The organism is Streptomyces sp. NPDC004111 (assembly GCF_042874215.1).
Lineage (GTDB): Bacteria > Actinomycetota > Actinomycetes > Streptomycetales > Streptomycetaceae > Streptomyces.
In genome coordinates this window covers 390,254-447,263 of sequence record NZ_JBIAMU010000002.1, presented here as the reverse complement: position 1 = coordinate 447,263, position 57,010 = coordinate 390,254, and the positions used below count along the sequence as shown (strand labels likewise).

At 72.8% G+C, this 57,010-nt stretch carries 48 protein-coding genes, 1 tRNA gene and 1 pseudogene (2 of these 50 cut by a window edge); 31 read left to right on the top strand and 19 right to left on the bottom strand.

Annotated features, from left to right (window positions below; genetic code table 11):
- Positions 1–186, bottom strand: partial view of a LysR family transcriptional regulator gene (locus ACFYVL_RS06350; protein ID WP_389241650.1) — the start only. 795 nt of this gene lie to the left of the window's left edge; the window shows 186 of its 981 coding nt (coding positions 1–186); its start codon is at positions 184–186; its stop codon lies off the left edge, out of view.
- A 129-nt stretch (positions 187–315) separates the two neighbouring features.
- Here ACFYVL_RS06350 and ACFYVL_RS06345 point away from each other — a divergent pair, with 129 nt between their 5' ends.
- On the top strand, positions 316–1,065 hold the full coding sequence (locus ACFYVL_RS06345; protein ID WP_389241809.1) for a class I SAM-dependent methyltransferase: 750 nt from the start codon (positions 316–318) through the stop codon (positions 1,063–1,065).
- A 213-nt stretch (positions 1,066–1,278) separates the two neighbouring features.
- Here the strand turns inward: ACFYVL_RS06345 and ACFYVL_RS06340 are convergent, their stop codons facing one another.
- The 4 genes from ACFYVL_RS06340 to ACFYVL_RS06325 form a co-directional block, all read right to left on the bottom strand.
- Entirely contained in the window at positions 1,279–2,175 is an 897-nt protein-coding gene (locus ACFYVL_RS06340; protein WP_389241649.1) for a serine protease, read from the bottom strand.
- Between the two features lie 214 nt (positions 2,176–2,389).
- Positions 2,390–3,289, bottom strand: coding sequence for a serine protease (locus ACFYVL_RS06335; RefSeq protein WP_389241648.1), 900 nt, complete (start codon positions 3,287–3,289; stop codon positions 2,390–2,392).
- A 119-nt stretch (positions 3,290–3,408) separates the two neighbouring features.
- On the bottom strand, positions 3,409–3,861 hold the full coding sequence (locus ACFYVL_RS06330; RefSeq protein ID WP_389241647.1) for an RICIN domain-containing protein: 453 nt from the start codon (positions 3,859–3,861) through the stop codon (positions 3,409–3,411).
- Between the two features lie 195 nt (positions 3,862–4,056).
- Entirely contained in the window at positions 4,057–4,887 is an 831-nt protein-coding gene (locus tag ACFYVL_RS06325) for an aldo/keto reductase (RefSeq protein WP_389241646.1), read from the bottom strand.
- 128 nt (positions 4,888–5,015) lie between these two features.
- Here ACFYVL_RS06325 and ACFYVL_RS06320 point away from each other — a divergent pair, with 128 nt between their 5' ends.
- Entirely contained in the window at positions 5,016–5,807 is a 792-nt protein-coding gene (locus ACFYVL_RS06320) for a class I SAM-dependent methyltransferase (RefSeq protein WP_389241645.1), read from the top strand.
- 83 nt (positions 5,808–5,890) lie between these two features.
- Here ACFYVL_RS06320 and ACFYVL_RS06315 read toward each other — a convergent pair whose 3' ends face one another.
- From ACFYVL_RS06315 to ACFYVL_RS06305, 3 genes are all read right to left on the bottom strand, one after another.
- Positions 5,891–7,492 (bottom strand): ABC-F family ATP-binding cassette domain-containing protein, encoded by a 1,602-nt coding sequence (locus tag ACFYVL_RS06315; RefSeq protein WP_389241644.1) that lies wholly within the window; start codon positions 7,490–7,492, stop codon positions 5,891–5,893.
- Positions 7,493–7,661: 169 nt separating this feature from the next.
- Positions 7,662–9,485 (bottom strand): AMP-dependent synthetase/ligase, encoded by a 1,824-nt coding sequence (locus tag ACFYVL_RS06310; RefSeq protein ID WP_389241642.1) that lies wholly within the window; start codon positions 9,483–9,485, stop codon positions 7,662–7,664.
- A 243-nt stretch (positions 9,486–9,728) separates the two neighbouring features.
- Entirely contained in the window at positions 9,729–10,598 is an 870-nt protein-coding gene (locus ACFYVL_RS06305) for a LysR substrate-binding domain-containing protein (RefSeq protein WP_389241641.1), read from the bottom strand.
- A gap of 87 nt (positions 10,599–10,685) precedes the next feature.
- On the opposite strand from ACFYVL_RS06305, the gene ACFYVL_RS06300 reads away from it, so the two are divergent.
- Together ACFYVL_RS06300 and ACFYVL_RS06295 are read left to right on the top strand one after the other, a co-directional pair.
- Positions 10,686–11,708, top strand: a complete 1,023-nt coding sequence (locus tag ACFYVL_RS06300) for a bile acid:sodium symporter family protein (RefSeq protein WP_389241640.1) — start codon at positions 10,686–10,688, stop codon at positions 11,706–11,708.
- The gene (locus ACFYVL_RS06295) at positions 11,705–12,112 is read left to right on the top strand and encodes a (2Fe-2S) ferredoxin domain-containing protein (RefSeq protein WP_389241639.1); all 408 of its coding nucleotides are present in this window, start codon (positions 11,705–11,707) and stop codon (positions 12,110–12,112) included. The genes ACFYVL_RS06300 and ACFYVL_RS06295 overlap by 4 nt, the downstream gene beginning before the upstream one ends.
- A gap of 22 nt (positions 12,113–12,134) precedes the next feature.
- Here the strand turns inward: ACFYVL_RS06295 and fdhD are convergent, their stop codons facing one another.
- Positions 12,135–12,971 (bottom strand): formate dehydrogenase accessory sulfurtransferase FdhD, encoded by an 837-nt coding sequence (gene fdhD, locus ACFYVL_RS06290; protein ID WP_389241638.1) that lies wholly within the window; start codon positions 12,969–12,971, stop codon positions 12,135–12,137.
- A gap of 240 nt (positions 12,972–13,211) precedes the next feature.
- Between fdhD and ACFYVL_RS06285 the strand changes: the two genes are divergently transcribed.
- The gene (locus ACFYVL_RS06285; protein ID WP_389241637.1) at positions 13,212–14,192 is read left to right on the top strand and encodes a beta-ketoacyl-ACP synthase III; all 981 of its coding nucleotides are present in this window, start codon (positions 13,212–13,214) and stop codon (positions 14,190–14,192) included.
- An 84-nt stretch (positions 14,193–14,276) separates the two neighbouring features.
- Here the strand turns inward: ACFYVL_RS06285 and ACFYVL_RS06280 are convergent, their stop codons facing one another.
- From ACFYVL_RS06280 to ACFYVL_RS06270, 3 genes are all read right to left on the bottom strand, one after another.
- On the bottom strand, positions 14,277–15,146 hold the full coding sequence (locus ACFYVL_RS06280; protein ID WP_389241636.1) for a 3-hydroxyacyl-CoA dehydrogenase family protein: 870 nt from the start codon (positions 15,144–15,146) through the stop codon (positions 14,277–14,279).
- 165 nt (positions 15,147–15,311) lie between these two features.
- Positions 15,312–16,175 (bottom strand): hypothetical protein, encoded by an 864-nt coding sequence (locus ACFYVL_RS06275; protein WP_389241808.1) that lies wholly within the window; start codon positions 16,173–16,175, stop codon positions 15,312–15,314.
- Between the two features lie 194 nt (positions 16,176–16,369).
- Positions 16,370–17,320, bottom strand: a complete 951-nt coding sequence (locus ACFYVL_RS06270) for a 3-hydroxyacyl-CoA dehydrogenase NAD-binding domain-containing protein (protein WP_389241635.1) — start codon at positions 17,318–17,320, stop codon at positions 16,370–16,372.
- Positions 17,321–17,526: 206 nt separating this feature from the next.
- Here ACFYVL_RS06270 and ACFYVL_RS06265 point away from each other — a divergent pair, with 206 nt between their 5' ends.
- The 16 genes from ACFYVL_RS06265 (at position 17,527) to ACFYVL_RS06190 (ending at position 39,521) form a co-directional block, all read left to right on the top strand.
- Complete coding sequence (locus ACFYVL_RS06265; RefSeq protein WP_389241807.1) at positions 17,527–18,432, top strand: LysR family transcriptional regulator; 906 nt, start codon at positions 17,527–17,529, stop codon at positions 18,430–18,432.
- A 369-nt stretch (positions 18,433–18,801) separates the two neighbouring features.
- Positions 18,802–19,986, top strand: coding sequence for an ROK family protein (locus ACFYVL_RS06260; protein WP_389241634.1), 1,185 nt, complete (start codon positions 18,802–18,804; stop codon positions 19,984–19,986).
- A gap of 254 nt (positions 19,987–20,240) precedes the next feature.
- The gene (locus tag ACFYVL_RS06255; protein ID WP_389241806.1) at positions 20,241–21,740 is read left to right on the top strand and encodes a sugar ABC transporter ATP-binding protein; all 1,500 of its coding nucleotides are present in this window, start codon (positions 20,241–20,243) and stop codon (positions 21,738–21,740) included.
- Positions 21,741–21,763: 23 nt separating this feature from the next.
- A complete protein-coding gene (locus ACFYVL_RS06250) occupies positions 21,764–22,753 on the top strand; it encodes an ABC transporter permease (protein WP_389241805.1) in 990 nt (329 codons plus the stop codon).
- 81 nt (positions 22,754–22,834) lie between these two features.
- Positions 22,835–23,893: a substrate-binding domain-containing protein gene (locus ACFYVL_RS06245; RefSeq protein WP_389241633.1), complete on the top strand. Its 1,059-nt coding sequence runs from the start codon at positions 22,835–22,837 to the stop codon at positions 23,891–23,893.
- A 56-nt stretch (positions 23,894–23,949) separates the two neighbouring features.
- Complete coding sequence (locus ACFYVL_RS06240; protein ID WP_389241804.1) at positions 23,950–25,170, top strand: Gfo/Idh/MocA family protein; 1,221 nt, start codon at positions 23,950–23,952, stop codon at positions 25,168–25,170.
- Between the two features lie 210 nt (positions 25,171–25,380).
- Positions 25,381–26,385, top strand: coding sequence for a sugar phosphate isomerase/epimerase family protein (locus tag ACFYVL_RS06235; RefSeq protein WP_389241632.1), 1,005 nt, complete (start codon positions 25,381–25,383; stop codon positions 26,383–26,385).
- A 268-nt stretch (positions 26,386–26,653) separates the two neighbouring features.
- Positions 26,654–30,412 (top strand): ThuA domain-containing protein, encoded by a 3,759-nt coding sequence (locus ACFYVL_RS06230; protein WP_389241631.1) that lies wholly within the window; start codon positions 26,654–26,656, stop codon positions 30,410–30,412.
- 137 nt (positions 30,413–30,549) lie between these two features.
- Positions 30,550–31,692: an inositol-3-phosphate synthase gene (locus ACFYVL_RS06225; protein WP_389241630.1), complete on the top strand. Its 1,143-nt coding sequence runs from the start codon at positions 30,550–30,552 to the stop codon at positions 31,690–31,692.
- Positions 31,689–32,942, top strand: a complete 1,254-nt coding sequence (locus ACFYVL_RS06220) for an SCO3242 family prenyltransferase (RefSeq protein WP_389241629.1) — start codon at positions 31,689–31,691, stop codon at positions 32,940–32,942. The genes ACFYVL_RS06225 and ACFYVL_RS06220 overlap by 4 nt, the downstream gene beginning before the upstream one ends.
- Positions 32,939–34,006, top strand: coding sequence for a sugar phosphate isomerase/epimerase family protein (locus tag ACFYVL_RS06215; protein WP_389241628.1), 1,068 nt, complete (start codon positions 32,939–32,941; stop codon positions 34,004–34,006). Before ACFYVL_RS06220 ends, ACFYVL_RS06215 begins: the two co-directional genes overlap by 4 nt.
- The gene (locus tag ACFYVL_RS06210; protein ID WP_389241627.1) at positions 34,003–34,782 is read left to right on the top strand and encodes an EboA domain-containing protein; all 780 of its coding nucleotides are present in this window, start codon (positions 34,003–34,005) and stop codon (positions 34,780–34,782) included. The genes ACFYVL_RS06215 and ACFYVL_RS06210 overlap by 4 nt, the downstream gene beginning before the upstream one ends.
- Positions 34,782–35,636 (top strand): TatD family hydrolase, encoded by an 855-nt coding sequence (locus ACFYVL_RS06205; RefSeq protein WP_389241626.1) that lies wholly within the window; start codon positions 34,782–34,784, stop codon positions 35,634–35,636. The genes ACFYVL_RS06210 and ACFYVL_RS06205 overlap by 1 nt, the downstream gene beginning before the upstream one ends.
- A gap of 91 nt (positions 35,637–35,727) precedes the next feature.
- Positions 35,728–36,933, top strand: coding sequence for a metabolite traffic protein EboE (gene eboE, locus ACFYVL_RS06200; protein WP_389241625.1), 1,206 nt, complete (start codon positions 35,728–35,730; stop codon positions 36,931–36,933).
- On the top strand, positions 36,930–38,375 hold the full coding sequence (locus ACFYVL_RS06195) for an alkaline phosphatase family protein (RefSeq protein WP_389241624.1): 1,446 nt from the start codon (positions 36,930–36,932) through the stop codon (positions 38,373–38,375). Before eboE ends, ACFYVL_RS06195 begins: the two co-directional genes overlap by 4 nt.
- Before the next feature lie 150 nt (positions 38,376–38,525).
- Entirely contained in the window at positions 38,526–39,521 is a 996-nt protein-coding gene (locus tag ACFYVL_RS06190) for a sugar phosphate isomerase/epimerase family protein (RefSeq protein ID WP_389241803.1), read from the top strand.
- 64 nt (positions 39,522–39,585) lie between these two features.
- Here ACFYVL_RS06190 and ACFYVL_RS06185 read toward each other — a convergent pair whose 3' ends face one another.
- On the bottom strand, positions 39,586–40,935 hold the full coding sequence (locus ACFYVL_RS06185; RefSeq protein ID WP_389241623.1) for a DUF2254 domain-containing protein: 1,350 nt from the start codon (positions 40,933–40,935) through the stop codon (positions 39,586–39,588).
- Positions 40,936–41,120: 185 nt separating this feature from the next.
- Here ACFYVL_RS06185 and ACFYVL_RS06180 point away from each other — a divergent pair, with 185 nt between their 5' ends.
- From ACFYVL_RS06180 to ACFYVL_RS06140, 9 genes are all read left to right on the top strand, one after another.
- Positions 41,121–41,585: a hypothetical protein gene (locus ACFYVL_RS06180; RefSeq protein ID WP_389241622.1), complete on the top strand. Its 465-nt coding sequence runs from the start codon at positions 41,121–41,123 to the stop codon at positions 41,583–41,585.
- 98 nt (positions 41,586–41,683) lie between these two features.
- Positions 41,684–41,771: transfer RNA gene (locus ACFYVL_RS06175), tRNA-Leu, on the top strand.
- A gap of 151 nt (positions 41,772–41,922) precedes the next feature.
- On the top strand, positions 41,923–42,702 hold the full coding sequence (locus ACFYVL_RS06170; RefSeq protein WP_389241621.1) for a hypothetical protein: 780 nt from the start codon (positions 41,923–41,925) through the stop codon (positions 42,700–42,702).
- Positions 42,703–42,835: 133 nt separating this feature from the next.
- Positions 42,836–43,048 carry a hypothetical protein gene (locus ACFYVL_RS06165; protein ID WP_389241620.1) on the top strand — a complete coding sequence of 71 codons (213 nt, stop codon included), beginning with the start codon at positions 42,836–42,838 and terminating at the stop codon, positions 43,046–43,048.
- 116 nt (positions 43,049–43,164) lie between these two features.
- Positions 43,165–44,034, top strand: coding sequence for a JmjC domain-containing protein (locus ACFYVL_RS06160; protein ID WP_389241619.1), 870 nt, complete (start codon positions 43,165–43,167; stop codon positions 44,032–44,034).
- 74 nt (positions 44,035–44,108) lie between these two features.
- Positions 44,109–45,065 carry a JmjC domain-containing protein gene (locus tag ACFYVL_RS06155; protein ID WP_389241618.1) on the top strand — a complete coding sequence of 319 codons (957 nt, stop codon included), beginning with the start codon at positions 44,109–44,111 and terminating at the stop codon, positions 45,063–45,065.
- A gap of 66 nt (positions 45,066–45,131) precedes the next feature.
- Positions 45,132–46,403, top strand: coding sequence for an enterochelin esterase (gene fes, locus ACFYVL_RS06150; protein ID WP_389241617.1), 1,272 nt, complete (start codon positions 45,132–45,134; stop codon positions 46,401–46,403).
- 105 nt (positions 46,404–46,508) lie between these two features.
- Positions 46,509–47,570, top strand: a complete 1,062-nt coding sequence (locus ACFYVL_RS06145) for a hypothetical protein (RefSeq protein ID WP_389241616.1) — start codon at positions 46,509–46,511, stop codon at positions 47,568–47,570.
- Positions 47,567–48,805 carry a hypothetical protein gene (locus ACFYVL_RS06140; RefSeq protein ID WP_389241615.1) on the top strand — a complete coding sequence of 413 codons (1,239 nt, stop codon included), beginning with the start codon at positions 47,567–47,569 and terminating at the stop codon, positions 48,803–48,805. The genes ACFYVL_RS06145 and ACFYVL_RS06140 overlap by 4 nt, the downstream gene beginning before the upstream one ends.
- A gap of 61 nt (positions 48,806–48,866) precedes the next feature.
- Here ACFYVL_RS06140 and ACFYVL_RS06135 read toward each other — a convergent pair whose 3' ends face one another.
- From ACFYVL_RS06135 to ACFYVL_RS06110, 6 genes and pseudogenes are all read right to left on the bottom strand, one after another.
- Positions 48,867–49,061, bottom strand: coding sequence for an MbtH family NRPS accessory protein (locus tag ACFYVL_RS06135; protein ID WP_389241614.1), 195 nt, complete (start codon positions 49,059–49,061; stop codon positions 48,867–48,869).
- Positions 49,058–52,999, bottom strand: a complete 3,942-nt coding sequence (locus ACFYVL_RS06130) for an amino acid adenylation domain-containing protein (protein ID WP_389241613.1) — start codon at positions 52,997–52,999, stop codon at positions 49,058–49,060. Before ACFYVL_RS06130 ends, ACFYVL_RS06135 begins: the two co-directional genes overlap by 4 nt.
- Positions 52,996–53,244: a phosphopantetheine-binding protein gene (locus tag ACFYVL_RS06125; protein ID WP_389241612.1), complete on the bottom strand. Its 249-nt coding sequence runs from the start codon at positions 53,242–53,244 to the stop codon at positions 52,996–52,998. Before ACFYVL_RS06125 ends, ACFYVL_RS06130 begins: the two co-directional genes overlap by 4 nt.
- Positions 53,245–53,248: 4 nt before the next feature.
- On the bottom strand, positions 53,249–53,881 hold the full coding sequence (locus tag ACFYVL_RS06120) for an isochorismatase family protein (RefSeq protein ID WP_389241610.1): 633 nt from the start codon (positions 53,879–53,881) through the stop codon (positions 53,249–53,251).
- A 134-nt stretch (positions 53,882–54,015) separates the two neighbouring features.
- Positions 54,016–55,590, bottom strand: a pseudogene (locus ACFYVL_RS06115) ((2,3-dihydroxybenzoyl)adenylate synthase); the annotation flags it as partial.
- 33 nt (positions 55,591–55,623) lie between these two features.
- Entirely contained in the window at positions 55,624–56,628 is a 1,005-nt protein-coding gene (locus ACFYVL_RS06110) for an ABC transporter substrate-binding protein (protein ID WP_389241609.1), read from the bottom strand.
- A 151-nt stretch (positions 56,629–56,779) separates the two neighbouring features.
- On the opposite strand from ACFYVL_RS06110, the gene ACFYVL_RS06105 reads away from it, so the two are divergent.
- Positions 56,780–57,010: the 5' portion of a FecCD family ABC transporter permease gene (locus ACFYVL_RS06105; RefSeq protein WP_389241608.1), read on the top strand. It continues 858 nt past the right edge of the window; the window shows 231 of its 1,089 coding nt (coding positions 1–231); the start codon lies at positions 56,780–56,782; its stop codon lies off the right edge, out of view.

Below are 57,010 nucleotides of genomic sequence, written 5' to 3'. Positions count from 1 at the left end.
CAGGGGCGTGGGTCTGGACCCCGTGTGGTCGCGGTCGAACAGCGGTCCGCCCAGGGCTCTTTCGATCCGCCGCAGCTGGGTGCTGAGCGCGGGCTGCGCGAGCCCGAGCGCGGCTGCGGCCTTGGTGAGACTCCCGGCGTCGGCAATGGCCCTTACGGTCCGCAGGTGACGCAACTCCAGCTCCATACCGGCAAGTTATGGGGCGCGGTTACCCCCGGCAATACGTGTGCGCGAGTTGTGTCCGGTTGTTGTGGGCGGAGTGCGGGGCGCAGGTGACGGCTCATGGCCGGATCACGTCGTACAGTCGTGCGCATGCTGCTCGACTACAACGCGGAAGCCGCCGTCTACGACGAGACGCGGGGCGGCGAGCCGCGCGCCGGGGCCGCCGCCGCGGCCGTGCTCGGGCTGCTGCCGCCCGGGAGCGGGACGCTGCTGGACGTCGGCTGCGGCACCGGGATCGTCACGGCCCGGGTCGCCGCCGGGCGTCCCGGTGCGAAGGTGCTGGGCGTGGACGCCGCGCACGGGATGCTGCGCCGGGCGGCGGACCGGCTGGGTCCGGACTCCGTCCTGCTCGCCGACGCCGCGCGACTCCCCTTTCCCGACGGCGTGCTGGACGGCGTGAGCGCGGTGTGGCTGCTGCATCTGGTGCCGCCGGACGCGGTGCGCCGGATCGTGGCGGAGGCGGCCCGGGTGCTCCGGCCGGGCGGCACGTTCGTCGCGACGGTGGACAAGGACGCGGCGCACGACGTGGGCAGCGACATCGACGACGTGCTGAGGCCGTGGCGGGACGACACGGCGGCGGCGGACCGGGCGGACCGGGTGGCGGAGTACGCGGCGGCCGGCGGGCTCGCGGCGTCGGGCGAGGCGCGGTTCACCGGTCACGGGCAGGGGCGGCTGCCGGGCCGTGCGGCGGAGATGCTGGCCAGCGGGAAGTTCGCGTCGTGGTTCACGGCGGGCGAGCGGGAGACGGAACGCCTGGCGGCGGAACTGCGCGCACTGCCCGGCCAGGAGGTGCGGCGGGCGGCACCGGCGTACCGGGTGAGCTCGTTCCGCAAGGAACGCTGAAACGGGGCTGCGGGTCTGTTGCGAGGCAGGGCCCCGGACGAAGCCGACAGGGGCCGGCCGGAAGGATCCGCACTGTGGCTGACCCTCCCGACCGGCCCCGTCGCCCGCGCGTGACGCCATCGCACGCATCGCGACGTCACACGCGGCCCGGCTCTACGACCGGCCCGGCTTCACGCCCGATCCGGCTTCACACCAGGCCCGGCTTCGACCGTGTCACGGCTTGGGCAGCGCACACCCCGGCCGCGTCAGGTCGATCTTGCTGCCGGCCACGATGCACGGCGCGATGCTGTACGTCTGCTGGCCGTAGTTGATGCCCTGGTGGACGGTCACCTTGCCGTTCTCGTCCACCTCGCACGGGTTGTTGTCCGTGCACTCCTGGCCGTCCTCGTTGCCGGTGTTGTTGACGGCGATGACCTTGCCGGTCGCGTCGTCGAGCACCGGGGAGCCGGAGGTGCCGCCGATGGTCTTGCAGTCGGAGGTGTAGCGGACCGAGTCCTTCCAGGTCCAGTCGCCCTCCTTGAGCTGGTAGGCGAAGCCGTCGACCTTGCAGCTGTACGTCTTCTTCCAGTAGCCCGAGACCACCGTCATCGCCGTCCCCTGGGCGGGACGCTCGGCGCTCAGCTCCAGCGCCTTGATGCCGTACTGGCTCTCTATCTGTGCGTAGGTGCTCTTCACCTGGTACAGCGAGACGTCCGTGTCGGTCATCGTGCCGTACGCGATCTTGCTCGCGGTCAGCGTGCCGACCTTCTCGGCCTTGCCGTTCAGCAGCGAGAAGGTGCGGGTCGACGGCTTGTCGACCAGGACCTCGCCCGCCGCCGGGAAGCCGGTCTCCAGGCAGTGTCCGTTGGACATCACCAGGGCCGGGTCGTTCGGCTGCGAGGCCGCGGTGCGGACGACCGAGCCGGAACAGTTGCTGAGCGCCACCGTTCCCGCGAAGTCGACCGCCTTGACCCGGGCCTTGTGGGCCTTCGCTGCTGCCGTGTCCGCCGCCGGCGCCTGCGCTGCCGCAGGAGCCTTCGTGGGGGTGGATGCCGGGCCCGCGAGTGCGGGCGTCGCGCCTGCCCCGACGAGCAGGGTGGCGAGCAGAGCTCCGGCGAGAGGCTTGTTCATGTGGGGGTCCCCTCCGTGCCATATGTGACCGGGGCCTGCGTGGCCCCGGTTTGTCATGGGAATTGTTCGGGGGATCCACGTGCGGAAACAAGGGGGCACCTGTGAGGCTGCTGTGCGCATTGCGGCGCGGGGGAACACATCCGCCCCGCGCCGCGCTCGCACCTCAGGTCACGTCAGGCCACGTCGGGCCGCCGCAACTGCCCGCTCCTCGCCGCTACTTCTTCGCGGGCTGCGGCAGTCGGCAGCCCCACCGGTCCAGGTCGATCCTGCTGTTCGCGGAGACGCAGCGCGCGATGCCGTACGTCTGCTGGGCGTAGTTGATGCCCTGACGTACCGTCACCTTGCCCTGCTTGGTGACCTCGCACGGGTTGTTGATGGTGCAGCGCTCACCGTCCTCGTTGCCCGTGTTGTTGACCGCGGTGACCTTGCCGGTCCGGTTGTCGATCACCGGGGAACCGGAGGTGCCGCCGATGGTCTGGCAGGCGGAGGTGTAGCGGACCGAGTCCTTCCAGGTCCACTCGTCCTCCTTCAGCCGGTACACGAAGCCGTCGATGTTGCAGGCGTACGTCTTCTTCCAGTAGCCGGAGACGACCGTGATGTCCCGGCCCTTCCGCGGGTGCTTGGTGTCCAGCTCCAGCGCCTTGATCCCGTACTTCTTCTCGATCGCGGCATAGCTGTCGGTCAGCCGGTACAGCGAGATGTCCGTGTCGGTCATCGTCGCGTACGCCAGCTTGCTCGCGGTCAGCGTGCCGACCTTCTCGGCCTTGCCGTTCAGCAGCGAGAAGGTGCGCTTGGACGGCACGTCGACGACGACCTCACCGGCGCCCGGCATGTCCTGCTCGACGATGCAGTGCCCGTTGGACAGGATCAGCCCCGCGTCGCCCGGCCGGGACTGCGGCAGCCGCACCAGCGAGCCCGAACAGTTGCTGAGCGCGACCGTGCCCGCGAAGTCGACCGGCTTCGGCCCGTGCTGGGCGGCCGGGGCGCTCCGCGCGGACGTGGACTGTGCGGTGGCGGTGGCGGTGGCGTCCTGGCCGGTGGCCGCGACCGCGGGTGCCGCACCGGCGCCGAGCAGTGCCAGCGCGGCCAGCGCACCGAGAAATGGCTTTCGCATACGGGGTCCCCCTCCGAGTGACGAATGTCAGGGGCATTCTTGGAGGACGGTGCGCACCGGGCAAGGGCTTTGCCTCAAGCGGAAGCACCTTTTGCCACGCAACACACCATCCACACCCGTCAGTTGGCAGGAACCTGCTCCAACTGCCACCACTGGTAAGGGGAGTCGGTGTCCTCCCACTGCTGCACCCGCGCCCCCGGCGCCCCGCTGCGGTCCGCGACCTCCAGCAGCAGCCCGCTGATCCAGCTGACCAGGCTCACCCGGCCCGGGGCGTCCGGGTGCCGTTCGACGATCCACTCCTGGGCGCCGAAGTTGTTGGCCTTCCACTGCTGGATCCGGGTGCCGTTCTCGACGGCGGCGTTGGCCACGTCCAGCCGCCGACCGGTGGCCTCGTTGACCACGTGGTGCAGCCCGCTGCCCTCGTGCACCGGGCTCAGCCGCCAGCGCTGGGCGTCGGTGCCACTGTCGGCACCCTGCTGCACCCCGGTGCCGCCCCGCCCTTCGAGGAGCAGGCCACTGCCCACGTTGCGCAGCAGGTACGTGCCCGAGAGGCCGGGGCCGTTGGCTGACATGAACGCCTCTCGCGCAGGGGCAGGGATCTTGGCGGGGCCGGCCCGCGGTGCGGTCCGGGCCGTGGAGGGCGAGTGTACGACTTCACCCGGCAGGCCAGTGGAGGCGACCTGTCGCCCCGAGCAGGGACGGCGGCACCGCCGCCGGGCCGGGGGCCCGGCGGCGGTGCCGCACCTGTCTCCCGCGTGCGGCGGTGCTCAGGCGCCGAAGACCGCCGGGTCGGGGCCCAGCCGCTTGCCCTCGTCGAGCGCGGCGAACGCGGCCATGTCGTCGGCGTCCAGCTCGAAGTCGAACACGTCGATGTTCTCCGCGATCCGCGACGGGGTCACGGACTTCGGGATCACCACGTTGCCGAGCTGGAGGTGCCAGCGCAGCACCGCCTGGGCCGGGGTCTTGCCGTGCTTGCGCGCGACGGCCAGCACCGTCGGGACCTCCAGGAGGCCCTTGCCCTGACCGAGCGGCGACCAGGCCTCGGTCGCGATGGAGTGCTTCGCGTGGAAGGCGCGCGACTCGGCCTGCTGGAACTGCGGGTGCAGCTCGATCTGGTTGACCGCCGGCACGACCGAGGTCTCGGCCAGCAGCGTCTCCAGGTACTCCGGGTAGAAGTTGGAGACGCCGATCGCCTTGGCGCGGCCGTCGCTGAGGATCTTCTCGAACGCCTTGAAGGTGTCCACGAAGGTGCCCTTTGGGGCGACCGGCCAGTGGATCAGGTACAGGTCGACGTAGTCGAGGCCCAGCTTGCCGAGCGACTCGTCGAAGGCGCGCAGGGTGGAGTCGTAGCCCTGCTTGTCGTTCCACAGCTTGGTGGTGACGAACAGTTCGTCACGGGCGATCCCGGACGAGGCGAGGGCGCGGCCCGTGCCCTCCTCGTTGCCGTAGATCGCGGCGGTGTCGATGCTCCGGTAGCCGGCTTCGAGAGCCGTGCCGACCGCTGCCGTGGCCTCGTCGTCCGGCACCTGCCAGACGCCGAATCCGAGCTGCGGCATTTCGACGCCGTTGTTGAGGGTCAGGGAAGGGACCTTGCTCACGAAGAAACGATCCTTACGTCATCGGGGGTATCTGCAGGTCCAACGATCATCGCGGGACGCGCATTCCCGGATCGCGGATTTTGCTTTACCGGGTAGCTTTTATCCTGGTTTATGTAGATCATCCGCATATGACTTCCGCTTCTGCTCCCCGTTCCGCCCACGCCTCCCGGTCCTTCGAGGACCTGATCGCCGAGGCCGGCTCCGTGCCGGTCGACGGCTGGGACTTCTCCTGGCTGGACGGCCGGGCCACCGAACAGCGCCCCTCCTGGGGGTACCAGCGCGGCATGGGCGAGCGGCTGGCCCGCGCCACCGCCGCGCTCGACATCCAGACCGGCGGCGGCGAGGTGCTGGCGGGCGCTCCGCGGCTGCCCCCGGTGATGGTCGCCACCGAGTCCTGGCCGCCCAACGTGGCACGGGCCACCGGGCTCCTGCACCCCCTCGGCGCGGTCGTCGTCGCCGACGAGGACGCACCGCCGCTGCCGTTCGCGGACGGCGCCTTCGACCTGGTGACCAGCCGCCACCCGGTGAAGGCGTGGTGGGAGGAGATCGCCAGGGTGCTCGCGCCCGGTGGCACGTACTACTCCCAGCAGGTCGGCCCGGCCAGCGTCTTCGAGGTCGTCGAGCACTTCCTCGGCCCGCAGCCCGAGGCCCGGCTCGCCCGCCGTCCGCAGGACGCCCGCGCGGAGGCCGAGGCGGCCGGCCTGGACGTCGTCGACCTGCGCTCGGAGTCGCTGCGGACCGAGTTCTTCGACATCGGCGCGGTGGTCTACTTCCTGCGCAAGGTGATCTGGATGGTCCCCGGCTTCACCGTGGAGGCCCACCGGGACCGGCTGCGGGAGATGGACGCGCGGATCCGCCGCGACGGGTCCTTCGTGGCGCACACCGCCCGCTTCCTGATCGAGGCGCGCAAACCGGCCTGAGGGGAAGGTCGCCGGGGACGTGCCCCCTGGGGGCGGCCGTGTCGCGCCGCCCCCAGGGCCGGGAGCTCCCCGCCGGGCCGCCCTCAGGCCAGGGTGACCAGGTCCAGGTGGTCCGGGCTCCACAGGTCCTCGGTGCCGTCCGGGAGCACCAGGACCCGGTCCGGACGCAGGGCCTCGATGGCCCCCTCGTCGTGCGTGACCATCACCAGTGCCCCGGGGTAGGAGTCCACCGCGGCCAGCACCTCCGCGCGGGAGGCCGGGTCGAGGTTGTTGGTCGGCTCGTCGAGCAGCAGGACGTTCGCCCCGGAGTGCACCAGCCCGGCCAGCGCGAGCCGGGTCTTCTCACCGCCGGAGAGCACCCCGGCCGCCTTGTCGGCGTCGTCCCCGGAGAACAGGAACGCGCCCAGCACCCGACGGGCCTCGCCGTCCTCCAGGTGCGGCGCCGCCGACGCCAGGTTCTCCCGTACGGTGCGGGCCGGGTCCAGGGTGTCGTGCTCCTGCGCGAAGTAGCCCAGCCGCAGCCCGTGCCCGTGGACGACGCGGCCCGAGTCCGGCGTCTCGCGGCCCGCGAGAAGGCGCAGCAGGGTGGTCTTCCCGGCCCCGTTGAGGCCGAGCACGACGAGTCTGCTGCCCCGGTCCACGGCCAGGTCGACGCCCTTGAGTACGTCCTGGCCGCCGTAGGACTTGGCGAGCGAGATCGCCCCGAGGGGCGTCCGGCCGCACGGGGCGGGCTCGGGCAGCCGGATCTTCGCGACCTTCTCGGCGCGGCGCACGGGGGCCAGACCGGCCAGCATCCGGTCGGCGCGCCGGGCCATGTTCCGGGCGGCGACGGCCGTCGCCACATTGGCCCGCATCCGGTCCGCCTGGTGGTGCAGGGCCGACGCCTTGCGTTCGGCGGCGGCCCGCTCGCGGGCGCGGCGGCGCTCGTCGGCGTCCCGCTGGGCGAGGTAGGCCCGCCACGGCGTGTTGTGCACGTCGAGGGCGGCGCGGGCCGGGTCGAGGTGGAAGACCCGGTTGACGGTGTCGGCGAGCAGCGAGGTGTCGTGGCTGATCACCACGAGGCCGCCCCGGTGGGCGAGGAGGAAGGTGCGCAGCCAGGCGACGGAGTCCGCGTCGAGGTGGTTCGTCGGCTCGTCCAGCAGCAGGGTGCCGTGGTCGGCGAAGAGGATGCGGGCCAGCTCGACACGGCGCTTCTGGCCGCCGGACAGGGTGCCGACGGGCCGGTCCATGGCGGTGCCGGGCAGTCCGACACCGGCGGCGACCCGGGCCGCCTCGGCCTCGGCCGCGTAGCCGCCGCGCGCCTGGAAGTCGGCCTCGGCGCGGGTGTACGCGGCCATGGCCCGGCGTTCGGCGGCGGGGGCCGTGGCCGTGGCCATCGCCGTCTCGGCGGCCCGCAGCGTGCGCACGGCACGGTCGAGGCCCCGGGCGGAGAGGATCCGGTCGGTCACGGAGACGGCCGGGTCGGCGGCCTTCGAGTCCTGCGGCAGATGGCCGAGGGAGCCGGTGCGGGAGACGGTGCCCGCGGCCGGGGGGAGGAGCTCGGCGAGGGTGTCGAGCAGGGTGGTCTTGCCGGCCCCGTTGCGGCCGACGAGGCCGACGCGGTCGCCGGGGGCGATGTGGAAGGAGACGTCGGACAGCAGGAGGCGGGCGCCGACGCGGACGTCGACACCGCGGGCGGTGATCATGGGATTACGCTCCGGAACAGCAGAAGGACACACGGGTGGCGTGGGAGTGGGTCCTTGAGCTAGGAAACGCGGGGCGTAGACATGCCGACCACGATACGGGCACCGCCCCAACGGGCGCGAGCCATTTCCGTGCCCCCGGCCGCACGGGCCGGCCACCGGCGGCCCGGCCTCACCGGTACAGCGCGTTGACCTCGGTCTCGTAGGCCTTCTCGATGGCCTTGCGCTTCAGCTTCAGGGACGGGGTCAGCAGCCCGTGCTCCTCGGTGAACTGGTGCGCCAGTATCCGGAACGTCCGGATCGACTCCGGCTGGGAGACCAGGGTGTTCGCCGCGACCACCGCCCGCCGCACCTCCATCTCCAGGTCCGGGTCCCGCACCAGTTCCTTCGGGGCCAGTGGCGCGCGCCCCTGCATCGCCAGCCAGTGCTCGATGGCCTCCAGGTCGAGGGTGACCAGCGCCGCCACGAAGGGCCGGTCGTTGCCGACGACGATGCACTGGGCGATCAGGGGATGCGAGCGCACCCGCTCCTCCAGTCCCGTCGGCGACACGCTCTTGCCGCCCGACGTCACCAGGATCTCCTTCTTGCGGCCGGTGATCGTCAGATAGCCGTCCTCGTCCAGCGCCCCGATGTCACCGGTCGCCAGCCACCCGTCGTGCAGCACGGCGGCGCTCGCCGCCGGGTCGTTGAGGTAGCCCGCGAAGACGTGGCCGCCGTGCAGCCACACCTCGCCGTCGTCGGCGATGTGCACGGTGGTGCCCGGCAGCGGAAGTCCGACCGTGCCGAAACGGGTGCGCTCCGGCGGGTTCGCCGTCGCGGCGGCCGTCGACTCCGTCAGCCCGTACCCCTCGAAGATCGTCACGCCCGCGCCCGCGAAGAACAGCCCGAGCCGCCGCTCCATCGCCGACCCGCCCGACATCGCGTGCCGCACCCGCCCGCCCATGGCCTCGCGCACCTTGCCGTACACGAGCTTCTCGTAGAGCTGGTGCTGCATCCGCAGCGAGGCGGACGGCCCCGGGCCGGTCCCGAAGGCCTTGTGCTCGACGGCCTCCGCGTAACGGACCGCCAGCTCCACCGCCTTGTCGAAGGCGCCCGCCTTGCCGGCCGTCTCCGCCTTGCGCCGTGCCGCGTGGTAGACCTTCTCGAAGATGTACGGCACGGCCAGGATGAAGCTCGGCCGGAACGCCGCCAGGTCCGGCAGCAGTTCGCCCGCCGACATGGCCGGCTGGTGGCCCATCTTCACCCGGCCCCGTACCGCCGCCACCTCCACCATCCGCCCGAAGACGTGCGCGAGCGGCAGGAAGAGCAGGGTGGACGCCTCGTCGCCGGGCGAGGAGCTGAACACCGGCTCCCAGCGGGCTATCGCGGTGTCCGCCTCCGTCATGAAGTTCGCGTGCGTGAGGACACAGCCCTTGGGGCGGCCGGTGGTGCCCGAGGTGTAGATGACGGTGGCCACCGTGTCGGGGGTGACCGCGCGGCGGTGCCGGTGCACCACGTCGTCGTCCATCTGGGCGCCGGACGCCACCAGTTCGTCCATGGCGTCGGTGTCCAGCTGCCACAGCCGGTGCAGCCTCGGCAGCCGGTCGATCACCGAGGCGACCGTCATCGCGTGGTCCTCGTGCTCGACGACGCAGGCCACCGCCTCCGCGTCGTGCAGCGTCCAGAACACCTGCTCGGCGGAGGCCGTCGGATAGACCGGCACCGGCTGGGCGCCGACCGCCCACAGCGCGAAGTCGAACAGCGTCCACTCGTAGCGCGTGCGGGACATGACGGCGACCCGGTCGCCGAAGCGCACTCCCTGCGCGAGCAGCCCCTTCGCGTACGCCAGCACCTCGTCGCGGAACTCGGCCGAGGTCACGTCCCGCCACCGGCCGTCCGCGCCCTTGCGGCCGAACGCGACCCGGTGCGGATCCTCCTCGGCGTGGCTGAACACCACGTCCGCCAGTCCACCGACCTGAGGAGACGCAGCCTGGGGTGGGACAGTGAACTCGCGCAATGGACTGCTCCTTGTAGCGCTCCGCACAGCGCCGGTGACGGTACCCCAATGCGCCCCGGTGCGGGAGGCTCGGACGGTGACCTTACTCGGCGGTAAGTCGAGCTGTGGGGAATCTCCACGGAATCTGTACGCCGCACCCACCGCGCGCCTACGGCACCCCGCTCCCGGCCACCCGGATCGTACGGATGTGCGCAGGTCGGGCCGGGTGGACGCGGCCCCCGCAGCCCGACCCGCCGAGCCTGTCTAGGCGCCCCTGTGCAGCCGGTCCGCCCCCGCCAGGACCGCCGCCGCGAGCGCGTCCGCCGCCTCCTGGGACGCGGGCCTGCGCCGGCCGTGCAGCAGCACGAAGTCCACCGTGCCCAGCTCCGGCAGCGCCCCGCCGCGCTGCCGCAGCGGGGCGAGCCCCGGCGGGATCAGCCCGTGGGTGTGCGCCATCACCCCGAGCCCGGCACGGGCCGCCGCGACCAGCCCGCTCAGACTGCCGCTCGTACAGGCGATCCGCCAGGGCCTGCCGTGCGCCTCCAGCACCTCCAGCGCCCGCGCCCGGGTGATCGCGGGCGCCGGGAAGAGGATCAGCGGAACCGGCCGGTCCGCCTCCAGCCGCAGTCCGGGCGCCCCGATCCAGGTCAGCGTGTCCTGCCAGACCAGCTCGCCGTGCGTGTCGTCGGCCCGCCGCTTCGCCAGCACCAGATCGTGCCGCCCGCTCTCCAACTGCCGGTGCAGGATCCCCGAGAGCTCCACCGTCAGCTCCAGGTCCACCTCCGGATGGTCCCGCCGGAACGCCTCCAGGATCTCCGGCAGCCGGGTCAGCACGAAGTCCTCCGAGGCCCCGAACCGCAGCCGCCCGCGCAGCCTGGTCCCCGTGAAGTACGCCGCGGCCCGCTCGTGCGCGGCCAGGATCGTCCGCGCGAAGCCGAGCATCGCCTCGCCGTCCTCGGTCAGCGCCACCCGGTGGGTGTCCCGGACGAACAGCCGCCGCCCGGCCCCCTCCTCCAGCCGCCGCACGTGCTGGCTCACCGTCGACTGACGCAGCCCGAGCCGCCGCGCGGCCTGGGTGAAGCTGAGCGTCTGGGCGACGGCGAGGAAGGTGCGCAGATGCGTGGGCTCGTACATACCCGGGAACGTTATCGCGAATCGCGATGGCAGTCAGCACGGTGTACGCCTTTCCCGATGGGCCCGGTGCGGGGCACGATGACCTGCATGAACCGCCTCAAGCTGCCGTCCTGGCTGCCGCTCGACGCCTACATACTGGCCCTGGTGGGCACCGTGGCCCTCGCCACGGTGCTGCCCGTCTCCGGCACCCCCGCCGAGGTGCTGGACAAGGTGACGGTCGCGGCCATCGCGCTGCTGTTCTTCCTCTACGGGGCGAAACTCTCCACCGACGAGATCGTGCAGGGCCTGCGGCACTGGCGGCTGCACCTCACGGTCCTCGCCGCCACCTTCCTCGTCTTCCCGCTGCTGGGCCTCGCGGCCCGCGGCCTGGTCCCGCACGTGCTGACCCCGCAGCTCTACAGCGGCTTCCTGTTCCTGTGCCTGGTGCCGTCCACGATCCAGTCGTCCATCGCCTTCACCTCGATGGCCCGCGGCAACGTCCCCGCGGCGATCTGCGCGGGCTCCTTCTCCAGCCTCGTCGGCATCGTCCTCACCCCGCTGCTCGCCGCCGGACTCATCGGCGGCGAGGTCGGCTTCTCGGGCTCCTCGGTACTCAGGATCGTGCTCCAGCTGCTGGTGCCGTTCCTGCTGGGACAACTGCTGCGCCGCTGGGTCGGCCCCTTCCTCACCCGGCACAAGAAGGTGCTCGGGTACTTCGACCGGGGCTCGATCCTGCTCGTCGTGTACGCCGCGTTCAGCGCGGGCATGGTGCGCGGCATCTGGAGCCAGGTCTCGCCCGGCCGGCTCGGGGCGCTGCTCCTGGTGGAGATGGTGCTGCTCGCCGTCATGCTCTGCCTGACCTGGTACGGCTCGAAGCGGCTCGGGTTCCCGCGCGGGGACCGGCTGGCCATCCAGTTCGCCGGGTCGAAGAAGAGCCTGGCGGCCGGACTGCCCATGGCGAGCGTGCTGTTCGGGGCGCAGGCGAGCCTCGCGGTGCTGCCGCTGATGCTCTTCCACCAGATGCAGCTGATGGTGTGCGCGGTGATCGCCAAGCGGCGCGCCCAGGACCCGGAGGCGGCGACCGGCCCCCTTGCGGAAGCGCCCGTCGCTGCTGGCAAGATCGGCAAGTGACCTCCGCGATACGATCCTTCGCCTCCCGCACCCGCCCCTGCGCGCTCACCGTGTGCCGGGGCTGCTGCTGCGGCGACGCCCGCAAGAACCCCGGCACCGACCACGAGGGCCAGTTGCGCAGACTGCGCGAGGCGGCGGCCGGTTCCGGCGGCCGGCTCCTCGTCCGCACCAGCGACTGCCTGGGCCCCTGCGGGCAGGCGAACGTGGTGGTCGTGCAGCCGTCCACCGAGGGGCGCCGCAGGGGCGGCAGGGCCGCCTGGGTCGGCTGGGCGCTGGGCGACGACAGCACGGACGAGATCCTCGCGTGGGTGGCGGCCGGCGGCCCCGGGATCGCGGAACCGCCCGCGACGCTGGAACTCCAGTTCTTCCCGGCCCCGGTGGAGGCCCGGACACCCCGGCGCTGAGGGGACGCCCGGGGCCGCGCCGTCAGGCGTCCGGCAGGGCGATCCGCTCCTCGCCCGCGTACACGTTCAGCTGGGCGCCGCGCAGGAAGCCGACCAGCGTCAGGCCGGTCTCCGCCGCCAGGTCCACCGCCAGCGACGACGGCGCCGAGACCGCGGCCAGGAACGGGATCCCCGCCATCACCGCCTTCTGCGCCAGCTCGAACGAGGCACGCCCCGACACCAGCAGGATCGCCCGGGACAGCGGCAGCCGCCCGTCCGTCAGCGCCCGGCCGACGAGCTTGTCGACCGCGTTGTGCCGCCCCACGTCCTCCCGTACGTCCAGCAGTTCGCCGGTCTCGGAGAACAGCGCCGCCGCGTGCAGACCGCCCGTCTTGTCGAACACCTGCTGCGCCGCGCGCAGCCGCTCCGGCAGCGCGGACAGCAGCCCGGGGGCCACCCTCAGCGGGGGAGTGTCGGCGATCGGGTGGCGGGCCGTGGTGCGGACCGCGTCCAGACTGGCCTTGCCGCACAGGCCGCAGGACGAGGTGGTGTAGACGTTGCGTTCCAGCGTGATGTCGGGGACGGGGGTGCCGGGCGTCAGCCGCACGTCCACCACGTTGTACGAGTTGGTGCCGTCCTCCTTGGCGCCCGCGCAGTAGACGATGTTCGCCACCTCGGAGCCGTCACCGATCACGCCCTCGCTGACCAGGAAGCCCGCGGCCAGCGCGAAGTCGTCGCCGGGGGTGCGCATGGTGATGGCGAGCGGCTTGCCGTCGAGCCGGATCTCCAGCGGCTCCTCCGCGACGAGGGTGTCCGGACGCGTCGAGACCGCCCCGTCCCTGATGCGTATGACACGACGGCGTGCGGTGACCCGGCCCATGGTGAATCAGTCCTGCCCGAGAGTGATGGCGCGTATCGAATCGCGTGTTCCGTGCATGATCGCCTGTACGGTGCGTGCCCGGCACCCCGAGGTGCACCGCGCCCGCCATTCTCCGTGGGGTCGGCGGGAAGCTCCAAAGTCTGGGTGGCGAATGCTGTTGATTCACGCGCCCTCGTACCCGTGAGTCACAAAGAAGACTGGGTCGCTCCGACTGTCCGCAATGAGGGGTGGAGTCGCCGCATGACCGGTTCACGGATCGTCGCGCTCGGGCATTACCAGCCGGCCAAGGTGCTCACGAATGAGGACCTGGCGAAGCTGGTCGACACCAGTGACGCATGGATCACCAGCCGGGTGGGGATCAGAACCCGGCACGTCGCGGGCCCGGACGAACCGGTGGACGAACTGGCCGCGCACGCGGCGGCGAAGGCGCTCGCCTCGGCCGGGCTGGGCCCCGCCGACATCGACATGGTGCTGGTCGCGACCTCCACCGCGATCGACCGCTCGCCCAACACCGCCGCCCGGGTCGCCGCCCGGCTCGGCATGGGATCGCCCGCGGTGCTCGACCTCAACGTGGTCTGCTCGGGCTTCACGCACGCCCTGGCGATGGCCGACCACACGGTACGGGCCGGGTCCGCCACCCGTGTCCTGGTCGTCGGCGCGGACAAGATGACCGAGATCACGGACTGGACCGACCGTTCCACCTGCGTCCTGGTCGGCGACGGGGCGGGGGCCGCGGTCGTCGAGGCCGTCCCGGCCGGACCGGAGACGTCCGCCCCCGCCGGTCTCGGCGCCCACGCGGGGGCGATCGGCCCCGTGCTGTGGGGCTCGGTGCCCGAGATGGGCCACGCGGTACGGATCGAGGGCACGCCGCCGCGGTTCGAGCAGGTCGGCCAGAGCGTGTACCGGTGGGCCACCACCCAGCTGCCGCCGATCGCCCGCCAGGTCTGCGAGCGGGCCGGGGTCGCGCCCGAGGAACTGGCCGGGGTCGTCCTCCACCAGGCCAACCTGCGGCTGATCGAACCGCTCGCGCAGCGGATCGGCGCGGTCAACGCGGTGATCGCCCGCGACGTGGTCGACTCGGGCAACACATCGGCGGCGAGCATCCCGATGGCGCTCTCCAAGCTGGTCGAGCGCGGTGAACTCACCTCGGGCGCCCCGGTCCTCCTCTTCGGCTTCGGCGGCAACCTCTCCTACGCCGGCCAGCTCGTCCGCTGCCCCTGACCCGCGGCCCGCTCCGCGGCGCCGCCCGCCGCCCCGGTCCCTCCGGGCGGCGGGCGGTCCCGCGGTGGTGCCGGACGCCGAGGGTCAGTCCTCGTCGCCGTGGGCGTAGAAGCCCCGGCCGGTCTTGACGCCCAGGTGGCCGGCGTCCACGTACGTCCTCAGGAGGTCCCGCGGACCGGTGGGGAGGTGCGGGTTCTCGGCGGCGTAGTGCTCCTCGATGTCCAGTACGACGTCCAGGCCGACCCGGTCCATCATGTGGAAGGGCCCGGCGGGGGAGCCCGTGTTGATCTTCCACATCTCGTCCACGTCCTGCGGCGTGGACACCCCTTCGGCGACGACCTCCAGCGCCTCGCGCTTGATGGCCGCCCAGATGCGGTTGAAGATGAACCCCGTCGACTTCCGGTGCGCCTCGAAGGGGAACACCCCGTACCGGGGCAGTTCCTTCTTCAGCAGCTCCATGATCCGCGGATCGGTCCGGCCGTCCGACATGAGGTCGACGGCGTTCTGCACGGGCGGCATGTAGAAGTGGATGTTCAGCACCCGCTCCGGGTGCTCGACCCGGTCGATGAACTCGCCCGAGGCGTAGGAGGAGGAGTTGCTGGCCAGGACGGCGTCGGCGGGGGCGGTACGGTCCAGCTCGCCGAAGATCTCCTTCTTCAGGTCGAGCCGCTCGGGCACCGCCTCGACCACGAGCCACACGTCCGTGAGGGCCTCGGCAAGGTCGTCGGTGACGGTCACCCGGCCGGGCCTGCCGCCCTCGATCCCCGCGGCGACCCGCGGCAGGTTCTCCTCCACGTAACCGCGGGCGGCCTCGCCCGCCTCCGCCGACCTGTCGTGGATCCGCACCAGCCCGCCGCGGTCGGCGAACATCAGGGCGATCCGGCGCCCCAGGGTGCCCGCGCCGATCACCGCCACCGGACGGTTCTCGATGTCCGTGGGAAGTGTGAAGGACATGGTCGCTCCTGCTGCTCTCACGAGGGCCGCGGGTCGGCGCGGTCCCTCTGTCGACAAATCAATCCTGACCCGGTGCTGCCGGCCGGCAGCACCGGGTGCGCGAATGGGTGGTGGTGGGGGTTGGCTGGCAGGTACCTACGGCAGCAGGCACAGTCCGCCAGGTACCTACGGCAGCAGGCACAGTCCGGTCAGCGGCCCGTCGAGGACGGCGACGTCCCAGGGGGCCCGGGAGGCGGCGGGGCCGTCCGGCAGGGGCACGGCGCGGATCCGGCCGCCCAGGTCGGCGACGAAGGCCAGGCCCGCCTCGCTGTCGACGGCGAGCCCGATCGCTTCGGCGAAACCGGAGGCGAGGATCTCGGGGGCCCGCCCGCCGGCGCCGGGCGCGGGCAGCGGCGCCCGGTTGAGGGTGTTGCCCCCGGGTGCCGCGCCACGGTCGGTCCAGTACAGCCGGTCGCCCTCCAGGTGCAGGTCGATCGGCTCGGGCAGACCGCTCCACAGCAGTTCGACGTCGGAGCGGGTCGCGGCGCTCTCCCCGGCCGGAATCTCCAGGCCCGCACGGAAGATCCGGCCCAGGCCGCCCTTGGCCGGGCCCTTCTGCGTCCAGTAGAGGTGACCGCGGGCGGGGTCCACTGCCACGCCGACGCACTCACCGAGGACGCCGTCGGTGCCGGGGGTGCCCACCAGGTCGCTCAGGCCCGTCCCGTCGGTACGCACCCGGCTGACCCGGTGGCCCTCGCGGTCGCCCCAGTAGAGCGTCCCGGCGCCGTCCGAGGTCAGCTGCTTGCCGGTGGTGACCGCGCCTGCCGGGAGCAGGTCGCGGGGCGCGGCGTCGCCGGGGCCGAGGGCGTGGAGGCCGCCGTTGCGGCGCGAGTAGTCCTGTCCGGCCTCGCCAGGGACACTGGGAACGGACGTCGGCGCCCCCATGGTGGTCCAGTAGACGACACCGGAGTCGACCACGATGCCGTCGGGGGCCGCGCCCGCGTTCTCCACGAGGGTGCTCACCGCCCCGTCGGCGATGCTCACGCGCATCACCTTTCCCGGCCATACCTGCAGTGCCAGCAGTTCCTTCGACACGGTGCCGTCCTTCTTCCTTGCGCGGTTCTTCCCGCAGCTCTTCCCGGGCTCGCGGCCCTGTTCTCCCGCTTCCCGGACCGTTCTCCTGCCGCCCGTTCCGGGTGGACACGGGCGGCGGCGCCGGGCGTCGTCGGTGCGGGGTGTCCTTCTCAGTGCCGGGGGTTGTCCGTGCCGGGGCCGGTGTGTGCGGCGGGCCTGCCGTTCGGGGCGGGTTCCTGCGCGTCTGGGTCGTCGTCCGTGCCGGGCTTCGGCCAGCCGAGCGGGTCGAGGACCGCGCGGGTGCGCCCGTCGCGCAGGGCGGCGAGGCGCGCGTACGCCGGTTCGCCGGTGCCGTAGGCCCCCTCCACCGCGTCCAGGACCTCGCCCAGCCGTGCCCCGTCCGGGCTGCCGGTCTCGAAGGTCAGCTGCGAACCGACGTGCGCGGCGAGATGGCGCATGCCCCCGGGCCCGCCGCCGAGCACACCGCTCTGGAAGGGGCCGACGGTGGCCCAGCGCAGGCCCAGCGACGCCCGGACCAGGTCGTCGAGTTCCTCCACGCCGATCACGCCCTGCTGCACCAGATGGACGGCCTGGTCGTTGAAGACCTTCTGCAGGCGGTTGCCCACGAATCCGGCGATCTCCTTCTTCAGCCGGATCGGCAGCTTGCCGAGGGCGCGGTAGACCTCCGTCGCCCGCTCCACGGTGGCCCCGCTGGTCAGCGGCCCCGGCACCACCTCCACCAGCGGCATCAGCTCCGGCGGGTTGAACGGGTGGCCGACCACGATCCGCCCCGCCGCCGCGTTGCCCCCGGCGATCACCGACGGCAGCAGGGACGAGGAGGACGAGGCCAGCACCACGTCGTTGCGGGTGTGCGCGGCCAGCGTGGCGAACAGCTGCGCCTTGACCTCGACGCGCTCCGGGCCCGCCTCCTGGACGAAGTCCGCGCCGGTCGCCGCCGCCGCGAGGTCGTCGGTCACCAGCGCAGGTACGAAGTCCAGTTCCCGGGCCACCAGCTCCGCCAGATCGGGCCGCGGATCGCAGAGCCGCACCTCCCAGCCGGCCGCCCCGAACAGCCGCGCCCACGAGAGACCGATGACACCGGCTCCGACAACGGTCACCACGGACACGAGGATCACCCCAGAAGGTCGCAGGAACAGCGCTGTCGAACCCCGACGCCGACGCCGCTCGTCGTGGGACGGAGCGGCGGCGCGGAGGGGACGGCAGTGCCGAGGAATCCGGACGGGCACCGCGGTGGCGGGGCCGTCCTGACCTCAAGTCGACACCCAAAGGGGCTGTCTGTCCAATATATGATTCTTTGGTGAGTGATATGCCCAGCGATATCAACCTGTCCCGGCGCCTGCTGGAGCAGTTCCTGACCGTGGCGCAGGAACAGCACTTCGGCCGCGCCGCCGAACGGCTCGGCATGAGCCAGCCGCCGCTCAGCCAGTCGATCCAGCGACTGGAACGGTCGGTGGGGGCGCGGCTCCTGGACCGCGGCCCCGGCGGGGTACGGCTGACCGCCGCGGGAGCGGCGTTCGCCACCGACGCCCGACGGCTGCTCGACCTCCAGGCCGCCGCGATCACCCGGGCCAGGCGCGTCGCGCAGGGGCTGGAAGGGGAGGTGCGGGTCGGATACGTGAGCCTGCTCAGCCACCTCTACCTGCCCACGATGCTGCGCACGGCGGCCGAGCAGTTGCCCGGCATCCGCATCCACCTCCAGCACGGCTCCTCGGCGGCCGTGGTCGACCAGGTCCGCACCGGCGTACTCGACCTCGGATTCCTGCGCGACCCGGCCCGGCTCGACGACGACCTGGTCAGTTCGGTCATCGCGACCGAACGGATCGGTGCCGCGCTGCCGGAGGGCCACCACCTGGCCGACACGGCGGAGATCGACCTCCTGCGGCTGCGCGACGAGGACTTCGTACTGCCCGACCCGGCCGCGCTGCCGGTCCTCGCCGAGCAACTGCGGCTCGCCTGCCACGAAGCGGGGTTCGCGCCACGCCAGGCCGCCGTCGCCGACGACCTCAGCGGGCTGCTCAGCTATGTCGCGGCGGGGCTGTGCGTGAGCCTGCTGCCCGAGGGGCTGCGTCATCTCGCGGCGGCCGGCGTGACCTTCGTACGGCTGAGGGGCAACGCCGGTTACCTGGACACGACGGTGTACGCCGTCCACCGCCCCGCTCCGGACACCGCCGTAACCCACCTCCTCTCCGCCCTCACCACCCCACACCCCTGAACACCCCCCCGCGCCCCCGCCCTCTTGGGCGACGGGGCCGCCCCAAGGGGGCGGAACGGGCGGGCAAGGGGGCGGCCCCCGGCGGAGCCGCACCCCTTCGCCCCCGCCCGGCCCCGACCCCCACCCACCTCCAGTCCACCCATTCCCGGACAACCCCCACCCCTTTGTCCTCCCCGAGGAGAAAGTTCCCCCGGATTCCCGCGCAACTTCTTCCCACCCCGGACGCCCGCTGCTACGTTCCCCTCCAAAGAACCACCGGAACAAGCCAGTTGAGGCCCGCCGGGCCACGGCTGGGGCCCGAGGCGCAAGCCCCGGCCCCCAGCGGCACGTGGCCCAGGCCGCAAAGGTAGGAGGGGGCAAGTGAGGCGCATGACGGCCCGACCCGCGAACACGCACCAGGCGCGACTCCTCCGCCTGCTGCGCGACAGCGGCCCCAACTCCCGCGCCCAGCTGGGCGACCAGGTCGACCTGTCCCGTTCCAAGCTGGCCGTCGAGGTCGACCGCCTGCTGGAGACCGGGCTCGTCGTCGCCGACGGACTCGCCGCCTCCCGGGGCGGACGCCGGTCCCACAACATCCGGCTGGCCCCCGCCCTCCGCTTCCTCGGCGTCGACATCGGCGCCACCTCGATCGACGTCGCGGTCACCAACGCGGAACTGGAGGTGCTGGGCCACCTCAACCACCCGATGGACGTCCGCGAGGGACCGGTCGCGGTGTTCGAACAGGCCCTCGCCCTCGCCGCGAAACTGCGGGCGACCGGCCTCGCCGACGGCGGCTTCGACGGAGCCGGCATCGGCGTTCCCGGTCCGGTCCGCTTCCCCGAGGGCGTCCCGGTCGCCCCGCCGATCATGCCCGGCTGGGACGGCTTCCCGGTCCGCGAGGCGCTCAGCCAGGAACTGGGCTGCCCCGTCATGGTCGACAACGACGTGAACCTGATGGCGATGGGCGAGCAGCACGCCGGGGTGGCCCGCTCGGTGGGCGACTTCCTCTGCGTAAAGATCGGCACCGGCATCGGCTGCGGCATCGTCGTCGGCGGCGAGGTCTACCGCGGCACGACCGGCAGCGCGGGCGACATCGGACACATCCAGGTGGAGCCCGACGGGCGCCCGTGCGCCTGCGGCAACAAGGGCTGCCTGGAGGCGCACTTCAGCGGCGCCGCGCTGGCCCGTGACGCGGAGGCCGCGGCCAGGGCCGGGCAGTCGACCGAACTCGCGGCGCGCCTCGATGCCGCGGGCACGCTCACCGCGGCCGACGTGGCCGCCGCCGCGGCGGCCGGGGACGCCACCGCCCTGGAACTGATTAGGGAGGGCGGCAACCGGGTCGGCCAGGTCATCGCCGGTCTGGTCAGCTTCTTCAACCCGGGCCTCGTGGTGATCGGCGGCGGAGTGACGGGCCTCGGCCACAACCTGCTGGCCAGCGTCCGCACCCAGGTCTACCGCCAGTCACTGCCCCTGGCCACCGGCAACCTTCCCATCGTGCTGGGCGAACTGGGCCCGGCCGCGGGAGTGATCGGCGCCGCCCGGCTGATCAGCGACCACGTGTTCTCCCCGGCCTGACCGCCGGCCCCGTACCGCAGAACGCTCCCGACGCACCACCGCACCACCGACAGAACCGGCACCACCGGCACCACCGGCACCCGCACCCCCCAGTACAAAACAGCCTCACCAGCCCCACCAGCACCCGCACCTGGCACAGCCCTGTCCGCTCACGGCCGCATTCGCCGAGGGGAATCGTCATGGCACCAGAGCACGCGGCACCACCCGCACCACCACCGGGTCCCCCCGGCACCACGTCCACCCCTCTCCTCACCATGTCCGGCATCACCAAGTCCTTTCCCGGCGTCCGCGCCCTGGACGGGGTGGACCTCGAAGTCCTGCCCGGCGAGGTGCACTGCCTGCTCGGACAGAACGGAGCCGGCAAATCCACCCTGATCAAGGTGCTCGCCGGGGCCCACCAGCCCGACGACGGACGGATCACCTGGTCGGGGGAGGACGTCCGGCTGAAGTCCCCGATCGCCGCGATGCGCCTCGGCATCGCCACCATCTACCAGGAACTCGACCTGGTGGAGGGCCTGTCGGTGGCCGAGAACGTCTTCCTCGGGCACGAGCCGACCACCGCCGGGTTCGTCGTACGGGGCCGGGCCGCGCGCGCCGAGGCCTCGGCGCTCCTCGCCCGGCTCGGCCACCCCGAGATCGGGGCGGGCCGGCTCGTCGGGTCGCTCTCCGCGGCCCAGCAGCAGATCGTCTCGATGGCCCGCGCCCTCTCCCACGACGTACGCCTCATCGTCATGGACGAGCCGTCCGCGGCCCTCGACCCCGACGAGGTCGACAACCTCTTCCGGATCGTCGCCGCGCTGACCGCCGACGGTGTCGCCGTCGTCTACATCTCGCACCGCCTGGAGGAGATCCGCCGGATCGGCGACCGCGTCACCGTCATCAAGGACGGCCGCGCGGTGGCCGTCGGCCTCCCGGCCAGGGACACCCCGACCCGCGACATCGTTGCCATGATGACCGGCCGCAACGTCGAGTACGTCTTCCCCGAGCCGCGGGACCCGGAGCCCCGGGACGACACCCGGCCGCCGGTGCTGCGGGTCGAGGGGCTCTGCCGCAGCGGTGAGTTCGAGCCGCTGGACCTGGACGTGAGGGCCGGCGAGATCGTCGGTCTCGCCGGACTCGTCGGCTCGGGCCGCTCCGAGATCCTGGAGACGATCTACGGGGCGCGCAGGCCGACGGCCGGTGAGGTGGCCGTGGACGGGGTGCGGCTGCGCACTGGGAGCGTACGGGCAGCGGTCCGGGCGGGCATCGGTCTCGCGCCCGAGGAACGCAAGGCGCAGGGGCTGCTCATGCTCGAATCCGTCACCCGCAACGTCTCGGTGTCCTCCCTCTCCCGCTTCTCCCGGGGCGGCTGGGTGGACCGCCGCGCCGAGCGCCGTGAGGCCCAACTCGCCACCCGGGAGCTCTCGTTGCGCCCGGACAACCCCGATGCCCGGATCCGGACCCTGTCCGGCGGCAACCAGCAGAAGGCAGTGCTCGCCCGCTGGCTGCTGCGCGGCTGCCGCGTCCTGCTGCTCGACGAGCCGACCCGCGGTGTCGACGTCGGCGCCCGCGCCGAGCTGTACGCGGTGATCCGCCGCCTCGCCGACGAGGGCCTGGCCGTCCTGCTGGTCTCCAGCGAGGTCCCCGAGGTGCTGGGGCTCGCCGACCGGGTGCTGGTGCTGCGCGAGGGCCGGATCGTGCACACGGCCCCCGCGCGCGAACTCGACGAACACCGCGTGCTCGACCTCGTCATGGAAGGGAGCCCGGCCACATGACACAGTCCGGGGTGAAACCGCAGATGGAGCTGAAGGCACAGGAAAAGAAGGGGAGCCGGCCCGGCAGCGGGCTGCGGCTGGACGTCCGCAACCTCTCCCTGCTCGGGGTCCTCGCGGTACTGATCGCGGTCGGCGGCATCACCAAGCCCGACCAGTTCCTGGACACCGGGAACCTCCAGCTCGTCCTCACCCAGGCCTCCATCATCGGTGTCGTCACCGTCGGCATGACCTTCGTCATCACCAGCGGCGGCATCGACCTCTCGGTCGGCGCGGTCGTCGCGCTCGCCTCCGTGTGGGCGACCACCGTCGCCACCCAGGAGTACGGCTTCGCGGGCATCCTCTTCACCGCGGTGCTCGTCGGCACCGCCTGCGGATTCGTCAACGGCCTGCTCATCGCCTACGGCAAGCTGGTGCCCTTCATCGCCACCCTCGCGATGCTGGCGTCGGCGCGCGGACTCGCCCTCCAGATCACCGAGGGCCGGACCCAGATCGTCACGGTGGAGTCGGTGCTCGACCTCGGGGTGCCCGACTCCTACGTCCTCGGCATCCCGCCGCTGGTCATCGTGTTCGCGCTGGTCACCGTACTGGGCTGGCTGATACTCAACCGGACGACCTTCGGCCGCCGCACCGTCGCGGTCGGCGGCAACGCGGAAGCGGCCCGGCTCGCCGGCATCGACGTACGCCGCCAGCGCCTCTACCTGTACCTGCTCTCCGGCCTGTGCTGCGGCATCGCCGCGTTCATGCTGGTCGTCCTCTCGGGATCCGGCCAGAACACCAACGGCAACCTGTACGAACTCGACGCCATCGCCGCCGCCATCATCGGCGGGACCCTGCTGACCGGCGGGCGCGGCACCGTCGTCGGGTCGGTGCTCGGTGTCCTCGTCTTCACGACGATCACCAACATCTTCGCCCTCAACAACCTCCAGAGCGACGTCCAGCAGATCGCGAAGGGCGCGATCATCGTGGCCGCCGTACTGGTCCAGCGGCGCACCGCGCGCGACGACGTCACCTAGCGGCCCGGGGCGCCCGCGGCCCCGACCAACCCACCCTCCCGCTTCGCCAGTTGACCGTACGAGTCGAAGGGTTCCACCGTCATGCCACGAAACTCCGCAAGCCCCGGAACCACCCGCAGAGGGATCCTCTTCGGCGGCGCCGCCGTCTCCGCGACCGTCCTCCTGTCGGCCTGCACCAGCAACGAACCCAGCAAGCCGGACACCCCGGCCACCGGCAACCAGCCCGTCGCCGACGACAAGCCCGGCAAGAAGGTCACCATCGGCTTCGCCGGACCGCAGGCCGACCACGGCTGGCTCAACGCGATCAACGTGAACGCCCGCGAGCGCGCCAAGAAGTACTCCGACGTCACCCTCGACATCACCGAGGGCTCCAACGACACCGCCGCCCAGATCGGCCAGATCCAGACCCTGATCAACAAGAAGGTCGACGTCCTGGTCATCCTGCCGACCGACGGCAAGGCCCTCACCTCGATCGGCCTCCAGGCCATGAAGGCGGGCATCCCCGTCGTCAACCTCGACCGGGTCTTCGCCTCCCAGCAGGCCTACCGGTGCTGGATCGGCGGCGACAACTACGGCATGGGCCTCAACGCCGGGCGCTTCATCGGCGAACAGCTCAAGGGCAAGGCCAACGCCAAGGTCGTCGAGCTCGCCGGGGTCGACAGCCTGGAGCTGACCAAGCTGCGCAGCCAGGGCTTCGACGACGCCCTCAAGAACTACCCCAACATCACCAAGGTGGCCCGCCAGGCCGCCGACTTCACCGTCGAGTCGGGCCAGGCCAAGATGGCCCAACTGCTCCAGGCGCAGCCGAAGTTCGACGCGCTGTGGAACCACGACGACGACCAGGGCGTGGGTGCCCTGCGCGCCATCGCGCAGGCCGGCCGCAAGGACTTCCTGATGGTCGGCGGCGCGGGCGCCAAGTCCGCGATGGACGCCATCAAGGCCGACAACGGGGTCCTCAAGGCGACCGTCCTCTACCCGCCGACGATGTCCGCCTCCGCCATCGACCTGGCCCGCGCGCTCGGCCAGGGCAAGGGCGTCGGCGGCATGTCGGAGCTGGAGATCCCCGCCTCGATCACCCTCTACTCGGCCGTCGTCACCAAGGAGAACGTCGACCAGTACATGCCGCAGGCCTTCACCTGATCCCGCCCTGCCAGGCCGAACCGTACGAACAGCGAGAAGGGACCCGGATGGACGGGATGGACCGGACACAAGAGCCGGCGGACACATCGGACCCGGCGCGGGGGGTGGCCGCCGGACCCCCGGCGCTCGGCATCGGCATGGTCGGCTACTCCTTCATGGGGGCCGCCCACTCCCAGGGCTGGCGCACCGTGGGCCGGGTCTTCGACCTGCCCGTGCGCCCGGTCCTGGCAGCGGTCTGCGGACGCGACAGCGCCGCGGTGCGGGCCATGGCCGACCGGCACGGCTGGGCGGCGGCCGAGACCGACTGGCGGCGGCTGATCGCCCGCGACGACGTGCACATCGTGGACATCTGCACCCCGGGCGACAGCCACGCGGAGATCGCCCTCGCCGCACTGGCGGCCGGCAAGCACGTCCTGTGCGAGAAGCCGCTCGCCAACACGGTCGAGGAGGCCGAGGCGATGGCCGAGGCCGCACAACAGGCGCGCGCCGCAGGTCAGTTGGCGATGGTGGGCTTCAACTACCGCCGGGTGCCCGCCCTCGCGTACGCCCGCACGCTGATCGCCGAAGGCAGGCTCGGCACCCTGCGCCACCTGCGGCTGGGCTACCTCCAGGACTGGCTGGTGGACCCGCTGGCCCCGCTCGGCTGGCGGCTCCAGCGGGAGCGGGCGGGCTCCGGCGCGCTCGGCGACCTGGGCGCGCACATCGTGGACCTCGCGCAGTACCTGGCGGGGGAGCCGGTGGTGGGGGTTTCCGCGCTGACCGAGACCTTCGTACGGATGCGGCCCGACCCGGAGGCCGAGGGGCGCGAGGGCGTGCCGGCCGAGGGGGAGGTGACCGTCGACGACGCGGCACTGTTCACCGGGCGGCTGGCGTCCGGGGCCCTGGTCTCCTTCGAGGCGACCCGGATGGCGGCCGGGCGCAAGAACGCGCTGCGCCTGGAACTCAACGGTGAGAAGGGCTCGTTGGCCTTCGACCTGGAGCGGCTGAACGAGCTGTCCTTCCACGACCACACCGAGCCCGCGGGCACGGCGGGCTTCCGCCGGATCCTGGTCACCGAACCCGGCCACCCCTACCTGGAGGCGTGGTGGCCGCCGGGCCACGCGCTCGGCTACGAGCACACCTTCGTCCACCAGGCCCGCGACCTGCTCACCGCCGTCGCCCGGGGCACCGACCCCGAGCCGTCCTTCGCGGACGGGCTCCAGGTGCAGCGGGTACTGGCGGCGGTGGAGGAGAGCGCGGAGAAGAACGCCGTCTACACGCCCGTGCAGCAGCCCTAGGGAGGCGGCCCGGCGGGCCCGGGGGCGGGGTGGCCCGAAGCCGCGGCCTGCCCCGGCCCGGGGCGGCCCGGTCCCCGCCGTCCCCGGCCCGCCGCCCTCCGGTCCAGCGCTCCGTCACCCGGTCCCGTACGCCGTCCCCGGTCCCGTACGCCGTCCCCCGGACCCGCACTCCGTCCCACTCCGGCACCACCGGCCCAGGAGGTCCCCGTCATGCCACGCCCGTTCACCCTCTTCACCGGCCAGTGGGCGGACCTGCCGCTGGAGCAGGTCTGCGCCCACGCCCGCGACTTCGGCTACGACGGACTCGAACTCGCCTGCTGGGGCGACCACTTCGAGGTGGACAAGGCGCTCGCCGACCCCGGTTACCTGGACTCCCGGCACGCGCTCCTCGAAAAGTACGGCCTCAAGTGCTGGGCGATCTCCAACCACCTGGTCGGCCAGGCCGTCTGCGACAGCATCATCGACGAACGCCACCGGGCGATCCTGCCCGCCCGCATCTGGGGCGACGGCGAGGCGGAGGGCGTACGCCGCAGGGCCGCGGCCGAAATGGCCGACACGGCCCGTGCGGCGGCGGCCTTCGGGGTCCGTACCGTCGTCGGCTTCACCGGGTCGTCGATCTGGCACCTGGTGGCGATGTTCCCGCCGGTCCCGCCCGGCATGGTGGACCGGGGGTACGAGGACTTCGCGGAGCGCTGGAACCCGATCCTGGACGTGTTCGACGAGCAGGGGGTGCGGTTCGCCCACGAGGTGCACCCCAGCGAGATCGCCTACGACTACTGGTCCACCCACCGGGCCCTGGAGGCGGTCGGCCACCGGCCCGCCTTCGGCCTCAACTTCGACCCCTCGCACTTCGTCTGGCAGGACCTCGACCCGGTGGGCTTCCTCTACGACTTCCGGGACCGGATCTACCACGTCGACTGCAAGGAGGCCCGGATGCGGCTGGACGGCCGCAACGGCCGCCTCGGCTCCCACCTCCCGTGGGGCGACCCCCGCCGGGGCTGGGACTTCGTCTCCGCCGGGCACGGTGACGTGCCCTGGGAGGACGTCTTCCGGATGCTCCGTTCGATCGGGTACGAAGGCCCGGTCTCGGTGGAGTGGGAGGACGCGGGGATGGACCGGCTGGCCGGTGCCCCGGAGGCGCTGGAACACCTCAAGCGCTTCGACTTCGAACCCCCGGCGGCCTCGTTCGACGCGGCATTCGGCGGCGGCGAGTAGCTCCGCGTCCGGACGGGGCGGCCCGGCGGGTGCGGGGGCGTGGGCGCACTTTGTCCACCCCCTGGGCAAAGCCGACTCTTTTTGCCGCACAAGCCCTTTCCGCCCCGGACGAACCCGGCTACCGTCCCAGACGTGTACATGACATGAGCGGTCCCGGAGTGACGGCGCACCCCGGGTCCACGGCACCACCCCACGCACCTGTGCGGCACCGGCCCCGCAGCCAGGGGCACCCGTTCGTTCCGCCCGGCCATCCATTCCGGAGGACCCCGTGCACGGAAAGCGCCCGAGAACTCCCGCCCTCTCAGGAACCACCAGAGCCACCGGCACCACACGGACCGGCAGAACCAGGAGGGCGCTGGCCCTCCTCACCGGCGGCATCCTCGCCGCCACCTCCCTCGCCTTCACCGCACCGCGCGCGGCGAGCGCCCCGGCAGCCGCCCCGGCGGCGGCCGACGAAGAGTTCCAGCAGGTCACCCTCGCCAAGGGCGCGCAGGAGATGGGTGAGCCCATGTCCCTCGCGGTGCTGCCGGACCGCTCGGTCCTGCACACCTCCCGCAACGGCGACCTCCGGATGACCGACGCGGCGGGCAACACCCGGGTGGTCGGCTCCGTCCCCGTCTACTCGCACGACGAAGAGGGCCTCCAGGGGGTCGCCCTGGACCCGAAGTTCGCCGAGAACAGGGCCATTTACCTCTACTACGCACCCCCGCTGAACACCCCCGCCGGCGACGCCCCGGAGAACGGAACCGCCGCCGACTTCGCCAAGTTCGACGGCGTCAACCGCCTCTCCCGGTTCGTCCTCAAGGCCGACGGCACCCTCGACAACGCCAGCGAGAAGAAGGTCCTCGACGTCCCCGCGACCCGCGGCATCTGCTGCCACGTCGGCGGCGACATCGACTTCGACGCGGCGGGCAACCTCTACCTCTCCACCGGCGACGACTCCAACCCGTTCGCCTCCGACGGCTTCACCCCGATCGACGACCGCCCCGGCCGCAACCCGGCGTTCGACGCCCGCCGCGGCGCCGGCAACACCAACGACCTGCGCGGCAAGATCCTGCGCATCAAGGTCAACGACGACGCGTCGTACACCGTCCCGGCCGGCAACCTCTTCGCCCCGGGCACCGACAAGACGCGCCCCGAGATCTACGCGATGGGCTTCCGCAACCCCTTCCGCTTCAGCGTCGACAAGAAGACCGGCGTCCTGTACGTCGGTGACTACGGCCCCGACGCGGGCGCCGCCGACCCCAAGCGCGGACCGGCCGGACAGGTCGAGTTCGCCCGCGTCACCAAGCCGGGCAACTTCGGCTGGCCCTTCTGCACCGGGAACAACCAGCCCTACGTCGACTACGACTTCGCCACCAAGACCTCCGGCGCCGCCTTCGACTGCGCGGCCCCCAAGAACGACTCCCCGTACAACACGGGCCTGGTCGACCTGCCCCCGGCGCAGCCCGCCTGGATCCCGTACGACGGCGGCTCGGTGCCCGAGTTCGGCACCGGCTCGGAGTCCCCGATGGGCGGCCCCGTCTACCGGTACGACGCCGCCAACACCTCCCCGGTGAAGTTCCCCGAGGCGTACGACGGCGACTTCTTCGCCACCGAGTTCGGCCGCCGCTGGATCAAGCGCATCGAGCAGGGCGAGGACGGCGCCGTCCAGAAGATCAACCCGTTCCCGTGGACCGGCACCCAGGTCATGGACAGCGCCTTCGGCCCCGACGGCGCGCTCTACGTCCTCGACTACGGCACCGCCTGGTTCGGCGGCGACGAGAACTCCGGCCTGTACCGCATCGAGAACGCCACCGGCGGACACTCCCCGGTCGCCGAGGCCGCCGCGAACAAGACCTCCGGGCAGGCCCCGCTCAAGGTCGCGTTCTCCTCGGCAGGCACCACCGACGCCGACGGCGGCACCCTCACCTACAGCTGGGACTTCGGCGACGGCACCGCGAAGTCGACCGAGCCCAACCCCACGCACACGTACAAGAAGAACGGCACCTACACGGCGACCCTGACCGCCAAGGACACGACCGGCCGCACCGGCTCCGCCAGCGCGCACGTCGTCGTCGGCAACACGGCGCCCAAGGTGACCCTCGAACTGCCCGCCGAGGGAACGCTGTTCGACTTCGGCGACGAGATCCCCTTCAAGGTGACGGTGACCGACCCCGAGGACCAGACCGGCGGCAAGCCGATCGACTGCGCCAAGGTCAAGGTGACGTACGTCCTCGGCCACGACAGCCACGGCCACCCGATCACCTCGGCGAACGGCTGCTCCGGCACCATCAAGACCTCCTCCGACGGCGGCCACGACCCCAACGCCAACATCTTCGGGGTCTTCGACGCCGAGTACACCGACGGCGGAGGCGGCGGCCAGGCCGCGCTGACCAGCCACGACCAGGCACAGCTCCAGCCCAGGCACCGGCAGGCCGAGCACTTCAACGGCCAGTCCGGCGTCAAGGTCATCGAGAAGGCCCCCGCGCACGGCGGCAAGACCGTCGGCGACATCCACAACGACGACTGGATCTCCTTCAAGCCCTACAACCTCACCGGCACCACCAAGCTCACCGCCCGGATCTCCTCCGGTGGCACCGGCGGCTTCCTGGAGGTCCGCACCGGCTCCGCCAGCGGCCCGATCCTCGGCTCGGCCCCCGTCCCGGTGACCGGCGGCTGGGAGGTCTTCCAGGACGTCGACGTACCGCTGCGCGCGGTACCGAAGAAGACCACCGAACTGTTCCTGGTCTTCAAGGGCGGAGCGGGCGCGCTCTACGACCTCGACGACTTCCAGCTCTCGAACACCGCACCCGACAGGACCGCCAAGCGCGTCCTGGTCTTCTCCAAGACGGGCGGCTTCCGGCACGACGCCATCCCCGAGGGCATCGCGGCGCTGAAGGAACTGGGCAAGGACAGCAACCTCACCGTCGACGCCACCGAGGAGGCCGCCCAGTTCACCACGAGCAACCTGGCCCGCTACGACGCCGTCGTCTTCCTCTCGACGACCGGTGAGGTCCTGAACGCCGACCAGCAGAAGGCGTTCGAGAACTACATCCGCACCGGCGGCGGCTACATGGGCGTCCACGCGGCGGCCGACACCGAGTACGACTGGCCCTTCTACGGCGGACTCGTCGGCGCCTACTTCGCCTCGCACCCGCAGATCCAGCAGGCCACCACGCGCGTCGAGGACGCACAGCACCCCGCCACCGCCCACCTCGGCAAGTCCGTCGTGCGCACCGACGAGTGGTACAACTACCGCACCAACCCGCGCGGCAAGGCCCGCATCCTCGCCACCCTCGACGAGACGACGTACACCGGCGGCACCATGAAGGGCGACCACCCGATCGCCTGGTGCCAGACCTACGAGGGCGGGCGCTCCTTCTACACCGGCAGCGGCCACACCAAGGAGTCGTACGCCGAACCGGCCTTCCGCCAGCACCTGCTCGGCGGCCTCAGGTACGCGGCCGGCCAGGTCAAGGCCGACTGCAAGCCGCAGACCGGCTACCGGCCGCTCTTCAACGGGGACACGCTGGAGGGCTGGAAGCAGGCCGGACCCGGAAAGTTCACCGTCGCCGACGGCGAACTCCGCTCCGAGGGCGGCATGGGCCTCCTCTGGTACCAGGCCAAGGAGCTGGGTTCGTACTCCCTGAAGCTGGACTGGAAGATGACCGACGACGACAACTCCGGTGTCTTCGTGGGCTTCCCCGCCTCCGACGACCCCTGGTCGGCCGTCAACAAGGGGTACGAGATCCAGATCGACGCCACCGACGCGGCGGACCGCACCACCGGCTCCGTCTACTCCTTCAAGTCGGCGAACCTCAAGGAACGCGACCGGGTGCTGCGCCCGCCGGGCCAGTGGAACAGCTACGAGATCCGCGTCCAGGGCGAACGTCTGCAGATCTTCCTGAACGGCGCGAAGATCAACGACTTCACCAACACGGACCCCGCACGCAGCCTGAAGGACGGCTACATCGGGCTGCAGAACCACGGAGCAGGTGACCAGGTGTCCTTCCGGAACGTCCAGCTGAAGGACCTGCCCTCCTAGCCCCGTACACCCCGGACCGGCGGCGGGCGGGAAGGCGCCGTACCTCCCGCCCGCCGTCCCTCTTCTCCTCTTCCCCCTCTCCTTCTCTTCTCACCGTTCCTCTTCTCACCGTCGACCCCACGGACTGGGAGGCCCCCGTGCCGAACCCCGCAAGCGAGGAAGCCGAGCAGCCAGGCGCAACCACCGGAGTCTGGTTCGTGGGCGCCCGTGGCTCGGTCGCCACGACGGCGGTCGCCGGCTGGGCGGCCGTACGGGCGGGCCTGCGCCCGCCGACCGGCATGGTCACCGAGACCGCGCCCTTCACCGAAGCGGGGCTGCCGCCCCTGGAGTCGCTGGTCTTCGGCGGCCACGACACGGCGAGCTGCCCGCTGCCCAAACGCGCGGAGGAACTGGAGGCCGGGGGAGTCCTGCCGCACGGCCTGGCCGCGGCGGTACGCGTCGAACTGGCGGCGGCGGACGCCGAGATCCGTCCGGGCGGCCCGCATCCCGCCGACTCCCGTCCCGCAGCCGAACTGATCGACTCCTTCGCCGCCGACCTCACGGACTTCCGCACCCGCCACAAGCTGGCACGGGTGGTGGTGGTCAACGTCTCCTCCACCGAGCCGGTCCCGGCGGACGACACCCTGCCCCCCAGCTCCCTGTACGCGGCTGCGGCCATCCGCTCCGGCTGCCCGTACGTCAACTTCACCCCGTCCACCGGCATCAACGCCCCCGCTCTCGCCGACGAGTTGGCGGCGAGCGGGCTCCCGTACGCCGGACGCGACGGCAAGACCGGGCAGACTCTGCTGCGGGCGGTGCTGGCCCCGATGTTCGTCCAGCGGGCCCTGCCGGTACGTGCCTGGTCGGGCACGAACCTGCTCGGCGGCGGAGACGGGGCCGCCCTCGCCGACCCCGCGGCCGCGGCGGCGAAGAACGCGGGCAAGACCAGGGTCCTCACGGACACGCTCGGCGAACTCCCGCAGGGAGACGTCCACATCGACGAGGTGCCTGCGCTCGGCGACTGGAAGACGGCCTGGGACCACATCGCCTTCGAGGGCTTCCTCGGCACCCGGATGACCCTCCAGACCACCTGGCAGGGCTGCGACTCGGCACTGGCGGCCCCGCTGGTCCTGGACCTGGCCCGGCTGACCGCCCGCGCCCACGACCGCGGCATCTCCGGCCCGCTGCCCGCCCTCTCCTTCTACTTCAAGGACCCGGACGGCGAAGCCCCGCCCGCCCTGGCGGACCAGTACGCACTCCTGACCACCTTCGCCAACACCCTGCGAAGGGACCCCGCATGACCAACCCCGCACCCCGCCCCCTCGGGCGTCGGGGCCGCCCGTACCCCGCCCCGACTCCCGCGCGCCTCCTTGGGCGGCGGGGCCGCCCCCCGGGGGCGGAACGGGCGGGCAAGGGGGCGGCCCCCGGCGGAGCCGAACACCCCGCCCCGGACGCCCCCGGCGGAGCCGAACCCCTCCGGCCCCGCCCCGGCTCCGCGACGACCCCCACCCCCACCCCGCACCCCCACCCTTCCCCCTGGCCCGAACTCCTCCGCCTCTCCGCCCTCCCCACCGCCCCCGGCGACGCCCTGCTCGGCGCAGCCGCCCTCGCCACCCGCCCCCACCGCGGAACGGCCTCGGCCGTCGCCGCCTCCCTCTGCCTCTACGCCGCCGGCATGGCCCTCAACGACTGGGCGGACCGGGAGGAGGACGCCGTGGACCGACCCCACCGCCCGATCCCCTCCGGCCGGATCTCCCCGGCCGCCGCCCTGACGGCATCCTGTGCCCTGACGGCCGCGGGCCTGACCCTGGCGGGCCGAGCCGGCCGACCCGCCCTCGCGGTGGCCACGGCCCTGACGGCGACCATCTGGGCGTACGACCTCAAGCTCAAGCACACCCCGGCGGCCCCGGCCGCGATGGCGGCGGCCCGAGCCCTGGACGTCCTCATGGGCGCGGCGGCGACCGTCACGACCCCGCACCCCGGCCGGGCCCCCGCCCACCCGTCGCCCGCCCGCACGGCTTCCCCCGCCCCCTTCCGTACCGCACTCCTCACCGCCCTCCGAGCCGCCCTTCCCTCCGCGGCCCTGCTCGGTGCCCACACCTACGCGGTGACCGAGGTGTCACGCCACGAGGCGCAGGGAGGCTCGACCGGGGCCCCACTGGCAGCCCTCGCGGTCTCCACGGCGGTCGCGGCGGCCACCACCCCCGCGCTGCGCCCCGCACTGCCCCCGACATTGCGCCCCAGCACCCGCCCAACCCACCACGCCCCACCCGTCCGTCCCACCGCACCCACTTCCCCCGCTCCCCTCACCACCCCCGCCGCCACCGCCTTCGCCACCAGCTACTTCCGCACCACCGCCAAGCCCCTCCTGCACGCCGCCCTGAACCCCTCCCCGCCCCTCACCCAGCGGGCGGTCGGCGGCGGCATCCGCGCCATGATCCCCTTGCAGGCCGCACTCGCCGCCCGCTCCGGCGCCCCCGGCACCGCAGCCGCGCTCATGCTCCTGGCGCCCCTCGCCCGCCGCCTCGCGCGAAAGGTGAGCCCCACATGACGGACGACCCGACCCGCACTCCCGGCCGCGCGGCGCCGGACACCGGCCCCGCCGCGCAGGCCGGCCCCCTCCGGCTCGGCTACGGCACCAACGGCCTCACCGACCTCCGCCTCGACGACGCGCTCGACCTGCTCGCGGACCTGGGCTACGACGGCGTGGGGCTGACCCTCGACCACATGCACCTGGACCCCGCGGCCCCGGAACTCGCCTCCCGGACCGCCGCACTGGCACACCGCCTGGACCGCCTGGGCCTCGGCGTCACCGTCGAGACCGGCGCCCGCTACGTCCTCGACCCGCGCCGCAAACACGGCCCCACCCTCCTCGACGAGGACCCGGACGCCAGGGCGCTGCGCGTCGGGCTGCTCCGTACGGCGGTCGAGGTCGCGGCGGACCTGGGCGCCCACGCCGTGCACCTGTTCAGCGGCATCACACCTCAGGGCACCGCACCCGGCAACGCCTGGCAACGCCTGACGGAGTCCCTGGAACCCGTCCTGGCGGTGGCCGACGCCGCAGGTGTCCCGCTCGCCGTCGAACCCGAACCCGGTCACCTCCTGGCCACCCTCGCCGACTTCCACCACCTCCGGCACCACCTGGGCGACCCGGAACTCCTCGGCCTCACCCTGGACATCGGCCACTGCCAGTGCCTGGAGCCGACGTCGCCCGCCGACTGCGTGCGCGAGGCCGCCCCCTGGCTGCGCCACGTACAGATCGAGGACATGCGGCGCGGGGTCCACGAACACCTTCCGTTCGGCGAGGGCGAGATCGACTTCCCGGAGGTCCTGGCCGCCCTGTCCGCCACCGGCTACCAGGGCCTGACCGTGGTCGAGCTTCCCCGCCACTCCCACGCGGGCCCCCGGATGGCCGAGGAATCCCTCACCTTCCTGCGCGCACACGAACCCGCCGCACCCACCGCGAGTGCCGCACCCACCCGGCCCATCGCGCGCGCCGCACCCACCCCGCCCGACGCGAGCGCCGCCTCCGCCCCGAGCGCCGCGCGCCCCTCAAGCCATGCCACCGCCCCGCACCCCGCCCCCGAAACGTCCCCGGTGGGAGGCTCCGCATGACGACGCCCCGCCCCGACGGCCCCGTGCCGACCGGCACCACCCGGCTCCGCGACACCCTCGAAGCCGAACTGCCCACCACCCTGACGGACGAGGGCCGCACCTGGCTGACCGAGGCCCTCGCCACCGCACGGGCCCACACCCCCGCCACCACCTCCGACGGGACCGGCACCCCGGCCACCGCATCCCACGCGACCACCACCCCCGCCGCCGCCTCCGACGGGACCCACCCACCCGGCCCCGCCCCGCGCCCCACCCCGCCCTGGGAGCTGCGCTTCGCCGAAGCGGGCCGCCACTGCCGCCCCCGTACGGCGGACTCCCCGGGTCCGGCACCCGCCGACGTCGCCCGCGTCCTGCTGCTGCGTGCCGCGGGCGCCGACCTCGCCACCGTCCGGCGCCTGTACGCCACCGGCAGCGCCGCCGAACGGCGTGCCGTACTACTGGCCCTCGGCCACCTCGACCAGCTGCGCGACGGCTCCGCCGTGGACCTGGTGGAGGACGCGCTGCGGGCCAACGACACCCGCCTGGTCGCCGCCGCCGTCGGCCCCTACGCCGCGGCCCATCTGCCCGCGCACGCCTGGCGGCACGCGGTGCTCAAGTGCCTGTTCACCGGAGTGCCGGTCAGTGCGGTGGCCGCCCTCACCGACCGCGCCCGCGGGGACACCGAACTGGCCCGCATGCTCACCGACTACGCCGCAGAACGCACCGCCGCCGGCCGCCCGGTCCCCGCCGACCTGCACCGCGTGCGCACCCTCACCGCCCCCGCCGAGGAGTCCTGATGCGCATCTTCGACCCGCACATCCACATGACCTCCCGCACGACGGACGACTACGAGGCGATGTACGCCGCCGGGGTCCGGGCGGTCGTGGAACCGTCGTTCTGGCTCGGCCAGCCCCGCACCTCGCCCGCCAGCTTCTTCGACTACTTCGACGGACTGCTCGGCTGGGAACCCTTCCGGGCTTCCCAGCACGGCATCGCCCACCACTGCACGATCGCCCTCAACCCCAAGGAGGCGAACGACCCGCGCTGCACCCCCGTCCTGGACGAGCTGCCCCGCTACCTCGTCAAGGACTCGGTCGTCGCCGTCGGCGAGATCGGCTACGACTCGATGACCCCGGCCGAGGACACCGCACTCGCCGCCCAGCTCCAACTGGCCGCCGACCACGGCCTGCCGGCCCTCGTGCACACCCCGCACCGGGACAAGTCCACCGGTCTGCACCGCACCCTCGACGTCCTGCGCGAGTCGCACCTCCCGCCGGACCACGTCGTCCTCGACCACCTCAACGAGACCACCGTCAAGGCCGCCGCCGACAGCGGCTGCTGGCTCGGCTTCTCCGTCTACCCCGACACCAAGATGGACGAGGACCGGATGGTCGCGATCATCCAGGAGCACGGCACGGACCGCGTCCTGGTCAACTCGGCCGCGGACTGGGGGAGGAGCGACCCCCTCAAGACCCGCAAGGTCGCCGACGCCCTGCTCGCCGCCGGGTTCTCCGCCGACGACGTCGACCGGGTCATGTGGCGCAACCCCGTCGCCTTCTACGGACTCAGCGGACGCCTCGACCTCACCGCCCCCGCCGCACCGCCGCCGCCCCTGCACGAGGGCAACTCCATCCTCCGCGGCGGCAGCTGACCCCGGCGCCCCGCCACCGCCGCCGCACCCGCCCAGCCCCTCACCCCCCACGGGCACCCCAGCCCCCAGCGACCGGAAGGGGACACCCGGCATGCGCTTCCGCCACCCGGACGGCTCGACCGTCCACCTCGCGTACTGCACCAACGTCCACCCCGCCGAAACCCTCGACGGCGTCCTGGCCCAGCTCCGCGACCACTGCGAACCCGTGCGCAAGCGCCTCGGCCGGGACCGTCTCGGCATCGGGCTGTGGCTCGCCCGAGCCGCCGCGCACACCCTGGACACGGACCCCGCCGCCCTCCGGGCCCTGCGCGCCGAACTCGACCGGCGCGGCCTCGAAGTCGTCACCCTCAACGGCTTCCCGTACGAGGGCTTCGGCGCGCAGGAGGTCAAGTACCGGGTGTACAAGCCGGACTGGACCGACCCGGAACGCCTCGCGCACACCACCACCCTGGCCCGCCTCCTCGCCGTCCTGCTCCCCGACGACGTCACCGAGGGCAGCATCTCCACCCTCCCGCTCGCCTGGCGCACTCCCTACGACGGGGACCCGGCCGCCGGGACCGCGGCCCGCACCGCGCTGACCACCCTCGCCGGACGGCTCGACGCCCTGGAGGACCTCACCGGCAAGAGCGTGCGCATCGGCCTCGAACCCGAACCCGGCTGCACCGTGGAAACCACCGCGGACGCCATCCGCCCGCTCACCGCACTCGACAGGCCCCGCATCGGCATCTGCGTCGACACCTGCCATCTCGCCACGTCCTTCGAGGACCCGGGCACCGCACTGGACGCCCTCACGGCGGCGGGTATCACCCTCGTCAAGGCCCAGCTCTCCGCCGCGCTGCACGCCGAGCACCCCGACCGGCCCGAAGTGCGCGCGGCACTCGCCGAGTTCGCCGAACCCCGCTTCCTCCACCAGACCCGCGCCCGCCCCCGGACCCCCTCGGCCGCCGCCCGCCCCGCCCCGCTCCTCGGCACGGACGACCTCGCCGAGGCCCTCAACGGCGCAGGCCTCCCCGACGACACCCCCTGGCGCTCCCACTTCCACGTCCCCCTGCACGCACCCCCCGCCCCGCCGCTCACCTCCACCCTCCCCGTGCTCCAGGACGTCCTCGCCCGCCTCGTCGCCGGACCCTCCGGCCACCCGCTCACCCGCCACCTGGAGGTGGAGACCTACACCTGGCAGGCGCTCCCGCCCGAGCTGCGCCCGCGCACCCGGGCCCAGCTGGCCGACGGCACCGCCGCCGAACTCACCCTCGTACGCGACCTCCTGACGGACCTCGGCCTGAAGGAACTCCCATGACCCGAGCACCCCGCCCGCACCCCGAGCCCCGGCCCGCCGCGGACCCCGCCGCACCTCCCTCCGCCGACCGGCCCACCCCCCTCCTCGTCCTGGACGTCGTCGGCCTCACCCCCCGCCTGCTGGACCACATGCCGCGCCTCGAACAGCTCGCCAGGTCGGGCTCCCGGGCGCCGCTGGGCACCGTCCTGCCCGCCGTCACCTGCGCCGCCCAGTCCACCTTCCTCACCGGCACCACCCCCGCCGAACACGGCATCGTCGGCAACGGCTGGTACTTCCGCGAACTCGGCGAGGTCCTGCTGTGGCGCCAGCACAACGGCCTCGTCCAGGGCGACAAGATCTGGGACGCCGCCCGCCGCGTCCACCCCGGCTACACCGTCGCCAACATCTGCTGGTGGTACGCCATGGGCGCGGACACCGACATCACCGTCACCCCACGCCCCGTCTACTACGCCGACGGCCGCAAGGAACCCGACTGCTACACCCGCCCCCCTTCCCTCCACGACGAACTCACCGCACGCCTCGGCACGTTCCCCCTCTTCCACTTCTGGGGGCCCGGCGCCGACATCGTCTCCTCGCAGTGGATCGTCGACGCGACCCGCCACATCCTGCGCACCTCCCACCCCGACCTGGCCCTGTGCTACCTCCCGCACCTCGACTACGACCTCCAGCGCTACGGCCCCGACGACCCCCGCTCCCACCGGGCGGCAGCCGACCTGGACGCGGCGCTGGCCCCCCTGCTCGACGACGCCCGAGCCGAGGGGCGCACCGTCGTCGCCCTCTCCGAGTACGGCATCACCCGGGTCTCCCGCGCCGTCGACATCAACCGCGCCCTGCGCCGTGCCGGCCTGATCGAGGTCCACACCCAGGACGGCATGGAGTACCTCGACCCCACGACCTCCCGCGCGTTCGCCGTCGCGGACCACCAGATCGCCCATGTCTACGTCCGCCGCCCGGAGGACCTGGAAGCCACCCGCGCCGCACTCGCCGGCCTGGACGGCATCGCCGAACTCCTCGACGACGAGGGCAAGAAGGCCCACGGACTCGACCACCCCCGCTCCGGCGAGCTGGTCGCCGTCGCCGCCCCGGACGCCTGGTTCACGTACTACTACTGGCTCGACGACGCCAGGGCCCCCGACTTCGCCCAGCTCGTCGAGATCCACCGCAAGCCCGGCTACGACCCCGTCGAGCTGTTCCTCGACCCGCTCGACCCCTACGTACGCCTCAAGGCGGCCAAGGCGGTCGCCCGGAAGAAACTCGGCATGCGCTACCGGATGGCCGTGGTCCCCCTGGACCCGTCACCCGTCCGCGGCAGCCACGGGCGCCTGCCCGCGAGCGACGACGACGGTCCGCTCATCCTCTGCTCCACCCCCCACGCGCTCACCGGCCGCACCGCGGCCACCGAAGTGAAGGCCCTGCTGCTCCGACTGGCGGGCCTGCACTGATTCCCACTGCCTCCACTGAAGCAGACGCCACTGACAATCCGCCCGCACCGGCCCCGGCCGGCCCTTCCACCGGAAACCCGAGGAGACCCCGTGAACCCGTCCACCAAGGCCAACGACCCCGAGCTGACCCGCAAGCTCTCCAGACGCAACATGCTCGGCGTCGCCGCGGGCACCACCGCGGCAGCCCTCCTGGGCCTGTCGGCCACCCCCGCGACAGCGGCGGCCACCCCGGCCGCCGACGCCCGCGGCAAGGGACGCGGCCGTCCCGTGCTGCCGCCCGGCCGCCTCGGTATCCAGCTCTACTCGCTGCGCGACAAGGTCGCCACCCTCGGCTTCGCCAAGGTCTTCGCCGAACTGGAGCTGTACGGCTACGACGAGGTCGAGTTCGCCGGCTACACCCAGGGCTCGGCGGGCCCCATCACCCTCGCCCAGCTGCGCGCCCTCACCAAGGACCACGGCCTGCGCGGCATCGGCAGCCACGTCGGCTACTACGACGACGGCAACCCGGGCGCGTACACCTTCGCCCAGAACCTGACCAAGGTCCTCGACGACGCCCAGGCCCTGGGCCTGCCGCACATCGGCACCGCCTCCGGCCCCTGGCGCTACGGCACCACCGTCGACGGCTGGAAGCGCTGCGCGGAGGACTTCAACAAATACGGCGAGGCGGCCCGCGCCCGCGGCATGAAGTTCTACCAGCACAACCACGCGGAGGAGTTCTCCTTCGCCACCGACAAGCCGAACGTCCGCCTCTACGACGTCCTCCTCGCCGAGACCGACCCCCGCCTGGTCCACCTCGAAATGGACATCTACTGGGCGTACGTGGCCCAGTTCCGCTTCTCCAGGAGGGCGGACGGCACCCCCGCCCCCTTCGACCCGCTCCGCTACGTCCTCAAGCAGCCGCACCGCTACCCGCTCTTCCACGTCAAGGACGGCGAGCACGACGCCGCGCAGCGCGACGGGTACCGGATGACCGACGTGGGCGACGGGGACATCGACTACAAGCGCTTCATCTCCGCGGTCAACCGCACCCACCAGGGCCGCGGCGGCCACCACTGGCAGGTGGAGCACGACCAGCCGGTCGACTCCTTCGCGTTCGCCCGCAAGTCCAGCGCCCACCTGCACTCCCTGCGCGAACGCGACTGCTGACACGACAGCCCCGCCGGCGAAGCCCCCTCCCGGCACCGAGCCGCCGGGGGCCTCACCCGCGGACCTACCCGATGCCCTGCCGGTCGGGCCGCAGCGCGAACTCCCGGTCGGCCGCCTCCGGCGCCGTGCGCTCCACCATCTCCACCAGGAGCGCACGGTGCCGCAGCAGCGGTGCGCACCGGTCCTCGTACCCCTCCTGCTCCTCGTGCCCCTCCTGCTGCCCGGCGGCGAGCAGCACCAGATCGTCCAGCCCGGCCATCAGCCGCCGCGACACCTGCGGATTGCCGTGCAGCACCGTGCGGATCTCGCTGAACCCCAGGTCCACCAGATCCCCCCAGGCCGGCACGGACTGCACGAACCGCACCGTGCCGTCCTTCTCCCGGTGGTGCAGCGCCCCCAGCGGAAGCGCGACCGCCACCGACAGGAACTGCACGATCCGGTCGATCGCCTGGACGGCCGTCGTCGGATCGTTCACGGCGGGCGACAGGGCCCGCAGCGCGATGTCCGACAACTGCCGCAGCCCGAACCCCAGATCCTGGTGGAACGTCCGCTCCACCCCCACCGACACGCTGTGCCGCAGCGCCTTGGCGGCGGGCGCGGGCCCTCCGTGCACCGCGATCACCGGCGTCCCCGGCACCACGAAGTCCCCGATCCGGGGGATCAGCCGCAGCACCACGCCCCGCCGCGCCGCCACCCGGACCAGCCGCGCGATGTGCACATCGCGCAGCACCCCGGCGCGCCCCTCGTAGGAGATCCGCGCGGTCTCCGCACCGAGCGACGCCCCCTCCTCCCACCCCCGCTCCTGCTTGCGCAGCACGGCGACTGCCTCCCGGCTGATCCGGTCCAGGACGTAGCCGACCCGCATCAGGCGCAGCGTGGAGTTCACATAGGCGATGAACAGCACCAGGCTCAGCGCCACCATGGCCATGGTCAGCGCGCTCTGCACCAGCGGCACCGAGGACACCAGCCGGGGGTCGGTCTCGCCCTCGTACCCGGCCAGGACCAGCAGCGACATCACGAAGGTCGCCAGGAAGACACTGAACGTGAGCTTGGTGATCCGGCTGCGGACGAAGATCCGCACCACCCGCGGCGTCAGCTGCCCGCTCGCCATCTGCACGGCCACCAGCGAGATGCTGAAGACCACACCGATGAAGGTCATCATGGCCGAGCTGACGGTGGTGATGATCGTCTTGGCGTCCTCGGCGATGCCGATCAGCTCGCCCAGCTCGTCGTACGACCCCCACTCCCGCAGCAGCGAGACGACCTCGGAGTCCACGAGCGCCGCGAGGAACCAGACCAGGACCGTCAGCGCGAGACCGAAGGCCGGCGCGAACCAGAACGTGTCCCTCAGGTGCTCCCGCAGCGGCGAAAGCGGCTTGGGCCTGCGATAACGCGAACCTTGTGGAGTGCTCACGCGGTGAGGGTAGGGCGCCACGAACCCCTAGGAGGGCAGCAGCCCGCCTCCCTCTCCGGTCGTACACGGAACGGCCCTCTGGGCTGACCCGTACGGCCCAACGGCCCGCGAGGATGGAAGAGCGAAGAGACATCCACCCCCTCGCGACCCTCCCCGGACCCCTCCCCACCCCTGGAGCCACCCCCATGAAGCCCGCCGTCCTCATCGCCGCCACCGGAACCGTCGCTGCCGCCGCCTTCCTCGGTGTGGTCGCCGTCCCCGCGGTCCACGACTGGTTCGACAGCCGCCACGAGGAGTCCGCCAGCTACGCCACCGGCACCGCCGCGAAGCAGGCCCGCGCCTCGGTGCCGCGCTGGCTGCCCGACACGGCGGAGGGCATCTCCTACGCGATGCGCACCACCGGCGGCGACCGCCTCCTCAAGGCGAGCCTCCCCGCCGCGTCCGCGCTCCCGCCCACCTGCAAGAAGATCGACACCAAGGCCGCCCCGGTCGCCCCCGCCCTCCAGGCCGACTGGTTCCCGGAGAACGCCCGCGACAAGGCCACCCACCGCTGCGACCTCTACTACTCGTACACGGACGGCGACACTCTGTACGCCTGGCAGCAGAACGACGACTGGATCAGCTCCAACAAGGCATCCGCAGGTCACTGACCTGCGGAATACGCAGGTGAAACCCACCCCGAACCCCTGGTATTGTTTTCCATGTCGGAACGGGCCAGCGCAAAACGGCCCCGCACGGCAGACACCTTGTCCGGGTGGCGGAATGGCAGACGCGCTAGCTTGAGGTGCTAGTGCCCTTTATCGGGCGTGGGGGTTCAAGTCCCCCCTCGGACACCACACGAAAGAGCCCCTTCCGGGGGCTTTTTTCGTTTTCGGGCCACCCTGTGCGGATGATTTCGCGGTGATCGGCAACTACCCTCGCTCGGGCCGCAGTTCGTGCCTTCGGGCCGGGCCGGCAGGAATGTGTACCCGATCCGCAGGAGCGCACATGAGCCAGGACCGTCCGACCGGAACCTCCGCGCTGACCGTGCCCGAGCATGTCTACGGATTTCCCGGGGTGGGGTTCGGCGGGTACGCGGCCGGGCTGCTCGCGCGGGAGGCCGGGGGTGCCGGGGGCGGCACGGTGCAGGTGAACTTCCGGCGCCCGGTACCGCTGGGGACACCGCTGGCCGTGCTGCCCGCGGGGGACGGCGGGTACGAAGCGGCGGCGGACGGGGCGGTGGTGCTCACGGCCCTGGCGCATCCGGACGTCGCCGTGCCGCCGGCCGTTCCGACCTGGGAACAGGCGCTCCGGGCCGTGAAGGAGCGGCCCCTGGCGGACGGCATCGGAGTGGGGCGCGACGACTGCTGGGGCTGTGGTGCCGACCGGGAGCCCGGTGCCGGGCTGCGGCAGGGCTTCGGGGCGTGGGACGAGGGGCGGATGGCGGTCGCCGCCTGGACGCCGGACCCCGCGCTGAACCCGGGCGAGCGGCACCTGTCCGCAGCGCAGCTGTGGGGTGCTCTCGACTGCCCCGGCGGCTGGGCCTGCCGGGTGTTCGCCCAGGCGCCCGTCGGGACGGTGACGGTCTCGCTCACCACCACCGTGACCAGGCCGGTCGTGCTGGGCGAGGACCACGTGACGTTCGGGTGGACGGTGTCGGCGTCGGGCCGCAAGTACCGGGCGGGCAGCGCGATCGTCACCCGCGACGGTGAGGTCTGCGCCCGCGCGGAGGCCCTCTGGCTCGCGCCGTCCCCGCTGCCCGGCGGCAGCCAGCGGCGCCCGGCGTAGCGGAGCCGTCAATACCGGGGGTACCTCGTAAGGAAGGCGTCATGGGGAGTCCGGGGCTCCGGAAAGCGTGGTGATCATGTGTTCGGGCCTCGCATCCGGGGCCTCGACCCACACCCGTACACAGGGAGTTCCCATGGACGTTTCCGTTTCCGCGCAGGCCGCCGGCGTACCGGCCCCCGCCGCCACCCGTCGTGCGCTCGTCTCGAAGCGGGCCGCGCTCTCCGTGGCCGCCGCGGCCGTCGTCGGCGGTGCGCTCTTCGTGCCGTCCGCCGTCGCCCAGCCCTCCGGTGCCGTGCAGGAGAGCGTCGTGGCCGGGTGCGGGGCCTGCTACCCCGACGTCATCTAGTCGGAGCGGACAACTGACGGGGGCCGGAGCGGGAGGGACCGGCGCGTGGCCGGCGGGCCGTGCGGCGGCCCCTCCGCTCCGGGCGGGGCGGGACCGGACAAGACGAAAGGCCGACCATGGACTGGTTCGGACGGTGCGTGCCCGACGCGGACGCACTTCTCTCCACGTACTGGCGGCGGACACCGGCCGTGCTGCGGCCGGCGGATCCGCCGGTGGACGTGTTCACCCGGGCGGACCTGGACGCCGTCCTCGACGCCGGGCTGCTGCGTGTCCCCTACCTCGGGCTCTACACCGCGCACGGGCAGATCCCCGACGAGCGGTTCTGCCCGCGGCGGGTGGTCACCGGGCGCCCGATGGACGGGTACGTCGACGGCCGGGCGGTCCGGGACCTCGTGCGCGACGAGCGGGCGACGCTGCAACTGCGGTACATCAACCAGTGGCAGCCCCGGGTCCGCGCGCTGACCGAGGACGTCGCCGCACGGCTCGGACGGCTCGTCGAGGCCTTCTACTTCCTCTCGCAGCCGGGGCGGCGCGGACCCGTGCACCGCGACGACGGGGACCTGCTCGCCCTCCAGCTCGGCGGCGCCAAGCACTGGCAGGTGTACCCGGGCCCGGCCGACGGCCACTGGGAGCCGGTGCGGGCGGACGAGCCGGGGCCCGTGGTGCTCGACACCGTGTTGCGCACCGGTGAAGTGCTGTACGTGCCAAGGGGGTTCGCGCACACGGCCGCCGCGGTGGGCGACGAGCCGTCCGCGCACCTCACCGTGGTCGTGCGGGAGGCGGGCACCGACCATCTCCGGGAGCGGCTGATGGAGCGGATCGTCGAGGGGCTCGCGCTGCCGGGCAGGCCGCTCGACGACGACGCCCTGCACGCCACGGCGGCCCGGCTCCTCGGACACCTCAGGGAGCGCATCGCCGCCATCGATCCCGGGGAGCTGGTGGAAAGTGCCCGGCCGCACGCCTTCAGCAGCCGTTCCACCGCCTGAGAGCGCCCCCGAGCGTGCCCGCTCAACAGATCCGCAGCGGAGACCGAGAGCCCCGGACACCGAGGGCCCAAGAGATGAGTGGTACCACCATGGACCTGCTCGCACGACTGGTGCGCGACGAGGAGACCTTCTACGCGGAGCAGTGGCGCAGGGCGCCCGGTGTGCTGCGCCCCGACCACCCGCCGCTCGACGTCCTGACCGTCGCCGAGCTGGACCGCCTCCTGGACGCCGGACTGCTCACCGCCCCGTACGCCCAGCTCGTCCACGAGGACGGCACCGTACCGGCCGCACGGTTCTGCACCCCGCGCGTCGTCCTCGGCGAGATCGCCGACGGGTACGTGGACCCGGTGGCCGTGCGCCGGCTGATCCGCACCGAGCGGGCCACGCTGCTGCTGCGGTACGTCGACCAGTGGCACGCGGGGGTGCGCGCGTTCACCGACGGGCTCGCGGAACGGTTCGGCCGGCAGGTGGAGGCGTTCTGCTTCCTCACCCCGCCCGGCAGCCGGGGGCGGCCCGTGCACCGCGACGACGCCGACGTCTTCGCCGTACAGCTGCACGGCGCCAAGCGCTGGCGGGTGTACGGGGGCCCGGCCGACGGCAACTGGCAGCCGGAGCGGGAGGACGGCGACCCGGGCCCGCCGCTGCTGGACGCGGTGCTGCGGGAGGGCGAGGTGCTGTACGTGCCGCGCGGGTTCGCCCACGCGGCGACCGCGGAGGGCGAGGGGCCCTCGGTGCATCTGTCGCTCACCGTGCGGGAGGCCGGGACCGCCCAGCTGTACGCGCTGACCCGGGCGCTGCTCGTGGGGGAGGGCGCCGGGCTGCCCGCCCGGCCCAACAGCGAGGAGGAACTGCTCGCCACGGCGGCCGGTCTCCTCGACGCCTTCGCCCGGACGCTCGACGAGCTGACCGCCGAGGAGCTGGTGGAGCTGGCCAGGGACGTGATGCGGACCCGGCGGGAGGCACCGGAACGCGGGGACACCCTCGGTGAGCTGCTGCGGGGGGCCTGGGGGACCGCGGAGGCGGCCAAGTAAGGTGAGCCTTATCCGGTGATGCCGTACGTCGCCGACTCTCCGATGTGAGCCGCTGGAGGCCCTCCCATGCCGCTGACCGCCCCGCCCGCCGGGACGACCCGCAGGCCGCCCCGCATCGCCCGGCCGCAGCCCGTGGAACGGGCGGACAGTGCCCGGGTGGCCGCCGCCGCGACCGAGGGGGACTTCTGGGGGGCGGTGCGGCGGGCCGGCGGCGGTCCGCTCGTCGAACCGGATCCGCACGGGGACCCGGCGTACCGCGTGGTGACCTTCCTGTGGCGGGGGAGCGCGGCCACCCGTGCCGTGCTCGTCATGCCGAACAAGGTCGTCGACCCCCGCGACCTGGACCGCAACCTGATGGAGCGGGTACCGGACACGGACATCTGGCACTGGTCGGTACGGATGCGGGCCGACTGGCGGGCCACATACGGATTCTGCGTGGACGAGGGCGGCGGCCCGGCGGCGGGGACGGCCGGGTACTGGGCGTGGCTGCGCGGGCGGCAGGTGGCCGACCCGCTCAACCCGCGGAGCCTGGCGAGGCGTTGGGGCGGTGAGCCGGTGTCGTACGTCGAACTCCCCGAGGCTCCCGCCGGTGCGGAGTGGCGGCGCCGGGAGGGCGTGCCGCGCGGCACCGTCGGCGCGCACACCGTACAGAGCGAACTGCTCGGCAACGAGCGGCAGGTGCATGTGTACGAGCCGCCGGGCGGCGGACGTGACCTGCCCGTCCTGGTGCTGATGGACGGGGAGATGTGGCAGCCGGCGCTGGAGGTGGCCGACCTGCTCGACAACCTGATCGCCGACGGGCGGATTCCGCCGCTGGTCGCGCTGCTGCCCGAGTCGCTCGGCCCGGACGTCCGGTGGGCCGAACTCGCCTGCAACGAGAGGTTCGTCGGGTTCCTGGAGCGGGAGCTGCTGCCCTGGGCCGCGGAGCGGCACTCGCTGAGCGACGATCCGGCGCGGACCGTGGTCGCGGGGCAGAGCCTGGGCGGGCTGACCGCCGCCTATGCCGCGGTGCACGCGCCGCACCGGTTCGGTCGCGTACTCGCACAGTCGGGCTCTTTCTGGTGGCCGGACGGCCCGGACCTGGCGAGTTCGGAGTGGCTGACCGGGCGGATCGAGGCCACGGAGCGGCTGCCCGTGCGGTTCTGGCTGTCGGTGGGGGAGCAGGAGTGGGTGGCGCTGCCGGCCGCCCGCAGGCTGCGGGACACGCTGGTGGCCAAGGGGTACGCGGACGCCGCCTACCGTGAGTACAACGGCGGCCACGACTATCTGTGCTGGCGTACCGAACTGGCGGACGGGCTGGTGGAGTTGCTCGGTACGGACGGCGGCGGCGCGGCGTAGTCGAACACCCGGTTCCGCCGTCGTCGGCCACCCTGGCACGGCACTTAGCATCGGTGCGTTTGTTCCGATCTTCGTGACGTCGCGGGAAGCGGCAAGGGGGCGACCTTGGCTGACGGTGCGCGCAAGCGCCGGACCGTCCTGGGCGGGCTGCTCGCCGGGGCGGTGCTGGCGACCGGGTTGGGTGCCTGTGCCGTGAACGGCGGTCCGTTCCGGGAGAGTTACTGCTGGGGTGCCTGGCAGGAGGACAGCGGGCCGTCGTTCCTCGGGGACGAGGCGCTCGGGGAGTCCGGCTCCCGTCGGCGCGAGAGCTCCCAGTCGCCAGCGCCCTCGGCCGGGCGCCCGGGGGCGACCTGCACGGTGGGGGTGACCTCGACGGGCATGGGCCGGCCGACGACGTACGACGCGAAGGTGGTCGTCGACTACGGGCCGCTTCCGGAGGCGGTGGAAGAACGCCGCGCGTGGCTGGCGGCGAACCTGCACGGTTCGAAGTCGCCGCTGCCGGACGGACTCGACGGAGTGGTCTCCGTCAGCGGAGCGTTCCTCGTACTGCCGAAGGCGTGTGACGTGAAGGGGCGGCCGTCGGTGGTGACGCTCAGCAGCGTCCGGGCCGACGGCACGCCGGGGAAATGGACGGCGGGGACCAGGATCGGCACGTACGAGCACGTCACCCGGATGCTGCTGGACGTGGCCAACACGGGCATGGGCAGTGCCGGATGTGCCCCCGAACGACCGCTGCGCACCGCGTCGCCGCACGTCGTCGTCGCCCACGAGGATGATCTCCGGGACCTGCCGTTCTGCCGGATCCCCGGCGTGGGCTTCGGCTCCGAGGGCTCCTGGATCGGCGTCTACTCCCAGCAGTGGATCGGCGCGGTCACTCCGCGACTGCAGTCCTGCTCGGTGATGTGGAAGATCCCCGGAGCGCGGGACGAGTCCACCGCGCAGTACGTCATGGCCGGCTCCCCGCGTACGGCCGCGCTCTTCGAAGGCCTCCCTGAGGGCATCCCCGAGGGCCTGACCCACGTCACCTGCCAGGGGAGGCGGACGGTCTTCTACGGGCACGCGCAGGGAAGCCTCGTGCCCGGAAAGGCCGCCGTCGAGCGGTCGTTCACGAACTTCGTCAGGTCGGTGGGCAACCGCATCGGGTGCGGGAACGGGGTGCGGGCATGACGACGGACGACAAGGGCACGACGACGGACGAGAAGGGCATGGCGACGGACGACAGGAAGGAAACCGGGAGCGGCACCAAGAACCCGGCGGCCCGCCCCTCGGCACTCCGGCGCCTCGTCCCCACGCGCACCGCGCTCCGCCCCCTACGCCCCACCCGCACCGCCGTCACCGGCACCGCCCTCGTTCTGGCAGGCGCCCTGCTCGGGGCCGGGACGGTGGCCTGGCGGACGGATACGCTCCCGCTGCTGAAACCCGCCCCGTGCTGGAACTCGCTCAGTGACACCACCCTCGATGCCATGTTCCGCGACCTCACCCTGAAGGTCGACGAACAGGCCCTGGAGAGCGACCGGCCCCTCGGGGCGCGCGCGTTCGCCCAGTGCCGTATCACCAGTCATCGCCGCGAGTCAGGCCGTGTGCTGACGCGGACGGTCGTACGGGTGCACACCCTCGACGGCATGGACGGTGACGAGAGCTCCCGCTGGCCGGACGAGTACCTGTCGAGCCACATGGTCGCGCTGGGCGGAGACCTGCCGGGCCTGGCGTCCCCCACCCGGGGGTGGCTGGCCCTCCCGCAGAGCTGCGAGGGCGCCGGATCGCACGCGATCACAGTCGTCGACGTGGCGGTGGGCGAGCAGGTCCCCGACCAGCGGAGCCCCTACGATCTGCAGGACCGGGACGCCGTGACCCGGGTGCTCGTGGACGCGGCCAACGGGGCCGTCCGTGCGCTCGGTTGCTCCGGCGTCTACCGGGCGCCGGAGCGGTTGCCGGCCGTGCCGGAGTGGCGGCCGGCGGTGCCGGACGCCTTCTGCGGGGTGCGGGGCCTCGGACTGCCCGGAAGGTACCGGCAGGAGCTGGAGCTGACCCGGGTCGGCGGCGCGGGCGGGGCGGCCCGGACCTGCGACGCGGGGTCCACGGGCAGTGCGAAGGCACGGATGTCGACGGTCGTGGCCCCGGAACTCGCGGAGGCCCTGTCGTACCAGATCCGCCGCGGTGGCGTCCGCGTCGAGGGCACCAAGGGGCACGGGGCGCTCGGACCGGCGCAGGGGATGTACGTCGTGCCGTGCCAGACGGGCGACGTGGTGATGCGGGTGGACGTGCCGTCCGGCGAACCGCTCGGCGGCAGAGGGGATTTCGTCCGCGAACTGTTCCCCGCGTACGTCGAGGCCGAGGCGGCCCGGCTCGGCTGCGGCCCCGAGAAGGTGCGTACCCCGGCGGCCCGGCCAGGCGCGTACTGATGCCGAAGGGGCCGCCCGGCCGGGCGGCCCCTTCGCGCCGGGGAGGCGAATCCCGCACGTACTAGGCGGGTGCCTCCTGCAAGTACGCCACACAGCTCCCGTGCGTCGCGGGGCCGTGGACCCGCTCCCAGCCCTGTGGCGGGTCGCGGAAGACCGGCCACAGGGAGTGCGCGCCCTGCGCGTTGCGCAGCACCAGGTGGGTGGCCTCCGCGGCGGCGTCCGGTTCCGGGGCGTCGAAAGGCGAAGCCGTCGTCATCGGCTGTCCAGCTCCTTCAGTCGGGCGGCGAGCACCGCACAGATCTCGTCCAGCGGGCCCGGCTGCGTCAACTCCGGGTGCAGACAGTCGAGATCGAGGTTGTCCAGGGTGCCGCCGATGTACGGCGCCCAGGCGTCCGGGGTTAGCCAGTCCTCCGGACGCGGGGCGGCGGCCGTGAAGAACAGCACGTCGCCGTCGAACGCACGGTGCTCGTGCGCCCGCATCAGCCGCGCGTTGTTCACCACGATGTCGACCACCGCCGAGAGCGTGCGGTCGGGCAGCCCGGCCAGCGCGCTGCCCTCCCGGTGCAGGGTCGCCAGCACGTCCTCGCGGGTCAGCTCGTCCGTGCGGTCGTAGCCCGCCATGCGCAGCAGCGCGGTGAGCGCGTCCGCCTCCGCCGGGATCGCCGAGTCCCGCCACTGGTCGGACGGGTAGGCGTCCAGCATGGCCAGCAGCTCGACGTCCTCGCCAGCCTCCCGCAGCCGTACGGCGACCGTGTGCGCGAGCACCCCGCCGACCGACCAGCCCAGCAGCCGGTACGGGCCGTGCGGACGCACCGTGCGCATCGCCTCGATGTACTCGGCGGCCATCTCCTCCATGGTGGCGGGGAGCACGGTGCCCTCCTCGCCGGGCAGACCACGGGCCTGGAGGCCGTACAGCGGCTGGTCGGGGGAGAGGCGCGAGAGCAGCCCCGAGTAGCACCAGCTGATGCCGCCCGCCGGGTGGAAGGCGAACAGCGGGGTGCGGTCGCCGCCCGCGCGCAGCGGGAGCAGCAGGTCCAGCGCGTGGTCGGCGGCGTCGCCGCCGTCCAGCCGGGCGGCGAGGGTGGCCGGCGTCTGGGCCTGGAACAGGGTGCCGATGGTCAGCTCCGCGCCGAGCGTGTCGCGCACCCGGGCGACCAGGCGGGCCGCCAGCAGCGAGGTGCCGCCGAGGTCGAAGAACGCGTCGTCGACGCCCACCCGGTCCACCCCGAGGATGTCGGCGAAGAGCCGGCTCAGGGTCTCCTCGCGGTGCCCGGACGGGGCCCGGCCGGTGTCGGCGGTGCCGGTGAACGCCGGGGCGGGCAGCGCGCGGCGGTCCAGCTTGCCGTTGGGGCTGAGCGGCAGCTCGTCGAGGACCACGATCACGCCCGGCACCATGTGCTCCGGCAGGGCGCGGGCGAGCCGGGTGCGCAGGGCCTCCGGGTCGGGGGCCGGGCCGTCCGGTGCGGGGGTGGCGTACCCGACGAGCCGCTGGTCGCCCGGCCGGTCCTCGCGGACCAGCACGCCGACCGCGCCCACCGTCGGATCCTGCGCCAGCTCGGCCTCGATCTCGCCGAGTTCGATGCGCTGGCCGCGCAGCTTGACCTGGTGGTCGGTGCGGCCCAGGTACTCGACCTCGCCGTCCTCCGTCCACCGTGCCAGGTCGCCGGTGCGGTACATGCGGGTGCCGGGCGCACCGTACGGGTCGGCGACGAAGCGGGCCGCGTCGAGGGCGGGGCGGCCGAGGTAGCCGTCCGCCAGCTGCGCCCCGGCCAGGAAGAGTTCGCCGGGAACGCCGGGCGGGCACGGCTGGAGCGCGGCGTCCAGGACGTACAGCCGGGTGTTGTGGACCGGGCGGCCGATGGGCACCGGGCCGGAGGCGGAGGCCGAGGTGTCGCACGGGTGGTACGTGACGTCGACGGCCGCCTCCGTGGGGCCGTACAGGTTGTGCAGCGGCACGCCCGCGCCGAGCACCCGGCCGAACTCGCGGACCGTCTCGCGGGGCAGCGCCTCGCCGCTGCAGAAGACGTGGCGCAGCCCGGTGCAGGACGCGGCGGCGGGCTCGGCCAGGAACACCTGGAGCATCGAGGGCACGAAGTGGCAGACGGTGACGCCCTGTTCGCGCACGACCCGGGCCAGGTACGCGGGGTCCTTGTGGCCGCCCGGCTCGGCGACCACGAGCACCGCGCCCTCCCGGAACGCCCAGAAGAACTCCCAGACGGACACGTCGAACCCGGACGGGGTCTTCTGCAGCACCCGGTCGGCGGACGTCAGCGGGTACTGCGCCTGCATCCAGCGCAGCCGGTTGTCGATCGCCGCGTGCGGCACCACGACGCCCTTGGGGCGGCCCGTCGAGCCCGAGGTGTAGATGACGTAGGCGGGGTGCTCCGGGGTGAGCGCGGGAGCCGGGCTGCCGGTGGGGTACGCGGAGGTGTCCAGCCGGTCCAGGGCGACCAGCGGGACGCCGGAGGCCGGGACCCGGTCGGCGCGGTCGGCCAGCACGCAGGCCGGTTCGGCGTCGGCCAGCATGTACGCGAGTCGGTCGGCCGGATAGTCGGGGTCCAGCGGCAGATAGGCGCCGCCCGCCTTGAGCACCGCGAGCAGGGCCACGACCAGGTCGACGGAGCGCGGCACGGCGACCGCCGCGACCGTGCCGGGCCGTACGCCCAGTTCGACGAGGTGGTGGGCGAGCCGGTTCGCCCGCGCGTCGAGTTCCGCGTACGTCAGGCGCAGTTCGCCGTGGAGCAGTGCGGTGGCGTCCGGGGTGCGGGCCGCCTGCTCCTCGAACGGGGCGATCAGGGTGGTGACCGGAGCCTCGTGCCCGGTCGCGTTGAACTTGTCCAGGACCAGGGCGAGTTCCGCCTCGCGGGCGATGGTGTGCGCCGCCAGCGGGGTGTGCGGCCCGGCGTGGGCCACCTGCTCCAGGAGCTCCAGGAAGCGGGACTGGTGCCGCAGGAGCGCGGCGACGTCGTACAGGGCCGGGTTGCCGTCGTAGTCGATGCGCAGACCGCTGCCGTCGGTGCGGTCGTACACGTTGACCGTGAGGTCGTCGACCGGGCCCGCGGACAGGTTGCGGGCCTCGGTGCGGGCGCCCGCGAAGGTCAGCGCGTAGTCGAACGGCATCACGTTGACCAGCGGACCGACCAGCGACCGGCCCTCGCCGAGCAGCCCGAGGTCGCGGCGGATGTCCTCGTACCGGTAGCGCTGGTGGCGGCGGGCGGCCCGGATGCCGAGCACGACCTGCCGGGTCAGCTCGGCGAAGGTCGCCGAGGGGGTGACGGTGAGCCGCAGCGGCAGCACGTTCATCACCATGCCCGGCACGCGCAGCGCCACCGAGCCCATCCGGCCCATCATCGGCAGCCCGAGCACGACCTCCTCGCTGTGGGTGGCCCGCGACAGGTACAGCGCCTGGGCCGCGATCAGCACCTCGGGCCAGGTCGCCCTGATCGACGACGCCAGCTCGCGCAACTGGTCGGTGGCGGTCGGCGAGAGGTGCGCGGTGCGGCGGTGGAAGGTGCGGGAGGGCAGCGCGGTGCGCCCGGCCAGGTTCGGCGCCTCGGGGCGGTCGGCGAACGCCCCGTCCCAGAACCGGCGGTCCTTGTCGTACGTCTCGGAGACCCGGTACCCGGCGTCCTCCTCGACCAGGTCCGCCAGCCGTCCGAACGGGCTCGGCGAAGGGCTCTCGCCCGCGGCGAGCGCCGTGTACACCTCGGCGGTGCGGCGGGCCAGCAGCGAGTACCCGAAGCCGTCCATCACCACGTGGTGCACCCGCTGGTACCAGAGCCACCGCTCGTCGCCCACCCGGAACAGCGCGTGCGCGAACAGCGGGCCGGTGGCCAGGTCGAACGGGGTGGCCAGATCGGCGTGCATCCAGTCGGTGGCCTCCCCGTAGGGGTTGGCCGAGCCGCGCAGATCCGCGACGTGCAGCGGTAGTCGGAGATCCTCGATGCCCAACTGGAGCGGCCCGCCTGCCGCTTCGACGATCCGTACGCGCAACGCGTCGGCTTCGTCGACGACCTGACGGAGCGTCCGGGCGAACAGCTCCGGGTCGATCGGCCCGTGCACCTCCAGGCACTCGGCGGTGTTCTGCGCCGGGCTGCCGGGGTCCAGGGCCTGGGCGAACCACATGCCGGTCTGGGCCGCCGTCAGCGGCAGGGGCCGGGGGGCGGCCGGGGCGGTCGCTGCCGGGTCCGTCATGAGGCAGCCCCCAGCAGCGGTGCCCAGGCCTCGATGGCGGGCTGCTCCGCCAGGTCGACGAAGGAGGCGGTGGTGCCGTGGTCGCGGCGCCACCGCTCCAGGAGCGCCATGATCCGCATCGAGTCGAGGCCGTAGTCGACCAGGTTCTCGTCGACGGGTATGTCCTCGGGGTCCTCGCCCAGGACGTCGGCGACGTCGGCGCGGATCAGCTCGACGGTCAGGGGGGTGGCGGTGTTGTCCGGCATGTCCTCAGATCCCCTTCAGGACGGAGTCGGTGGTGGTGACGACCGCGCACCGGCCGGCCGCGTACTTCAGCGCCATGTCGTGGTCCGCACGGGAGAAGTCGGCCACCGCGTCGGCGACGACGAACGCCTGCACGTCGCGCATCCACGCGTCGCACGCCGTCATCAGTACCCCGATGTGCGCGTACACACCGACGATCACGATCTGGTCGCGGCCCGCGTCGCGCATCCGCTGCTCCAGATCGGTGCGGACGTACGCGCTGTACTTCCACTTGGTGATGACGGTGTCGCCGGGCTCCGGGGCGACCGGGCCCGCGATGGCCTTCGCGTGCTCGTCGTCCGGCAGGCCGGGGCCCCAGAAGTCCTGCTGGAGTCCGCGCTCGGCGGGCGACTGGCCGCCGGGCTGGGCGGAGTACAGGACCGGGATGCCCGCGGCGCGGGCGGCCTTCGCCAGCTCGCCCACGTTGGCGAGGAGTTCGTCGGTCGGCGAGGTGCCTTCGGTGTACGCCGTCAGGAAGTGGTTCTGCAGGTCGTGGACGAGCAGCACGGCCCGCTGCGGGTCGACGGTCCAGCCCACCCGGTTCTCGGGCAGCTCGTCGGGGGTGGGCATGGCGTACGGGGCGACGGCGGGGAGGGCCATGGCTGGGGGCCTTTCGTAGAGCGGGGGTGGTGCGTGGTCGTGCGGGGGAGGTACGGGGGCGGAGGGACCGGTCCTCAGGTACGGAGGCGAGGGGTCAGGGCCCGCGGTGCGGCCGGCGGCGCGCAGGCGGAGGCTCAGTCCTCCGGCGCGGCGGCGATCGACCGCTGGTCCTTCTTGCTGATCTTGCCGATGCCGGTCTGCGGGAACCGGGTCACGAACTCGACCCGGTCGGGGACCTTGTACGCGGCGAGGCCCCGCTCCCGTACGAACTTCTTCACGGCGACGGCCTTCAGCGGTTCGGCGCCGGCGCGCAGGATCACGTACGCGAGGGTCCGTTCGCCCAGGTACTCGTCGGGGACGGCGACCAGCGAGACGTCGTGCACCGAGGGGTGGCCGAGGATGATGTTCTCGATCTCCTCGGGGGCGATCTTCTCGCCGCCCCGGTTGATCTGGTCCTTGGCCCGGCCCTCGACGACGAGGTGTCCGGAGGGGGTGCGCCGCACGATGTCGCCGGTGCGGTAGAAGCCGTCGGCGGTGAAGGAGCGGGCGTTGTGCTCGGGCGCCCGCCAGTAGCCGCGGATGGTGTACGGGCCGCGGGTCAGCAGGTGGCCCGACTCGCCCTCGGGGACGTCCACGTCCGCGTCGTCGACGATGCGGATCTCGTCGGCGGCGGAGATCGGGCGGCCCTGGGTGGTGACGACGGTCTCCGGATCGTCGTCCAGCCGCGTGTAGTTGACGAGGCCCTCGGCCATGCCGAAGACCTGCTGGAGGGTGCAGCCGAGCGCCGGGCCGACCCGGCGGGCCGCCGCCTCGCTGAACTTCGCGCCGCCCACCAGCAGGACCTCCAGGCTGGAGAGGTCGTAGGAGGTGGTGGAGCCGGACTCCGTCCACACCAGGGCCAGCGGCGGGACCACCCCGGTGATCGTGACGCGCTCGCGCTCGATCAGCGGGAACGCGGTGTCCGGGTCGGGCTGCGGGCACATCACCACCCGGCCGCCCGCGTACAGGACGCCCAGCGAACCGGGGGAGGAGAGCGGGAAGTTGTGCGCTGCGGGCAGGACGACCAGGTACACCGAGTCGGCGCTCACCCCGCACAGCTCGTTGGAGCCCCACAGGGAGTAGATGTAGTCGTCGTGGGTGCGCGGGATCAGCTTGGGCACGCCCGTGCTGCCGCCGGAGAGCTGGAGGAAGGCCAGGTCCGAGGGGGCCGGTCCGGCCAGCTCCCGTGCGGGCAGCGGCACGTCGGACAGGGCGGTGTGCTCGCCCGGCTCGCCGACGACGAAGACGTGGCGCAGCGTGGGAACCGCGGCGCGGACCTTGCTGGCCAGTTCGCGGTGATCGCAGCCGGCCGCCCGGTCGGGGACTATGTAGGCGACCGCCTCGGTGAACTCGCAGAAGTAGTGGATCTCCGTCTCGCGGTGCGCGGGCAGCGCGAACACCGGGAGGGCGCCGATGCGGAAGAGGGCGAAGATCACCTCGAAGAACTCGGCCACGTTGGGCAGCTGGACGACCACCCGGTCGCCCTTGGCGATGCCCCGGGCGGCGAATCCGGCGGCCAGTTCGCTCGCACGCGTGTCGAGTTCGGCGTACGTCCAGTGCCGGTCGCCGTCGGATATCGCGGTCCGGTCGGGGTGGGCCTCGGCGCGGGAACGGAGCATCCCGCCGAAGGTTTCGCCGTTCCAGTAGCCGGCGGCGCGGTACTGGGCGGCCGGTGGGCCGGCCGAACGGTCCCGCTGGGCAGGCTACTTGGCCGCCATGGCCTTCTGGATGTCGTCGAGGACCGAGACCGCGGCCTGGGCGCCGCCGAGGCTGGTCCACTTGGAGCCGTCGATCTCGGTGACGTGCTTCTCCTTGACGGCGGTCAGCTGCTGATAGGCGGGCTTGGCCTTCAGCTCGGAGAACAGCTTGGCGTCCTTGCCCTCGGAGGTCAGCGTGCCGATGAACAGCCAGTCGGCGTCGATCTGCTTGAGGTCCTCGTCGCTGAGCGGCGTCGAGTGGCCCTGGCCCTTCTCGTTCTGGATGCCGGGGCGCTTGAAGCCGAGTTCGGCCATCACGTCCGAGATGAACACGCCCTGCTGCATGACCGCGGTGCCCTTGGCGGAGTAACGGGCCACCGACACGTTCTTGCCCGCGTTCGCGCCCAGCGCCTTCTTCACCTCGGCCAGCTTGGTGTCGTACCCCTTGAGGAACTCGGCGGCCTCGTTGGACTTGCCGAGGACCTTGCCGGACAGCTCGAAGGACTTCTTCCAGTCCTTCTTCTTGTCGATGGTGACGACGGTGGGGGCGATCTTCTGGAGCTGTGCGAGGACCTGCTTGTCGGCGAGCTGGCCGGCCAGGATGACGTCCGGCTTGGCCTGGAGGACCTTCTCCACGTCCGGGCCCGTGACGGCGCCCACCACCGGTATGCCCTGGGCCTGGTCGGCGAGGTAGCCGGGGGCGCCCTTCTGGCCGCGGCCCGCGGACAGGCCGACCGGCTTGACCTTCAGGGCGAGCGCGGAGTCCAGGTCCATCTCGCTGAGGACGACCACGTTCTTCGGGGCCGCCGGCACCTCGACCGTGGCGCCGGTCGCGTCCGTGACGCTGACCTTCTGCGCGTTCTTGGCCTGGCCCGCGGCGCCCTTGTCCTTGGAGCCGGAGTCGTCCGAACCGCAGGCGGAGAGCGTCAGCGCGGAGGCGAGGGTGAGGGCTGCCACCGCGGTCAGCCGGGCGCGCGGGGTGAGGTTCGAGGACATGTCCGTGATCTCCATGCTGGTGAGGCGATGTGATGCCCGGCCAGGAACCGGACATACGGGGGTGACTCGCCCCGAGTCGGTGCATCACGAACCCGTCCCGCGGCAGCAGGGAGTTCGCGGCGCCCCGACCAGGGGTTCCACGTCGTGGTTAGGTTAGGCTAACTTCATGTTGGTTGCGCAAGAGGGGCGGGTCCGGGAGTCCGGATCCGAACCCCCCATACCGGGCTCGGCGAGGCTGCATCGCCCCACGCTCCTGGCGGCTGCCGCCCTCGTCCTGCTTCTGCTGGCACTGTGCGTGCTGTCCCTGCTGATCGGCTCCGGCTCGAATCCGATGGCGCGCGCCTGGGGCTTCCTCACCGGGGACCCGGCGGCCCGCGCCGACGCGCAGATCCGGCTG

What these genes read in the sequence shown, in the direction of transcription:
- ACFYVL_RS06300 (WP_389241640.1), top strand. Translation starts at nt 10,686, where the DNA reads ATGAACCGCCTCAAGCTGCCGTCCTGGCTGCCGCTCGACGCCTACATA.
- ACFYVL_RS06220 (WP_389241629.1), top strand. Translation starts at nt 31,689, where the DNA reads ATGACCAACCCCGCACCCCGCCCCCTCGGGCGTCGGGGCCGCCCGTAC.
- ACFYVL_RS06315 (WP_389241644.1), bottom strand. Translation starts at nt 7,492, where the DNA reads ATGATCACCGCCCGCGGTGTCGACGTCCGCGTCGGCGCCCGCCTCCTG.
- ACFYVL_RS06215 (WP_389241628.1), top strand. Translation starts at nt 32,939, where the DNA reads ATGACGGACGACCCGACCCGCACTCCCGGCCGCGCGGCGCCGGACACC.
- fdhD (WP_389241638.1), bottom strand. Translation starts at nt 12,971, where the DNA reads ATGGGCCGGGTCACCGCACGCCGTCGTGTCATACGCATCAGGGACGGG.
- ACFYVL_RS06235 (WP_389241632.1), top strand. Translation starts at nt 25,381, where the DNA reads ATGCCACGCCCGTTCACCCTCTTCACCGGCCAGTGGGCGGACCTGCCG.
- ACFYVL_RS06190 (WP_389241803.1), top strand. Translation starts at nt 38,526, where the DNA reads ATGCTCGGCGTCGCCGCGGGCACCACCGCGGCAGCCCTCCTGGGCCTG.
- ACFYVL_RS06110 (WP_389241609.1), bottom strand. Translation starts at nt 56,628, where the DNA reads ATGGAGATCACGGACATGTCCTCGAACCTCACCCCGCGCGCCCGGCTG.
- ACFYVL_RS06170 (WP_389241621.1), top strand. Translation starts at nt 41,923, where the DNA reads ATGAGCCAGGACCGTCCGACCGGAACCTCCGCGCTGACCGTGCCCGAG.
- ACFYVL_RS06285 (WP_389241637.1), top strand. Translation starts at nt 13,212, where the DNA reads ATGACCGGTTCACGGATCGTCGCGCTCGGGCATTACCAGCCGGCCAAG.
- ACFYVL_RS06340 (WP_389241649.1), bottom strand. Translation starts at nt 2,175, where the DNA reads ATGAACAAGCCTCTCGCCGGAGCTCTGCTCGCCACCCTGCTCGTCGGG.
- fes (WP_389241617.1), top strand. Translation starts at nt 45,132, where the DNA reads ATGCCGCTGACCGCCCCGCCCGCCGGGACGACCCGCAGGCCGCCCCGC.
- ACFYVL_RS06160 (WP_389241619.1), top strand. Translation starts at nt 43,165, where the DNA reads ATGGACTGGTTCGGACGGTGCGTGCCCGACGCGGACGCACTTCTCTCC.
- eboE (WP_389241625.1), top strand. Translation starts at nt 35,728, where the DNA reads ATGCGCTTCCGCCACCCGGACGGCTCGACCGTCCACCTCGCGTACTGC.
- ACFYVL_RS06240 (WP_389241804.1), top strand. Translation starts at nt 23,950, where the DNA reads ATGGACCGGACACAAGAGCCGGCGGACACATCGGACCCGGCGCGGGGG.
- ACFYVL_RS06330 (WP_389241647.1), bottom strand. Translation starts at nt 3,861, where the DNA reads ATGTCAGCCAACGGCCCCGGCCTCTCGGGCACGTACCTGCTGCGCAAC.
- ACFYVL_RS06140 (WP_389241615.1), top strand. Translation starts at nt 47,567, where the DNA reads ATGACGACGGACGACAAGGGCACGACGACGGACGAGAAGGGCATGGCG.
- ACFYVL_RS06260 (WP_389241634.1), top strand. Translation starts at nt 18,802, where the DNA reads ATGACGGCCCGACCCGCGAACACGCACCAGGCGCGACTCCTCCGCCTG.
- ACFYVL_RS06180 (WP_389241622.1), top strand. Translation starts at nt 41,121, where the DNA reads ATGAAGCCCGCCGTCCTCATCGCCGCCACCGGAACCGTCGCTGCCGCC.
- ACFYVL_RS06275 (WP_389241808.1), bottom strand. Translation starts at nt 16,175, where the DNA reads ATGCGCGTGAGCATCGCCGACGGGGCGGTGAGCACCCTCGTGGAGAAC.
- ACFYVL_RS06255 (WP_389241806.1), top strand. Translation starts at nt 20,241, where the DNA reads ATGTCCGGCATCACCAAGTCCTTTCCCGGCGTCCGCGCCCTGGACGGG.
- ACFYVL_RS06335 (WP_389241648.1), bottom strand. Translation starts at nt 3,289, where the DNA reads ATGCGAAAGCCATTTCTCGGTGCGCTGGCCGCGCTGGCACTGCTCGGC.
- ACFYVL_RS06135 (WP_389241614.1), bottom strand. Translation starts at nt 49,061, where the DNA reads ATGACGACGGCTTCGCCTTTCGACGCCCCGGAACCGGACGCCGCCGCG.
- ACFYVL_RS06280 (WP_389241636.1), bottom strand. Translation starts at nt 15,146, where the DNA reads ATGTCCTTCACACTTCCCACGGACATCGAGAACCGTCCGGTGGCGGTG.
- ACFYVL_RS06120 (WP_389241610.1), bottom strand. Translation starts at nt 53,881, where the DNA reads ATGGCCCTCCCCGCCGTCGCCCCGTACGCCATGCCCACCCCCGACGAG.
- ACFYVL_RS06250 (WP_389241805.1), top strand. Translation starts at nt 21,764, where the DNA reads ATGGAGCTGAAGGCACAGGAAAAGAAGGGGAGCCGGCCCGGCAGCGGG.
- ACFYVL_RS06195 (WP_389241624.1), top strand. Translation starts at nt 36,930, where the DNA reads ATGACCCGAGCACCCCGCCCGCACCCCGAGCCCCGGCCCGCCGCGGAC.
- ACFYVL_RS06130 (WP_389241613.1), bottom strand. Translation starts at nt 52,999, where the DNA reads ATGACGGACCCGGCAGCGACCGCCCCGGCCGCCCCCCGGCCCCTGCCG.
- ACFYVL_RS06245 (WP_389241633.1), top strand. Translation starts at nt 22,835, where the DNA reads ATGCCACGAAACTCCGCAAGCCCCGGAACCACCCGCAGAGGGATCCTC.
- ACFYVL_RS06320 (WP_389241645.1), top strand. Translation starts at nt 5,016, where the DNA reads ATGACTTCCGCTTCTGCTCCCCGTTCCGCCCACGCCTCCCGGTCCTTC.
- ACFYVL_RS06155 (WP_389241618.1), top strand. Translation starts at nt 44,109, where the DNA reads ATGAGTGGTACCACCATGGACCTGCTCGCACGACTGGTGCGCGACGAG.
- ACFYVL_RS06265 (WP_389241807.1), top strand. Translation starts at nt 17,527, where the DNA reads ATGCCCAGCGATATCAACCTGTCCCGGCGCCTGCTGGAGCAGTTCCTG.
- ACFYVL_RS06210 (WP_389241627.1), top strand. Translation starts at nt 34,003, where the DNA reads ATGACGACGCCCCGCCCCGACGGCCCCGTGCCGACCGGCACCACCCGG.
- ACFYVL_RS06125 (WP_389241612.1), bottom strand. Translation starts at nt 53,244, where the DNA reads ATGCCGGACAACACCGCCACCCCCCTGACCGTCGAGCTGATCCGCGCC.
- ACFYVL_RS06205 (WP_389241626.1), top strand. Translation starts at nt 34,782, where the DNA reads ATGCGCATCTTCGACCCGCACATCCACATGACCTCCCGCACGACGGAC.
- ACFYVL_RS06305 (WP_389241641.1), bottom strand. Translation starts at nt 10,598, where the DNA reads ATGTACGAGCCCACGCATCTGCGCACCTTCCTCGCCGTCGCCCAGACG.
- ACFYVL_RS06165 (WP_389241620.1), top strand. Translation starts at nt 42,836, where the DNA reads ATGGACGTTTCCGTTTCCGCGCAGGCCGCCGGCGTACCGGCCCCCGCC.